This window comes from Thermogemmatispora aurantia (assembly GCF_008974285.1).
Classification (GTDB): Bacteria; Chloroflexota; Ktedonobacteria; order Ktedonobacterales; family Ktedonobacteraceae; genus Thermogemmatispora; species Thermogemmatispora aurantia.
Genome location: NZ_BKZV01000005.1, coordinates 1 through 57,671, shown reverse-complemented (window position 1 = coordinate 57,671; position 57,671 = coordinate 1). Strand labels below are relative to the sequence as shown.

Below are 57,671 nucleotides of genomic sequence, written 5' to 3'. Positions count from 1 at the left end.
CGTATTAATATGTAGAACATGCACACCCTGGAGCGGACGCGCCAGATCGTAAATCTCGGAGAGCAGGGCGTCGCTCACCAGACCTCGAAAGCGTTCCAATCCAGGAGTTGTCACAGTCGTCATGACCCTCTCCTTCGCCTGCAAGCAGGCGAAAAACGTGGCTCTTGTGAATAATTGAGCCAGTAGAAGCTGGCAGCCAGCATATCACAGCTACTTGCTAGCTCGCTGGCTTCCATAGGTGATTACAACTGGGCGGACGATTCCATTCCCGTGGCAGCACCTCTTTTGGCGTGTGTTCTGAGGCAAGGCAGCCGTCTGACAAAGGGTCGTTCTCAAGAGAGCATTTTGGCGATCCCGCGGCCCTCTTCGTGATGAATCTTGTGGCGGACTTCTCTCAAAATGGTGTAGGAAATACTTGACAAACAGCCAGAAGTATGTTATATAGTGCCTGTCAGGAACTTTTTGGATGCAGTGGTTCCTACACGGGACCTGTTGCCTACAAGCACGAGTCTGGATAAGACATCCTGCATTCAAATGACCCCTCCTGCGCCAGCCAAGTCATCTGCGGAAAAAGGTGATTACGCGCTCTATCGCGATGGATTCTGGGACAGCCCAGTCTGGCGGCGCTGTTTCCCCTGAGTAGTCTATTGATTTGATTGCCTGTCCGGCTCCGTCCCTCCTGATGGGACAAGGCAGTTTGCTGTTTTTTGTTGTTCACCATCTTCTACAGGGCGGGAAGCGTATATGTCGATCATACTCAAAGGTATACCGGGTCCAGGAGCTTACCTACAAACAGCATCGGCGGCGGAATATCCGTTTAAGAGGGATGCCTGGAATCGCCTGGTGGGCTACGCTTCCGCCACCTTCCTCTGCAGAAGTCTCCTCTGTATGCATCAGCACTTTCTGCGAGGGCGGCAGGCGTAGCTCCCAAAGCTGTCAGCGCCGGTCGACCCGTGTTCTCTGGTTCCTGTATCCGTCTTTGCCTGCGCGCGCGCGCGTGACCCACCGCGACATGCTGTCGTCGTGATTTGTCCCATTTTGCGCGCTTATTACATTTTCTACTCTTATCGTCATGTATTATTGTGACGGAGAAGCTGCCTATGGACAAGAAGTTGCTCATCGAGTACCTGAATTGCCGCCAGATTCCGCTGACCGGACAGGAGCAGATGGTGACATTGCATCGAAAACTGTGCGAGGCGGCTCCCGAGTTCTACCTGTACCTGCTGGCTGATCCATTTGCAGATCTTTCGCACAAGCGAGAGATGCTTGCCAACCTGATTCGCCTGCCAGCAGCTCACACTGTCACCAGGCAGCGTATAGTTGAGCAGCTGCGCGTGCTGCCAGCTGAGGAGGCTCTGCTGGTTGCCGATGCGATCCGGCAGCGACGCATCAATAATCGGCGTGCACGTGAGATCGGCCTGCAGCTGCTGATCGGTCATGAGCAGTTCCCGCAGCTTGCGGCAGCCCGACGACAGCGGGTCACGCTCTTGTTAAAGCATCTGCTGGGGGAGCGTACGTGGTCTTCGGTCCGGCGCTTCCTGGCGCAGCCGAGCGAGGTCGGAGAGAAGTTCCTGCAACGCGAGCTGTTGCACTACGCGCCCGATCCGGCTATCGCGCGGGAGACACTTTGCTTCCTTGCGGGGGTGCCTTTTGATCCAACCGACCCCACGCTGGCAAAGCGCATAGCCGCGCGGGAGCAGCTAGAGCACGGGGAGGGTCTCCCGCGCGAGACCCTCTTCGGCCTGCGCGGCATCTATCACCGCGATGTACCTGCCAGCCGTGTGCGCTCGCTCTCTGCCTCGACGGTGCGGGGAGAGCGCCAGGATGGACCGCTGACCATGCTCTACCGAGAAGCACTTCATCGGGGGGCGAAGAGTGAGGAGTACTCTGAGGAGTTGTGGCGGCGTACCGAGCAGGCGGTGGCCTCGCTACCGCTGATCGAAGGACGGCTGGCTGTGGTCCTGGATCTGTCGGCCTCGATGGTCTCCTCGGGCGAGCGAGCCTATCATCCGGTGGCCCTGGCGCTGGCCCTGGTACAGCTGCTGCAGCAGCGCGTGACTTCGGTGATGCTCTATCAGGTAGGAGGCAGCGCCCTTGCCAGCGAGGAGCTGCTGCCAGAGCCACGGGGTGTGACCGATCTGGCTAGTGCTTTGTTGGAGGCCGCTCGCACGCAGCCGCAGGCGATTCTGCTAATTACTGACGGCTACGAGAATGTGCGCCCGGGCGACGCGGCCCTGGTCCTGCAGGGCATGCGTCTGCTGGGCCTGGCCATGCCTGTCTATCAGGTGGTGCCGGTTTACTCTCGCTCCGAGCAGCTGCAACAGCGCCACCTGGGCGGCGATTTCCAGCTGTTGCTTGTACATCATGAGCAAGGAGTGCGTGAGGTGCTGACTCGACTCTTCCTCGATTACGCGGCTGAGTCTATCTCTCCGGTTGAGGCGGAACAGGTGCAACAACTCTTGCTTACGAGGTGATAACTATGATGGAGATTCAGGCCAAGCAGGAGGCGGCGGAAACCTCTCCTCTTACGGGGCTGCTGGCCCACCTGGCCCCTGGTCCGCTCGTCTCCTGGGGTATGCTGGAGGTCATCGGCCTTTTCCCGGTCAGCACTGAGCAGGAGCAGAGCCGCACACGCTTTGTTCCTCCTATGCGCTCCCTGGAGGTGGTCGGGTCGCCGCGCTATGGAACGCTCGTGCTGCGCAATCGTGCCAGCGATGGAGTGCTGGTACTGCCCATGCACGTGGCTTTCTTCCAGCCAGGAGTGCAGAATCACGCAACCAGCCGCGTGCTGCTCCTCGATGCCGGCGAGACGCTGACGGCAGACGATTGCTTCTGCATCCAGCAGACCCAGGGCGGCACTCTGCGCCAGGCCCAGCAGCGCTTTTGCATGTTGCCTCTGGAACTGCGCCGCGCGGCTTTCGAGCTGCAGGGCGTCCAGGATTTTGGCCGCCTCTGGACGGCGATTGCGGCCTACTCGCGTCGCTATGGCATCAATTACGGGGGCCATCTGGAGCGCTGGCTGCGCCCCAACTTCGCTCAGTTGCTGCCCTACCGCCACGCGCTGGAGTGGCTACCCACTCAGGTTGGCGCGGCTTTCTTCCTGGCTGGCATGCTGGTCGGGGTCGAGGTGGCTCCTAATAGCGCTTACTGGGCGGAGTTACTGCCCGTGCTGCTGATCTACTGCTATGGCTCCTCTGCCTTGCTGGCCGAGCGTCAGCGCCGTGCTCCAGCGCGTCCAACCTTCAATCTGGAGGACCTGCGCGATCTGGACGATCTCCAGCAGCGTCTTGCTGAGGCGCGTCGCCGCGAGCAGGGGGCACATCTTGCACAGCTTTGCACAGTGGCTTCGCTCCATAAGCAGGCCCGCCCCGCTGAAGAGCATGCCGGCCTGCGTCTGCTCTCGGTCAGCCACGGCGGATGGCTCGGCCAGATGGTCTACGCTGGCTCTGAGATGGTCTATCTGTCGCTGTTCCGCAGCGAGCTGTAAACTGTTTGCTCGCTGCCTTGTACAAGCGTCGGTCTCTCTTCCTTCTCGAAGCCCGGGCACGTTCTCTCCTCGGCTTTCGCCCGGGCTTCCCTTTGCCTGCTCTGCTCTTCTTCCCCTTGTTCCTGGTCGATCATTCATAAAATAGATAATATCAAAGATTTTCTATAATTTAGAAATAATCATGCGACATTAACAAGCTCTATGAGGAGAGCCTGGGGCTGCCGCTGGCTGGCTTATCTCTGAAGCTATGTGCTAGAATGAAGGCTGAGCTGGTTACTGCTGAACTCCTCCTATAGCTTCTCTACACTACCGTATGCTTATGAACAATTTCCACTCAGATCAACAGAAACCATCGACTCAGCCTTTACCTGTCACTGTGGGCACGACGCCTGCTCTCCAGGAGACGAGGGAGCCGCCGCCATCGATCTGGGAGCTGCTGCGTATCTGGGCCTTGATTGGCCTGCAATCCTTCGGCGGTGGCTCCTCGACGCTCTTGCTGATCCAGCGTGAGTTTACTGAACGGCATCGCTGGCTGACTATTGAAGAATTTGCCCGTGACTGGAATCTCTGTATTATGACTCCAGGTATCAATCTGGTGGCGATCACTGTGCTCATTGGGCGCAAGCTCGCTGGAAGCTGGGGCGTTCTCGTCTCGCTGCTGGGTTTGCTGCTGCCGAGCGCGGCGATCACCACCCTCATCGCCGCTGGCTTTCAGGAGATCCAGCACCTGGCCTTTGTCGATGCCATGTTTCGCGGGGTAGTGCCTGCGACAGCTGGGATCATGCTGGTTGTGGCTATCAACTTTGCCCGCCCGCTACTGAAACAGGGCTATCAAGAAGGCTTTGGCATGCTGTTGCTCAGCCTGGCCTTCATTGTTCTGGTAACCCTGGCGCTCATCGTCGGCAAAATCGCTGTGGTGTTCGTCGTGGTGGCCTCCGCTCTCGCTGGTAGACTGCTCTTCGTCCGAGCGCCTTCCCTGGCCATAGCAGAGCAGCAGTCTGATGGGGAGGAGCAGCCATGAAGAATCCTTTCCTCTATTTCTGGCTGTTTCTCAAAGCCTCGCTCTTCTCAACTGGCGGTTTCAGCAATTTTCTCAGCCTGCATCAGGATCTGCTGGCTAACCACTGGGCCGAAGAGAGCGACTTTAGCCAGGCCCTGGTCATTGGCCAGTTGAGTCCTGGACCAAACGGCCTCTGGGTCATTGCTCTGGGCTATCTGACCTATGGCTATCTGGGAGCTGCTCTGGCGCTGCTGGCGATCATGATCCCGCCGTTCGTGGCCCTGATCTGGGAGGCGCTGTATCAACGCCTTGGGGGGCTGCGCTGGGTCGAGGCGCTGATGCGCGGGGTCTCGCTGGCGGTAGTGGGAATCACTGTGGGTAATACCTGGACAATCATCGGCCATAGCGCCAGCGATTGGCGGGCCTGGATCATTGGTGCTGCTGCCTGCCTGCTGGCATTGAGTCGACGTGTGCATGTCTTTCTCATTCTGCTATTGGCTGCTGGAGCCGGCCTGCTACTATACGGAGGTCTGACGCTACCCTGGTGGCACTGAACGCGCTCGCTGGCTGCTGGTGGCGTGACGCTGGCTATGGAGGCGGGCTGAGGTAAGACTGGCCGGCTGACTGTCAAGGCACTGTCCTTTCGTTCAGAGGCGGCCAGCGCTCTTTACGCTATACTAGTACATGAGGCAAGCTTGACCTGGCTTGCCCGTTGGCGTCGCATCTGGCTGGTGGGGAGATGCCAGGACGGGCACAGTCGGCGGACGGTCGACGCTCCTGTGTGGCCTGACGGAAAGGTATGCATCTGCTTGACAATCGCATATCTTATCGAATACAACTAAACAGGAGAGTGCTCTAGTGCTGGCTGACGCGACGCGACGCTCTGGCCGGTCCCTCGACTGCCCCATGTGCTCGGGCACGCGTACCCGTGTACATGCGCATCTGTGTCTGCCCGCTTGCCGGACCTGCTGCCCTGCCGCCGGGTCCGGTTCGCTTTTCTCTCCTTTGCCAGCTAGCGCTAGCGCAGGCGAGTGGAACGAGTCGGGTCAGGGCCAAGCTCGCTCTCTGAAGCGCCATTCTGGCAATCTCTTGGGTGTAAAAAGGAGAAGGTCTATGGCATTTGAACTTCCACCTCTGCCCTATAGCTTCGACGCTCTGGAGCCACATATTGATGCGCAAACGATGCAGATCCATCATGATAAGCATCACGGTACCTATGTTGCTAACCTCAACAGCGCGCTGGAGGGTCATCCTTTCGCCAACCTGCCGGTTGAGGAGGTGCTGAGGCGCATCAATGAGGTGCCAGAGAATGTGCGCACGGCGGTGCGCAATAACGGTGGCGGGCATGCCAATCACAGCATGTTCTGGCGCATCATGAAGCCTAATGGCGGCGGCCAGCCCAGTGGCGATCTGGCGAAGGCGATCGAGCAGACTTTTGGCTCGTTCGAGAACTTCAAGGCTCAGTTCAACGATACCGGACTGAAGCGCTTCGGCTCGGGCTGGGTCTGGCTGGTTCTGGACAAGCAGGGAAAGCTGCAGGTGATCTCGACCGCTAACCAGGATAGCCCCTACATGGATGGCCTCTATCCCGTGATGGGCAACGATGTCTGGGAGCATGCTTACTACCTGAAGTATCAGAACCGTCGCGCCGATTACTTGAATGCCTGGTGGAACGTAGTCAACTGGGAGGAAATCGAGCGCCGCTACGCCGAGGGACTGAGCCAGCAGAAGCAGTAGCCTGGCACGGCGCTTGCTCCCTGTTCCCGCAGCGGAACAAGAGGGAAGGCTGTCAGTTGAGATCTCTCGACTGGCAGCTTCTTTTTTTATTCGCCGCTATCCGCTGCGCTCCGGCCTGCACCTTATAGCCTGACGACGGAGAGTCTGTCGAGCCGAGGAAGCGGACGCTGGCAGCGTTGAGCAAATCTTTGGCTGACCTTGAGCTATTCTTGAGGTTTTTCTGCTACACTACCCTGCGGAGTGAAAAGCTCAGGTGCCTTCATCCGGTGATGGGTCGTCTCACCAGGACGGCACCACAGGCCCTGGCCTGACCTGACGGGCCAGGTTTTCCTGATCCATGCGCAAAGCCATAACTGATCAGATATCAGGCTATTACTGCTATAGAGAATAGGCTAGGCTATGGAGAACGTGAGCAAAAAGTCAACAGCGCCCGGCGTGGGCGCTATCCGCCCACTGCTCAGCCTCGCCTTGCTGCTGACTCTGCTGATGGCAATGCTAGCCCTGACGGCCTGCGCAGGGCATGCTCTGCGCTCGCAAGACCAGACTGCTCCGGCCAGCTCCCAGAGTCAATCGCTACCAGCGAGCACAAGCAATCAGAGCAGCACGCCATCGGCGGGAAGTGGCAGTCCGGCGCAACAGGTGCAGTCGATTGACCAGCAGGTCCAGAGTACGTTGCCGTCTCTGGACCAGGCCCAAAATGACGCTAACTCTAGCGATCAGGGCCAGGATAATGCTCCCCTCCCCTAGGAAGGGGCCTGGCTGATTGGCTGCTAGTACTGTCTTCTGATCATTCCTCTGTCACATATCACTCAAGAAAAGTGTAAGAGGCCAAAGAGATGATAAAACTATTCAAGGGGCTAAAGCGACCCGGTCAGCTGACCCTCTTGACTCTGGTCAGCCTCGTGATGGCGGGCTTTGTAGGCTATCTGGCTCTGCCGGCCATTGCTCAGGCGGCGCCGGCTTCTGGTGGACAGTGCGCTCGCAACGATGTCCAATGCGTCATCAATGTTGGAAATCAGCTCATCACGGCACGCCTGAATGCCTTGAATACACTCAGCAGTCGGGTGACGCAGCAGCAACAGGCTGGACACATCACTGCTGATGCCGCCAGCGCTCTCCAGGCTGACATCGCCACCAACCAGAACGGTCTGAAATCGCTGCAGAGCAAGCTCGACGCCGAGACCTCGGCCCAGGCTGCCCGCCAGGATGTCAGAAACATTTTCTGGCAGTTCCGCATCTATGCGGTTGTACTGCCGCGCGACTATCAGCAACTCCACTTTGATATTGAGCAGAAGCTGGCCAACAGGATGGAGACGGCCAAAGCCGCCATTGAGAAGGCCATCGCCGCTGCTCCCGCCAGCAAGCAGGCCCAGTTGCAGAGCCTCTATAACGATTTCAAAGCTCAGCTCGCAACAGCGGAAGCCCAGTTTGACACTGTGCAGAGCACGCTTCCCACGCTGACCCCGGAGAACTATAACCAGGACCATGCCGCCTACGCCAGTAACCTCGCGAAGGTGCGCAGCGCCGAGAAAACGGCCCATACGGCCCTGCATCAGGCCGCCAGCGATCTGCATCAGATTGCCCAATTGCTGAAGAACTAGTTTCCTTGCAACAAAGTGTGGGAACAGGGTCCATAGCAGCGGAAAGGCGAAGAGGTTCATCCTCTTCGCCTTTCTTGCTCTCTGGGAGCATCTGGCCTGGCTGGTAGGGGCCAGGCGCAGTCTGCCTCTTGGCGGTCAGTTGAAGAAGAGGACAGGCTTATGCTACCTGCCGCTAGCGCTCCCGCTGGCGATAGCCGTTACGCAGACGCTCGTAGGCGATGCGCAGACCCTCCAGGGGGAGGAACTGGTTCACGTATTGAATCTCAGGGATGAGCGGAGCCATAAAATTGGCCAGGCCGCCGTGGGCGATGATCTTTACCCCATTCTGATCGGGCACCTCGGGGATCTCGGCGCGCAGGCGATGGATCAGCCCCTGGACGAGGCCCACATGGCCGTAGATGATGCCAGACTGCATGTTCTCAGTCGTGTTCTTGCCCAGGGCCGAGCGCGGAGGGGTCAGCTCGACGCGGAAGAGGCGCGCGGCGGCATTGCTGAGGGCTTCGGCAGAGATCATCAGCCCTGGAGCAATGGCGCCACCGAGAAAGTCGCCCTGGGCAGAAATCACATCGAAGGTGGCGGCTGTGCTGAAAGAGATCACTATGGCGGGACCACCGTATAGCTCATGAGCGGCGATGGCCGTTACAATGCGGTCTGAACCGACTTCCCACGGGTTATCGACCAGCAGGTGCAGTCCCAAATCCAGCGTGTGATCGACGATGATGGCTTCCTGATGAAAATAGCGCTGGACCAGTTCCTGGAAAACTGGCGTTAACGGCGGCACGACACACGAGAAGATAACGGCGTGCACATCGCCGAAAGCGTGCCCGCTATGGTTCATGAGCGTGCCCAGTAACATCGCGTACTCGTCGGCGGTGCGCTGGCGCACAGTGGAGACGGTCCAGTGATGTTTGAGAGCCTCACTGTTATAGAGGCCAAACTTGATGTTTGTGTTGCTGATATCAATAGCCAGCAGCATAGGGCACTCCTATCGGTGGCCACAAGATGGCGTGGAAAGAACAAAAAGAGGTATATGCATATATGCGCACGGTCGGTCCACGGGCAAGAGGGAAGGCGGCTCGCTCCCTAACCCTGCCGCTCAGGCGATCTGCTGCGCTCTGGCAGCGTATTGTTTCAGTAAGGCGGCGATCAGGAAGGGGTCGCCGTAGGCTGTATCCGTCGTGACAACGACCTCGGTATTGGTGCGTGTGTCAATGAAAGCAAGCGAGGTAGGGGCGCGCGAATTCATCACCTTGCGCCGTTCCTCTGGCGACTGGGTCATACCACGCCCAAAAAGAAAGCCTACCATGTTTTCGCTGGCGCTGCCAAGTTGCTCAAGCTGGTTAGTGGGTGGCGTGCGGTCCGGCTTGGCCCGACCTCTGGCTGTCACATAGCGGACGTTGATCAGGGGAACATGAATGACTTTGCTCCCGCTTTGCTGCACAAAGTCCTCGGGCGTGATGACAATCAGATAATCCTGCGCCCTGATGAGACGACGTACGTCACTGATCAGGCACCAGATGCTGCCAAGACCGATGAAAAGGAGAATACCGAGAAAGATCGTGCTGGCAATTGCCCCGAAGGTACTGTGGTAGTTTTCGGGTACCATGATAGGAAAGATAGCTGCAAATAGGATGAGGCCCAGAGCTGCCCCGAAGAACCAGCCGATGATCGAGAGGATCACTCTGCCACGCTGCAGCGGCAGCACGATCCAGCCATCTGGCTTCTCTTCTCCCGCTCTGGCGCGAGTCAATATTTCGGATGCTTCCATGACCAGGAACCTCCCATAGGTGTCAGGGCGTGTCCGCTCCCTTGCCGCCGCGCTACCCCTGGCCGTCTCGCCCGCCGCGCGCACCAGGTAGGACTAGCCGCCTGCCTGTCTCCCTCAATTATAGCAAAATCAAGGCCACTGCACAGAAGGTTTCTGCCCGGTCTCAGCTGCTGGCCAGCCCTGATTTGGCCGGGCCGGGCCCCTCGACCGCTGACCCTCGCTCGGGCACCTGTCATCTTTCGGCTCTATCGACTCTGCCTCGTCGCTAGTTGGCCACCGCGGACGGGCATGATATAATGCTGCAGAACCTGTGGATCTCCTCTTTCTTCCTCCCTCTGACTCGACCTGTGGTCTCCAAGAGATGGCAGGACGAGAGGAGGGGCGGGAAGCAAAGAACGAGTTGCGGGGAGAGAGGCGCCATCTATGGAACAAGAGACCCGCGCGCTGGCCACGCTGACAGCTCGCTATTTGCGCCAGCGCTATCGCTACGTCAGGCCATCCTGGGAGGCCGAGGCTCTTCCGCTGGATGAGTTGGTCGCCTGGCTTGGGCTGGAGGTCGCTACCTTTCACCCTGCTGATCACCCCCCAGGTACCTATGGCTATCTGGAGCCTGGCGACGATCTGATCTGGATCTGCCGCAATTTGCCAGAGCCACAGCGGCGCTTTACGCTCGCGCATGAACTTGGTCATGTTATCCTCCATCGTCCTTTAACTGAGAAGATGCTCCTCCTACTGCCAGAGCTTGAAAAGATTTTAGAGCTTCTCAAACGAGGACTGGCGGTGCTTGCTGAGGAGGAGCAAGACCAGCTCTCTCTCTGCGGAGAGGAGGAGATCCGTGAGGAGATCGGGGCACTCTCTGACGAGGGGAGTGTCGAGGAGCTGCTCGGCCCTGGTCAGTCCTATAGCCCTCGCAGCCAACGCGAGCTAGCTGCTAATCTCTTTGCTGCCGAGCTGCTGATGCCTCTGGAGGCGGTGCGCACTCTCTATGTGGAGCATGGCCTCCCGCCGGCCTACCTGGCTCACCGCTTCGGGGTCTCACAGGCCGCTATGCTTAACCGTCTGGCTGGGCTACTCAAAGAATATCCTCCTGTCATGGAGCCACAAGTCCAGCCCGACAAGCAACCAGCAGAAGAGCCTCAGCAGCGTCTTGGGCCTGTTCTTTCGTCTGTATCAACATCGACGAGTGCGGGCCGGTCTTACGATGAATTTCAGCAGGCGGCCATTGCTGCGTCCACGCCGGCCCTGGTGATCGCCGGGCCGGGCAGCGGTAAAACCAGCACGCTTATTGGGCGCGCCGAGTATCTGATCCGCTCCTGCGGCGTCGCGCCGCGCTCGATTCTGGCTCTCACCTTTTCGCGCAAAGCCGCTGAAGAAATGCAGGAGCGTCTCAAACAGGCTCTGCGAGTCTCTACTGGACCGAAGAGCGCTGGTTGGGAGCTGCCGACAGTGAGCACCTTTCACGCCTTCTGCGCCGAGTTCCTGCGCCAGTATAGCGAGCTGGCGGGCCTCCGTCCGGACTTTACTCTGGTTGACGATGCCGAGGGCTATTTCCTGCTTCGCAGCCTGACGCCTCGCCTGCCCCTCTATTATTATCACCATCTGACGCAGCCTACGCTCTACTTCCCCGACATTCTCAAGGCCATCTCGCGAGCCAAGGATGAGCTGGTGACCCCTGAGCGCTATCGTCAGCTGGCGGAGCGGATGCTGGAAGAGGCCCAGACCGCCGAGGAGCGCGAGCGGGCGGAGCGCGCCCGCGAAATTGCGGCGGTCTATGCTCTCTATCAAGAGGAGCTGGAGCGGCGTGGCGACATCGACTTTGGCGGCCTGATCATGCTGACAGTACAGCTCCTCGAACGCCACCGTGATCTCCTGCAACAGCTTCAGCATCGCTACCAGCATATCCTTGTCGATGAGTTTCAGGATATCAACCGGGCCAGTGGCGTTCTGCTGCGCCTGTTAGCAGGAGAGGCCCGTCGTGTCTGGGTGGTGGGCGATGCAAATCAGGCCATTTACGGCTTCCGTGGGGCCTCTCCGGCCAACATTGCCCGCTTCCGTGAAGATTATCCGGGGGCGGCAATCCTCTCGCTGAGCCGCAATTATCGCTCGCGCCCCGATATTGTAGCGCTGGCTGAAGCCTTTCGTCTTCAGCGTCTGGAGGCTGGACAATTCAGTGAAGAGGCAGCACTGCGGCGCCACGAAGCTGTACGCCCCTCGCTGCCAGAGCCGTATGTGACGCTGGCGGTGGCCGAGGATGAGGCCGCCGAGCTGGCGGGCCTGGTCGCCGATCTCCAGATGCGCGCTCGCCAGGGATATCGCTACCGCGATCTGGTTGTGCTCTGCCGCACACGCGCTCAGGCCCGGCGCATCTCGCAGGCGCTGGCGACGGCGGGCCTGCCGGTCATAGAGAGCGGGGGCACTCTGGAACAGGAGCACGTTAAGGATGCTCTAGCCCCGCTCCTGCTGCTGGCAGGACCGAACGGTATGGGTCTGCTCCGCGCGTCTCGCTGGCCGGAGCACTCCCTGAGTCAGGCTGATATTGAGGCCCTGCTGTTGGCGGCGCGCGAGCAGCAGGTTGCCCCGGGCCTGCTCGTGCTGCGGGGCGACATTCCCGAGACCCTCAGCGATGCCGGGCGGCGCTCACTGTGCCTGCTCAGCGAGCTGCTGCAGCGCCTGGCCACGGCTCCCGATATCTGGTCTCTGCTCGCTCAATATCTGTTGATCGAAACCGATCAGGTGCGCCGTCTCCTGGCCCGCGACGATGCTCAGGCGCGGGCCATCCTGGCCGACTATGCCCTCTTGCTCCAGTTGGCACGGCGCTATGACCTGCAACAACAGCGCCAGCTGCGCGAGGAACCCGCTCCGGCTGAGAACCGGCCTATCAGCTCACTAGCGGAGGCCGCGCAGACTGGTCCTCTCTATGAACAGGTCCGTGGCTTCCTGGAATATTTACGCGTTCTTCTGCTGCTGCGCCAGGACAACAGCACGCGTCAGCAGAGTCTTGAGGAGAGCCAGGGGGACGAGGCGGATGTGGTGCGAGTTATGACTGTCCACGCCAGCAAAGGCCTGGAATTTCCCGTGATCTATTTGCCTGGGCTGAATCAGCAGCGCTTTCCTGCCATGCGGCGCTATAATCCCGTGCCGCCCCCCGACGGCATGCTCTCCCTCGAAAGCGACGAGGCCGCCCTGCACGAGATCGGCGAGGCCTGCCTCTTCTACGTCGGCATCACACGCGCCCGCGATCATCTCGTTCTCAGCTATAGCCGTCGCCCAGGCAAGCGTGCGGCAAAACCCTCCGTCTTTTTGGAGCCGCTGCTGGCCGGTCTACCACCTGAGCGCCTGATCAGGATAGAGTGGCACGGGCCAGGCCAGGACGGGCCTGCCACGGCTGGCGGAGAAGAGAGGCACAGGGAGTCTGAGGCAGCTCCTCTGAGCCGGCCCGCAGAAGAATTTATCAATGCCATGCGGCCAGAAGTCCTCAATGCCTCTGCTATCGAATGCTATCAGCAATGCCCGCGTAAGTATCTCTACAACTATATCTATCGTTTTCAGCCTCTTCAAGAAGGCTACTCCCTCTTTGTTCAGGCTACGCGCAGGACGCTAGAGACGCTCTATGAGTGGGTTGGGCGAGCGCAGCGGGCCACCGCCGAGGGGCAGCAGGCGGCAACGACCTTGCCAACGCGTGAAGATGTGCATGAACTTTATAACCGCCACTGGCGCGAGCTTGGTGGCCACGAGTCCCCTTTTGCCTCGCTATACGAGCGGCATGGGCGCGAGGTGGCTGAGCAGCTCCATCGCAAGCTGCTGGACAACGCCGAGACTCAGCACTGGCAGCTCTGGCGAGGCTTCACCATTGAGATCGCCGGGCAGACGATTCGCGTCGATGTCGATCGCGTCGAGATGCCGCGGCAGCCAGAGCAACGGGTGCGCTTTGTGCGTACGCGCTTTGGTCGACGCAAGCAGGAGCCGGAACCTGATACGCGAGAATTACTCTATATGCATGCTTATCGCGAACACTATCCCGGGCAGGAGGTCGAGCTGCAGAGCGATAACCTGACCACGGGCGAGATCAAGGCTGTCAAGCTCGGGCAGCGACGCGAGCAGAGTCTGTACGCCAGGCTGGTTGAGAGTCTGGAGCGCCTCAAAGAACACGATTACGCTGCAGCTCCCTCTGACCCGGGTCGTTGTCCAACCTGCCCCTTCTTTCTTATCTGCCCGGCCTGAAGTCTGCTATCCGGCCTCTCCTTGCCGGCTATACCCTCATCCAGCCAAGAAGCCTGTAGTCTGGCCTGAGCCGGTGGAGCCAGAAGGCCGACTTGCCTCCCCCCGCGACACTCAGTATGGTATAATGGCCGCCAGGTGAAAGGGGCCACTGCCGCCCGTCGCTTCCGAGAAGCTGACTCTTTCTTCTGGCTGGAGCGACTACTAAGGGCAAGAGACGCTCTTCAGGAGAAGGTAAATCCAGGCCATTTCTCAAGAGAGAGAAGTAGCAGGTACAATAGATACAGGGCGTGCTCCTCCATGCCCGCACACGAGGCATCGGCATGTTCATAGGAAAGATCGTCAAATCCGACTCGCATATCAATTACGTCTGTCAGATTTATGGCCCACGCGAGGTTGAGGTCGAGCCGGCGCCTGAAGACTACGCCTTCGGACGCTTTGTGCGTATTGCTGTGCGTGCACGCCAGGGCGATGATCCCGAGGCGGAGCTGCATCGCGTGCTGGGTATGAGTACAGAGCCGAGAACCTACGCCGTCGGCGTGATCTACGATACCATCCTGCTCAATCCGAGCTTTGGCTCGCTGGGGCCGCGCCTCTCTAACGAGACTCAGGTTGAGCTATTCTCGCCGGACTACATTGCCGAGCGCGCTGTGCTGATCTATGTCATGGTGCTCGGCATGATGCAGGAGCGAACCACTCCCGAGGGCCAGACTGAGGTCTTCTCCATTATGCATGGCGTTCCTCTGCTCTCGCTGGAGCTGGGCAGCGAGATTGAAACAATGGACGACGAGCAGGTGCGAGCTTTCCACTTTTTCAGCGACCCTGACAGGCCAGATGAGCCGCCCTATCTCCATATGGGCTACCTGCCCCACATCATCGCCCAGCGCAATAGCTTGCTACCGATGGTAGCGCTTTGCATTATCGATCAGCTCGAACGCCTATTTCCTCAGAATCTCTCTCTGCTCTCAATTGTCAAGCGTAATTTCGCCTGGCGTCTCAAAGTTGAAACTACTGGCTAGGCCAGGGCCAGCGCGGGTGGAGGAAGGAAGGAAGAACTGGGCGGGCCAGGCTAGGCCAGGTCTGGCTGCCCCTTGCTCTGTGCTGGCTGGGACTGGTTAGCTCACTGAGGGTGGGGACTGCGGGATCGGGACGGATCTGGGGCGGGGCAGATCTGCCGTCTGTGTGCAGTTCAGGACAGGAAATCTCTCACCTGAGATGGAGTTAAGCGGCTATGGTAAGTGATTCTGCCAATGTGCCACCTGTTTCGCGAGGGCGCACAGGTCGCAAGCCTGTGGGCATCACCAAGGGACCGGGTGAGTCGGCCCATGAATATACCTTTGTCTCGCGCGACGATGAGCAGGTGCTCAAGAACGGCGAGTATGTCTATTATGAGCTGAACGAGCCTGATGAATGGGGCCAGAACGGCGCTCAGCCGGTGGCGCGGCGCGTTCTGGGCCGGATCATCAAGCGTGTCCCTCTGCAGCTCTATCCTGACACCTTCCTGGCGGAGCCGGAGGTCTCGCCGGCCCAGGTCGCGGCGATGGTGGGCTACGATGCGCGGGCCAACGAACTCTTCGAACTGCACGTAGCTATCATGGGCTACTATGACCCCGAAAGCGGCTCTTTCATCAATCCCTGGATACCACCTCAGTCGGGCAAGCAGATTTTCCTGGCAGACGATGAAATGCTCTCGCAGATTCTCTGCCGCAAGCGTGTCGGTCAGCCTGGCTCGGCAACCATCGGCTCGCTACTAACGCGAACGCCTGGGGCGGTGCCGATCGTGCTCTCGGTCAAGGATTTTGTCAGCACCCATCTGGCTATTATCGCCAGTACCGGCGCCGGCAAGAGCTATCTGGCCAGTGTGATTATCGAGGAGCTGATGCGGCCTTACAATAAGGCCTGCGTGCTCATCGTTGATCCACATGGCGAATACGGTACGCTCGATCAGCTGCCTAACCTGCCCGACTTCTCTGAGGAAAGCGGTGAGGAGGGCGTCGAGGGTTACCGGGCTCAGGTGCGCATCTACCGTCCAGAGCAGGTCAAGGTGCGCCTTTCCTCCCTCAATATGGGAGATATGCGACATCTCTTGCCGGAGATGACTGAAAAGCAGCAACATCTGCTCAGCCGCGCTCTGCGCAAAGTGAACGAAATGAAGCGAGGTACGCCCTGGAGCGCGCAGGACCTGATGGAGGCCATTCGCAAGGTGGCGCGCAGCAAAAACGATGAAGACGGCGAGGGGGCTGACGATTCCAGTACAGTGCATGCCCTAATGTGGCGTATCGAGCAGCGCTTTGTCGATAGCTTCACCTTCGATGATGTCCAGCATCTGGATCTGCGTGAGATCTTCAAGCCCGGTCAGTGCACGGTATTGCAGCTGAACGAAGTTGATGAACGCGATCAACAGGTCATTGTCGCTACGCTCCTGCGCCGCCTCTATCAGGCGCGCATGAACACCGAACGCGGCAAAGTGCACTCTGGCGAATCCTATCTGCCCTATCCAGTCTTTGTGCTGCTAGAGGAGGGCCACCACTTTGCGCCGAGCGGCACCGAGGTGGTCTCGACTCAGATCCTCAAGCAGGTATTGGCTGAGGGGCGTAAGTTCGGCATTGGCGTAGGCATTATCAGTCAGCGGCCCGGCAAGCTCGACGCCGATGTATTGAGCCAGTGCCAGACGCAGTGCATTATGCGCATTGTCAACGAGATCGATCAGAAGAGTGTTGCCGCTGCTATTGAGGGCGTCGGTCGTGATCTGCTGGACAATCTGCCAGCTCTCTCGAAGGGCCAGGTGATTGTGGCGGGAGCTGCTGTCAATACGCCGGTGATCTGCCGTGTTCGCCAGCGCCTGACCCGGCACGGAGGCGAAAGCAAAGATGCTCCAGATATCTGGCGGAAGTACTTCAGCTCGGAGGCCCGCGAGAGCCGCCGCCTCCAGGAGGCCCCCCTGGGGAACAACCAGGGGTTCAGCCTGTTGAAATAAGCTATGGCTAAGCAACACCTACGCTATCGCATCTCCAATCGTAGCGCGCTCTCTCTCCTTGGTGGGCTGGCCCTGCCGGTGTGGGCGGCTTTTCTCCTCTTTACCTATTTTGTTCCACCACAAGGGTTGCTGGCCTTCGTAGCTTTTTTTGTGCTCCTTTTGGGGGCACTCATCTGTACTTTTGCCCCTCTCGCCTACCTCTTCGGCTTGCTCTTCATTTCTTCGCGTCTCTATCGGGCGACGATCCGACATGCGCTGCGTCAGGGTAGTCTCTTAGCGCTCTGCATTGTGCTCAATCTGATCCTGCGCGCTTTACATAGCTGGAGCCTCGTGGCGGCTCTCGCCATTGTGGCTGCCGCGGTTCTTATTGAGATCCTCTCGCTGGCGAAGAAGTGGTAAGCCATGGTAAGCCATGAGTATGAGCAAGGCGGATGAGAGGCATGGGGAGCTGCTGGTGATTCGTCCCGGGGCAATTGGCGATACGCTGCTGACGTTCCCGGTTCTGTCTGCCTTACGGGCGGCCTCGCCGTCTGCCGGTCTGACGCTGGTGGGAAATGCCCGGGTGCTGCCACTGGCGCGCTGGCTCAGCGTGGCCGATGCTGTTGAGGACTATGCTGACCTGCGCTGGAGTGCGCTCTTTGCCGAAGGGGGTCTGGACCCGACTGGCCTGGGTGCACGTCTGCGCCGGGCGGAGCGGGTGGTATGCTGGCTGGCCGATCCCGAGGGAGTCGTAGAGCGCAATTTGCGCGAGGCTGGGGTGACCGCGGCAACGATCCGCCCTGGCCGTCCCCCGGCGGGGACCCATCTACATGCGACCTCCTATCTGGCGCAGACGCTGGGCCTGGCCTTTGATCTGGACAGGGCAGAGAGCTGTCGCTATCGGCTGCCTTCTGCTGTGCTAGAGCAGGAGCCGCCACTCTTCAGCGCGGCGCCCCTGGTCATTCATCCGGGCAGTGGCTCTGCGGCCAAATGTTGGCCGGCTTCCCACTTTGCAGCTGTGGTGCGCTGGGCCTGGGCGCGTGATTGGCCGGTGCTGGTGTTGGCCGGGCCTGCCGATCATGAGCGGCTGGCGGAGCTGCTGCGTGCGCTGCCAACCCCATCGCCAGATAGGATAAAAGTACTGATCGATCTACCACTGCTGCGGGTCGCGGCCCAGATCCAGCGTGCGCGCTGCTATCTGGGTAATGATAGCGGTCTCAGCCATCTGGCCGGCCTGCTCGGTGTGCCGACCGTTGCGCTCTTTGGTCCCACGGACCCGGCAGTCTGGCGTCCTCTGGGGCCTGCAGTGGTGGCCGTGCGGTCACAGCCACTGGATCAACTGGCTGTTGAGGTAGTTGTGCGACACATCGAGCAGCTGGCGAGGTCCCCTACGGAAGATTTTTGGGGGTGGGGGGAAGCAAAACGAGGTACTTCGGTACCAGAAACAGGGCTTTGATCGTTATCAAATAAGGAGAAGTATCCCGTAATCTCCCCTGCCGGCGGCGGTCGCAGGGATGTCGATCTACACGAGTATACTGAAATGTTGAAATTGAGGATAACGCGCGATGCTAGATCAAGAGCAACGAGATGAACAAGGAGTGAGAGGCCAACCGCTCTCCGGCAAGCTGATCCTGCCGGCAGCGCCCGGGGCAAAGCCTGGGGAGTGGTCTGCTGATCCGCAGCAGCAAACGACCTATATCGCTCCAGAGATGCTGATCCGGCGTCCGCGGCAGAGCGCGCCGCCGACGCTACTGGGGAAGATCAGTTATTTCTGGCAGAAGGACCCGGCCTACAAGGTTCTGATACTCGCCAGCGTGTTGGTGCTGATCGCGGGGATAATTTTCTCGGTCATTGTCGGCGGTACCCTGATTCAGAGCAGCTCTAGCATGGAGGCTCGTGTGCCTTTGACGCCGCCACCAGGTGTGGCACCGACGGGCACAGTGGACCTGCGTCCGACCTTTCCTACGCCAGGCGGTCAGGGAAGCAATGAGAGCAGCCAGCCTCCCATGCAGAGCACGCCCACGCTGAAACCGACCCGTACTACTGATAACGGCGCCAATAACGGAGCGGTGCAGATTACTGGCCTCCCCGGCAGCGTACCTAACAATAGCGATCTGACGGTCACTGTCATTACGAATCAGCCGAACAGCTTCGTCCAGCTCCAGGTGACCTATAATGTGGCTCCCTTCGTGGCCGTGGTTAATGGTAATACCGATGCTTCCGGCATGGCTACGCTGACCTGGCACGTGCAGGTTTTCTCTGTGAGCAAACGCGCTCAGGCTCGTGTCCATGCAACTGTTTTCGGCTCCGATGGCGCGGCTAGCTCGAATACTGTGACGGTACGCATTACAACTGGCGCTTTTGCTCCTGCCGATTAGCCAGGCCCTGCTCTGGCACCTGCTTACTCGTGGCTGATCGCTTTTTTCTCCAGGAGCCTGCCCTGCTTTGACCGTACCGTGCCGTTGCCTGAAGAGCACAACAGTCAATTTTGCCTGCCATGCGAGATAGAACACGTTTCCGAAGGCGCTCTCCGTCATCTCTCGGCAGCCCCCGGCGGCTCTCTCGCTCGCCTGGCTTCTGAGGGCGAGTGCGCTCTGTCAGGCGTTTTTCTTCTTTAATGTAAGAGAGCAGAAGCCTGGTCTGCTCATGCGGCTCCCGATCTTGCTGTTGCCCGCCTCGCTAGTGAACATCTAATACTATTCACCTGCTTCACGATTGCCGATGAATATGGTATCTTGTAGAAGCAGGCTTATAACCGTTCTGCTCTTTGCCTGGTGGAATAGGAGAGAGATTCGCCTGCAATCACTCCAGCGGATTCTTCTCGTGGCAGACGGATAGCCAGCGCCAGCGCTGCCAGCTGACGGCGAAACACAAGCGCTTCTCCTCAAGTATTTCCAGGCCGAAACCCAGAAGCCTGCAGCTGCTGGCATCTTTGTGAGATGGGGCAGGAGGCTTCTGCCAGCAGCGCTGTTACAATCGAATCGTATCGTTGGCCCGCCTTCCGGGCCACTTTGCCTCTAGCTAGCAAGCAAACCCAAGACGGAGCCTGGCCCAAGGCACCTGATTTGTGAAGACTGCCGTCGATCAGGCGTATCTCCAGAAGGAAAGGCTCGCATAGGGAGCACGGGGCAGCGTCGAGGGAGGCAGGACCAAGATCAGGCTGACGCTCCTCGCTGTAGCTGTTGGGGAAGCTACCTTCTCTTCGGCTGGCGGTCCTGTCGAGTCTGCGATAATGAAGGCAGACGCTGCAGCCAGCCCGAGGACTAAGAGGATGATTCGACCAGAAGAGCTTATTCAAGTAAGTGAGGCGGCCAGGACGCTGCGCCACAATATTGGGCAGGTCATGGTCGGTAAGGAAGAAGTTATCGATCTCTTGTTAGTGGCGCTCCTGTGCGAAGGGCACGTCCTCTTTGAAGATGTCCCGGGGACCGGCAAGACTACCTTAGCCAGGTCTCTGGCTCGCTCGCTGGCTTGCTCTTTCCAGCGCATCCAGTTTACACCTGACCTGTTACCTTCCGACATCACCGGGATCACCTTTTTCAACCAGAAGCAGGGTACGTTCGAATTCCGTCCCGGCCCACTGCTGGCTCAGATCGTCCTGGCCGATGAAATCAACCGAGCCACGCCACGCACTCAATCCGCCTTGCTAGAAGCGATGGAGGAGCGCCAGATCAGCGTCGAACGCGAGACCATTGCTCTGCCCCGGCCCTTTATGGTGATTGCTACCCAGAATCCCATTGAACTGGAAGGCACCTTCCCCTTGCCGGAGGCCCAGCTCGATCGCTTCTTTATGCGTCTGCGTCTGGACTATCCCACCGCGGAGGAGGAGCGCCTGATTGTGCGCCGTTTTCGCCAGCGGCAACCGCTGGCCGAGCTGCAGCCAGTGCTTAGTGTTGAGCAGCTCACGCACTTCCAGCAGATCATTCGCACGGTGGAGATTGAAGAGAGCGTTGAGGGCTATCTGATTGAGCTGGTACGGACCACCAGACAGCACGAGGCCATCGAGCTGGGGGTCAGTCCGCGTGGTACCCTGGCCCTTTATCGCGCGGCTCAGGCTCTGGCGGCTATCGAAGGACGTGGCTACGTGTTGCCCGATGATATCAAGCGCCTGGCGATACCTGTTCTGGCTCATCGCCTGATCCCCACGAGTCAAACCAGCCTCCGTGGACAGTCCCTGGTGAGGCTCATGGCCTCGATCGTTGAAAGTGTGCCAGTGCCTGTTGAGCCATGAAACGTAGCTGGTATTTTCTCCCGCTCGGCATCTTGCTGGTCAGTGTTCTTGTTCATCAGCTGTTGCTGCTGATTAGCGCATTGCTGCTCTTCCTTATTTTTCTCTTGATTGATATCTGGAGTACCTTTTGTCTGGTGAACTTGCGCTATCGACGCTCTTTCAGCCAGCAGCGGGCCAGCTTTGGAGAGGAGATCGTCCTGACCCAGCTACTGGAAAATGCCAAGCTGCTGCCGCTCTCCTGGGTTAGGGTAAGTGATCGCGTGCCTCTGGCACTGGTCTTCCGCGGCTTGAGTCCCCACCTCATCCCTGACGGTAGGAGGGCCATCATTGAGAGCCTTTTTAGTCCGCGCTGGTACGAGCGTATCACGCGCAGCTATCGGCTACGGTGTCTGGCGCGCGGAGTGCACACCTTTGGCCCCACTGTCCTGTGGAGTGGCGATCTCTTCGGCTTCGTCAGCCGGCATCAGGAGCTGGACAATCGGGAGCAGATTCTTGTCTACCCTCCACTTGTCCCGCTCACCCGGCTGGGATTGCCGGCGCGCTATCCTTTTGGTGAGCGGCGCATGCCCCAGCGCCTGCTGGAAGATCCGGCGCGCGTCAGCGGCATTCGCGACTATCGCCAGGGTGACGAGCTAAGGCGGGTGCACTGGAAAGCCTCGGCGCGGGCCATGTGCCTGCAGAGCAAGATCTACGAAGCCAGTGCCACTTACACGCTGGCGCTGTTTCTGAATATGCCACCGCCTCTCTCGCTGCTGGAGCTGGGGGTGAGCCAGGAGCTGAAGGAACTGGCCATCTGCGCGGCGGCCTCGGTGGCCGACTGGGGACTACAGGCAGGCTACGCCGTTGGTCTCTACTGCAATGGCATGCTCTCTGGCCTGGAGGGTGGTGGGGCTGGCCCCGAGACTCTGCCTTCGGGGCCAGCGCAGGACGACCTGGAGCCGCGGTCAAGCATTATTCGCCTTCCTCCGGCGAGTGGCGCCAGGCAGCGTCAGCGTATTTTAGAGGCCCTGGCGCGGGTTGAGCCGTACTATGGCGAGCCTATTGAGACCATTATGGGCGTCGAGCGCTCGCACCTGCCCTTTGGGGCCACGGTGGTCCTGGTGACCAGCGCGATCAATGAGGCTCTGCTCTCGGCTCTGCAGCGCTTTCAGCGTAGTGGTCATCCTGTCTCTATGCTCTGTATCGGCCAGGTCCAGGTACCAGCGGCCAACGTGCCCGGTGTCCGGGTGCAGCACATCGGCGGAGAAGGGACCTGGCGGGCCATTCTCGCCTCGTTTGAACGGGGGCAGGATACTCCCGGCTCCGCTTAGCCTGGTCTGACCGGCTCTACTGGCCTTGCCTTGCCGGCAGGCTACCCCAGGCAGTGTTACATTCGAGCGGTCTCCGCTCACTGTGGTCCGAATGGACTACCCGGCAGCGGCAGCCACCAGCTCCAGCCGGCTAGGTGGCTCAGGTGGGCCGCCAGGGCTTGCTCTACGACGTTAGCCACTGGCCAGTAGGGCTGGAGGCGGTGGGCCGGAGGATTGACAGCCAGCAGGAGGCCGCAGCGCTCCAGAAATGCTGCCGTCTGGCCTCCTACTTTGAAGGTCATCAAACAGCCTTCAGCTGGGTTGCTGGACGAGAAAAAGTGAACCTGCTTGACCTCACCAACAGCCTGCTGGTCAAACTCAGCAAAGCCATGCTGGGCATCGACACAGGCCGGGTCAAGCGTAACTTGCTGGCCATCAATGAAGAGCGCTGAACTAAGCGCTGGGCCGGTGAGGAGCTGCGCCTGCCACCGGGAGCCGGTCCAGGTGATATTGAAGGCGAGCGGGATTGCCTCGGGCGCGAAGCTGTAGAGGCCCAGGGGCTGATGCAAGGCGATCGGCGGGCCGTCGCGGCGGACGATATCCCAAGAGAGGGTAGTCAAGGCCACAAGATGCCAGCCATTCAGCGAGGAGGGTGCACCCGCAGAGGAAGAGGGCTGCCACTGCCAGGGAGGGAGTGCACAGAGCTGCAGGCAGTTCTCTTCACGGATGGGGCAATCGCCACTCTCACCATCAGGAGTGCCTGTCTGGCAGGCCAGGTAGCTGGCCCGCCGTCCGCTCAGATCCAGCATCAGCTGCAGCTGGAGCGTGGCCTGCAACGATTGACCAGGGCGGGCAACCCCTATATAGCCAGACTGGCTGAGATCAATATAGCGCTCGCCCGGTTCGATGGTGGTACTCCAGGCGGCGGGTTGCCAGGCTGCTCGCAAGGCTGCCAGCAGGGCCTGTTGCTGAGCGGGGGAGAGATCGCTCAGGCGGTCGCGTAGCCAGAGCACCTGGATCTGCCGCCCACCCGGGTACTGAGTGGTCGAGGTCGGGCAACTGTCCCCTAGGGAGGGAGGCACGGAGATGGTACACGACTGCTCCCGAAAAGGGTCGGCCTGCCAGCTGATCAGATGGGTGCCGCGCAGAAGCTGCAGAGGGCTAGTAAAGGCGAGGATCGGCTTCTGCTGCAAAGGCTGCCCGTCGACAGTGATCTGCGTCCACGGCACATCGACACTGAGATAGTAGGAGGCGCTATTGATGCTCGCTGGCTGTTCTGTGGTGAAGAACCTCGCAAGCTGCTGGGCAATCTCTCCTACAGGAAAGAGATAGCAGAGCAGCAGAGCCGTTAAGAACAGAGCGAGTAAGGCCGCCAGCCCTGACAGGCGGCGCCCGCTTCTCAGAGCCGCAGCGCGTGGCCACGTCTGGCCAGAGCCTGGCAGCGGGACAAAGGCGATCTCTTCTTTCTCGGTCTCCTGAGCTGTAGCAGGCTCTAATGGAGACGGCCCACTCTGGTTTGACGGCTTATCCATGTCCGTAGCCGATAAGAAGGAAAGCCTGCCAACTGTCAGCCCGCGAGAAGGCCGAGCTGAACGAGACATGGACAGGGATGGACAGGCAAGGCCGCACGCACGGATGGCCTCCATCGCTAGACGACCGAGATCGCGCGCTCTACGTAGCTTATTATAGTACTGGCAGAGCACTGGAGAAGAGGGGTGTCAGTGATTGTCATGCCTACCAAAATCACCTTGCCCTTGCGTTTTTGCTGGTGAAAAGGCCGGGTCTGTAGGGTGCCAGAATCGCGTTCACAAGAGGTAGAGAAGGAGTGACAGCTTTGAGGCCAGAGCCAGATGTCACTCAGATCCGCGCAGGAGATAGAGAGCGAGGCCGAAGGGAAAGGGATAGGAAGGTTATGCTTGCATTTCCACCAAGTGAGAGCTTAATCGGTACCACCCTGGGGAACTACTATCTAGAGCAACTTGTCGGGCGCAACGAGCTGGGGCCGGTTTTTCTGGGCAGCACCGACGAAGGCAGTACCTATCTGGTGCGCTTCATTCTAGCCCCGTGTGCTCTGGACCCCCAGGAACGGGCGGCATATCAGGAGCGCTTTCTCCAGGTAGCGGGCGAGGTAGCGGCACTCCAGCACCGTCATATTCTGCCCCTGGTCGACTATGGGAGTTATCTGGGCGGGTCGTATCTGGTAACGCCCAATCTACCCATGCAGACCCTGATCTCGGCGCTCACTAAAAGCGGCCCGCCCAGCCTGAGCACTATCGGCGACTACCTGGAACAGATTGCCCAAGGCCTGGAATACGCGCACGAGCAAGGGATCATTCATCGGAACCTCAGTACAGATTGCATCTTTCTGCTGCGCGACGGACGTCTCGCCATCGGCGATTTCGGGGTCATGCACCTGCTGGAGCTGGCCACACCCGCCGGTCAAAGCTACCCTGACTATGGCAGTGGCGAGGGACGAGCGCCGGAGCAGCTTCGAGAAGGCTCCTGTGGACCCTGCACCGATGTCTACGCCCTCGGGGCCGTCCTCTACCGACTCTTGACCACACATGCGGTCTTTCGGGACAGTTCCCGTGAGGGAGTCTACGCCCAGCATCTCCACGCGCCCGTCACCTCGCTCCAGCGCTGGCGCAGCGATTTACCCGAGGCCTTGGACGAGATCATCAGGCAGGCGATGGAGAAGGAGCCGGCCCGGCGTTTTCAGCGTCCCAGCGAGCTTGTCGCCGCCTATCGCCAGGCCGTCGGCTGGCACGCTGGTGCCGCCGAACGGCTCGAAGAGAGTGCCAGCTCATCCCTTGAAACAGCTGTCAGAGAACAAGCAGCTGAAGAGGCTGCGCCAGCGTCGTCAGCTGCTGAGGCCGGGCGCGAGCGAGCCTCCTTGTGGCATCACCTGCTCAGGCGCCTTCGTGTCGCCTGGCGCCGACGCAGCTCCTCGTCAACCGGCTAGGTGACAGAGGCTTCCATCGGGCGCGAATCGTCCTGGCCTGACTCGGGCGGCGACTGTCTTCCGTCGCGAGCCGCGGCTGCCTCCTCGCGCAACTCCGCCTTTCCATACCTCTCCTGCACGTAGCGGATCTCGCGCTCGAAGATACGGCGCACGATCGCCACAGCGCAGGCATAGGTCGAATCCATGCCAAAGTACGAGAGGCTGCCGGCGCCGAGATTCTTGCCGCGGGTATAGGGCGTATCCGAGGCATAGTGCAGGATGCCGAGGTCATAGGGCAAGCGTGCAAAGTTAATATTCTCGCCGATGGGGTAACGAGTCAGATACTGGTCCTCGTAGACGGCGTTGAGGTATGGGCCGCTCTCCATCTCCACTACCGTGTAGTTGGCGCTATAATAGAAGTCGAAGTACTGACGGTTTTGGAGGAATGTGCCTTTGCCCGAGACAGCTTTCTGATTATCAAGCACCGATCCATAGATCAGGTACGGTTGAACATCCTGGGCAGAGAAGCAGTTATCAAGCCAATACGTATTCTGACTATGTTCATCCAGTACCACATTCGAGATCATTACATCGCCGATGCTGCCGTTGAGCGTGGCCGCCTTGCCCAGGATATAGATGCCCAGGATCGTCGACATATTCTCCATGATCTCGCGCAGCATACGGTAGGCGGCCATACCCAGCGGGTAGTCGATATTCAGAATAATGGCCTTACTCTTGGCCAGCAGATCCATGCCGGGCATGCGGCAGCGCGGATCAACATCGGTCGGATGGAGACGGGCCAGCTCGAAGATCTGAGCATCGATCTCCAGGCCGTGGCGGGCGCCAACGTGCCAGATGCCGCGTTCCTGTTCCTCGGCAACGCGCTGGCGCATAGCCTCCTGGCCCTCGGGCGTGCGGGCCCACTCGCGGGCGGCAAAGTACAGGAAATTTTGCCAATTGCCGGGTACTTCGCCGGACTGCAGCTTGTGGCACTCCTTCGCCAGATACTGGTCCTGGCCGCTGAGGGCGAAATCGATCAGCTCAGCCTCGCGTCGCAAGACGGAGCCAGAGGTCAGATTGACCAGGCTATGAGTATTGCTAGAGACGAAGTAGACCGGGCGCTCGCGCAGCCCCAGCGAGTCGAGCAGGCGCTCGACTGGTGCCCACCATTTCCGTGTCGCGCGAACGAAGCCGACGTGGGAGCCGCCGAGCATGCGCAGGGTGAAGCTCTTGCGCTGGCGTCCGATGATCAGCAGATTTTCCCACAAGCGATCACCCCAGACCACTTCCAGACGGCGCCAGTCATCGGCTGCGATATGCAGGCGCTGGCGTAGCACGCGCGTGATCTCCGCAAAAACCGGCGACGAGCGATCCATGCGCGTCGAGAGCAGTTGGATCGTTGTCGGATCAGCGTTGATCAGATAGTAGAGCTTGTTCCATTCGATCTGGAAGGCCACCAGAATCGGGACAATATCGTCGGTATCGCTCACGCTCGCCACGTAGACCGCCAGCGTTTCTTTGCCATCGTAGAACCACTTGCGGCGGCGGGCAGGCGCTGTCACGGCCTGCCAGCGATCAACCTGGAAACCTTGTTTCAGAAAGACCTCTTCGGACTGTCCAAGCAGGACATGCGTGCAGTAGAGGATGGCTGAGGGCAGGCGCAGAGCGCAGTAGATGAGGGCTGACATATCGGGGTAGGGCGAGCGGGCATCGGGGTGCAGGCTAGAGTCAATATTATAGTGGGCCTGGACCAGGGCCTTCAAACTCACCTCGCCCGAGCTACGCAACAGCGTATTGTAGGTCCGAATGTACAGCTCAACGTCACGTTTACCCGCCTCATGTCGTCCCTCGCCACGCTCTACCATATATTCATCGCTGCTCTCCCGCGCTACCTCCTCCTGCAAGCGTTCGCTATCCTCCTCCTCATTCACAAATTCCTCGATGCGCTCGCGTGGCTCGAAAGCATCGGGATCGGGGATACGACGTGGAGGTGTTGGCTTCTTCCTTGGCATAGGCTCTGTCCCCTTCTTCTCTCCTCTGCTGCGCTGCTCTCGCAGAGATCTGAGCGCTACCTGTTCGCTGCTTTCTGGTAATTATAACCTACGCTGTCCACTCGCTGAGGAACTGGTCCATTCAGACTCGCGCTGTTAAGCTTAGCTGCGTCGATTGGCTGCCGGCTTGCGCAGGACGACGATATACTGATGGGCAATGTTCGGAACATAGGCGCTTGGATAGCCGTAGGGGCGCAACCGTGTGCCGGCCTGGTACCAGATGATCTCTCCCTTTGGGACAAAGCCCTGCTGGCGGGCGCGCCGGGCCAGGTCCACATGCGTGAAAATATATTCGCCGTGTTGGTAGGCGTTGCGCACGATCACGACCATATATTTGCGCGGTTTCAGAACGCGGAAGCACTGCGCAAAAACCTGCTCCATGGCCTCTAGATAGGCTTCATAGCTGGCCAGATTGGCGAGGTCGCGCGGGTCATCTGAGCGCATATAATAATCGGTGCGACGATTAGGGAAGGTGGCGGCGTAGCGCCCGTTGCTCATGGTCTGGGCCAGGTGGATATTGTACGGGGGATCAGTGGCGATAAAATCGAAAGAATGCTCGGCGAAGTCCTGCATCACCTGCAGGCAGTCGCCCTGGATCAATGTCTGGGGCTGCAGCGAGTCGCGGTGCTCGCTCAGAATACGCTGGTAAATCTCTACCCAGCGGGGATTGATCTCGATGCCGATGGCCCGGCGTGGCTTCTTGCAGATGGAGGCCCCAATGAGGGTGCCGCCAACGCCGGCAAAAGGATCAAGCACGCACTCGCCGGGCTTGGTAAAGAACTCGATGAGCTGACTCATCAACTGTGGCGGCTTGTTGGCGCCGTGTGCTTTACGCAGGTCGTGTCCATAGACGGAGGGGTAGTTCGTGATAAGTACACTTTTGGTGAAATAGAGCCACTCGGCTCCAGTCAACTCATTTAATGTATTTTTCTGCGAGACGCTCTCGGTATCCACATCACCCTCCCGTTGATATCGTCGTTGCCGGGCGAGGGGCTATTTAGGCGAGCAGGTTACTGCTCTGATTTTAGCCGGCTCCTGCGTTTCTCCCTGTGGGAGACGTTACCAACAACGTCGGTTGCCCCATTGACCGACGTTTCCCCCTGGTAACGTCTCCTTCCTTTTCCTGTCAGTCTCTCTTCCCTGCGTCAGGCGTGCTGGCCGTGTAGGGTAGGCGGCGGCCTTCGCTAGCGTGTTCCGGGCCAGATCAGCAGATCGTCTGGGCCAGGCACCGGCTCTGATGCATCGGCCTCTTCTGACGGCGGGGTAGGACGAGGGCGTCGCCATTCACAGCGGACCAGTCCCTCGCGCAGCAGACGTTGAATGACGGCATTGTGCTCGGCCTGCGTGAACTGGCCAAAGGTACTGCTGATGAGCTGCTGGCGCAGGTCGGGCCAGCGCCGGCTGCGCAGAGCGCGCCCCGTTTGCAGTGTACGCTGATAGAGCTGCTCACGGGCAGTGGCCAGACGCTCCTCGCGCCGGGTCTGGAACCAGTCGCTGCCTAGCAGGTCCGCCTGGCTCTGCTCCTCAAGCCGACGCCAATAGATGCACACGGCGTCATTCATAGCCAGCAGGCTATCCTGGCGACGTGTGGCAAAGAGCAGGGTATAGGGAGCTGTCTCAATGAGGGCTGGGCCGCTGGCCCGCGGCAGGGCGATACGCTGTGTCAGAGGGAAGTGACGCTGAATCTGGGATAACAAAAGATCGAGTAATTCGGCGAGCGCCTCCGGCGAGAGCGGCGCCGTCTCATCGCGAGGCATCAAGGCCCGCCAGCGATCGCTGCGCAGCAGATTGTGCAAAGCGATGGCCTGCTGCTCCAGGCGTCGAGCGGCGCGCAGTCGGCTCTCCAGCTGGCGATGCATGATCAGCAGGCAGAGTTCTGTCGGGGCGGCGCGCTGCAAGAGCGGCTCCAGGTCCTCATAGCGGAAGAGTGCTGGGGCCAGAGGGTTCAGAGCAAAAACTGCCGGGGCCTGATCAAGAAGCTGGAGGATGGCAGTCGCCGCTTCCGGCCAGCTGGCGGAGACCAGGCCGCCTTCCCGGGGAATCACCAGCCCGGCCTTGTGACTGCTGGAACTGGAGCCTGGGCGGCTGGTGCTGCGTCTGCCGGCTGGGCCTGTCAGCAGCAGCCCGTAGAGGGCAAGCGACCGGCCATCAGCGAGCAAACGAGCATGGAGGGTGCTCAAAGGTTGCAGCCACGGATGCTGTGGCTGAGACTGAGCGCGCCGCCTGCCGCCAGAGCGCTCACGCGGTCCTGGGCCGGCTTCGCCTCCGCTGCCAGCTTCACTACTGCTGACGGCCTGCTCTTCCCTCGCTGGCTCGCCGCCGAGAGCATCGATCCAATAGCAGCGTCGGTAGAGCGGATTCTGACGCAGTGCCCGGCAATAGCCAGCAAGGTACTCCTCCTGGAGCCAGAGGCGCAGGGAGGTCAGCAGGTCTCCCTGGCGAACGGAGCGGGCGCGCGTCCCCGCGCGTGCTGCCAGCTGAGAGTATTCTTGATCGACATCTGCCCACAGATCATGCATGGTGAACCTATTCTACCACAGGCAACGGCAGATAAGTAAGCAGCAGCATCGCTGCCAGGCAGAGAGGTTGTGAGCTGAGTGCGAAGAGCAAAGCGCTGTTCAGCGTCGGCGGATGCTGGCGTGGCGGTGGCGCTGCAGGGGCAGGCCCGGTACCTGGATGCTCGGCGGCTGACGGGGGGCCAGGCGTCCCTTCCACTCGGCCCCGCGTCCGCTCAGTGCCAGACGCACCGCATCGAGCATCAACAGGCCGAAGGCTATCCAGCCCACAGGGGCCAGCAGCGACCAGGCGAATGGCTGCTGCTGCTCACGCTCGAAGCTGCGACGCGCGCTCACCTGTAGGGCCAGCGTCAACAGGGAGAGGAGCAGCAGCGGCAAGGATCGCTCCCGCTGGCGCCCCCTGAGTAGCTGGCGCAGAGCGGTTAGCACGCTGAGCAAAGGCAGCAGGCCATAGCTGATCAATCCCAGACCTGCGCCTAGATAGAGCAAAGGGGCTGAGGCCGTCACCGAGTAGACGCTCTTGCGCCAGCCATGCCAGGCGCTGCGCCAGGTAGTCCACTGCTCATTAGAGACCAGATTGCGCCCATCGACGAAGTCTTCGCGGCAGCCTCGCTGTTTGAGAAACTGCGCCAGGCCCACGTCATCGCCAAAGCTGGCGCGCAGCTCGGGCGCGCTGTAGCCACCGCTCGCCTCGTAGGCTGAGCGACGGACCAGCAGATAGTGACCGACGGCCAGCGCCCGGCCAGGCTTCCGTGGGTTCCGCATCTCTCCAGGAGTCGCAAAGTGGGTCATTAAGACGATCCCCGCCGGCGTCAGCAAGCGGGAGCCGCTGCCCACAAGCCGGGCGTCTGTCAGCATTGAAAGGAAGTCCAGCTGTTGGGCCAGGGCATGAGCCATCATACGGCGCAGCGCCTCAGGCTTATGGCGTGTATCGGCGTCAGTGAAGAGCAGCCACTCGCCCTGCGTAAGCGTGACGCCGCTGTGCAGGGCATGGGGCTTGCCGGCCCAGCCAGCGGGCAGCTCCTCGACGCGATAGACGCGCAGGCGCGAGGCGCGTTGCTGCCAGATCGCCAGCAGGGCCGGCGTTGCATCCGTCGAGCCGTCATCAACGACGAGCACCTCAAAGTCAGGGTAATCCTGGGCCAGCAAAGAGGCCAGGCAGGAGCTGATGTGTTGCTCTTCGTTACGCACCGGCACAATGATCGAAACATGAGGCGCCGGGTCCGGCAGATCTGCCTCAACGGGCGGCAGCGTCTCCCTGAGCGTGCGTCGAACGCGCCAGAGCTGCCAGCCGGCTCCCAGAGCGGTCAGGCACAGATAGGCGCTGTGCAGCAAGGAAAGAAGACGAAAGCGTTTCTCCATTACAAAGTCCTGTCAAGTAGTGGGCGCGGCAGCTGAAGGGCCTGGTACCGTCCCTGCCCGCGTGAAGGCGCTCAAGAACCTGACCCATAAAGGCCAGCGGATGGACGGCGTGATGTTGCGGCGGAGCGGTACGGCCTTTCCAGGTTGCGCCACGTCCCTTGAGCACGAGCCGCGTGGTATCGAGCATCAGCAGACCAAAGGTGACCCAACCTGCAGGCGCTGTCAGCGACCAGGCGCAGGGCAGACGATACTCGCGTTCGAAACGCCGCTTCGTGTCGATCTGGAAGAAGAGAGCGAGCGCCGCCAGCGCCCTCGTCAGCAGCGAGAGATGGTCTCGCTGGCTCTGCGACTGTTGCCGGGCCTGGCGCCGCCTGGGCCACAACTGACGCACAAGGGTGACAGGCGGCAGCAGGCCGTAAAGGATCAGGGCCAAACCCAGAACCACGCCCAGGAGCGGGCTGCTGGCTACCAGGCCGTAGTTGCTCTTACGCATGCCTTCCCAGGCGCTCTTCCAGGTCGTCCATTGATCGTTGAAGACCAGCCCCCGCTCGGCCACAATATCTTCACGGCAGCCGTGACGCTTGAGATACCAGGCTAGCGTTAAGTCATCTGAGAAGGTCGAGCGCAGCTCAGGAGCGCTATAGCCACCGCAGGCCAGGTACGCAGAGCGCCGCACCAGCAGGTACTGCCCAACGGCTAGCACACGCGTCGGCTGATGCGGATTACGCATCTCGCCCGGCGTTGCCAGCATGGCTAACAGTGTAGCGCCAATTGCTGTAAGCAAGCGGGCGGCGGCGCCGGGCAGGCGAGTATCGGTAAAGAGAGTTAGCAGATCCAGGCGATGGGCGATAGCATGGGCTACGGCCCGGCGCAGCGTCTGGGGAGCGTGGCGTGTATCGGCATCGGTGAAGAGCAGCCACTCACCCTGCGTGAGCAAGACGCCGGTATGCAGGGCATGAGCCTTGCCGGCCCAGCCGGCGGGTAGCTCCTCGATGCGGTAGACCCGCAGGCGGCTATCGCGCTGCTGCCACTCCGCCAGGCGAGCGGGCGTGGCGTCGGTTGAACCATCATCGATGACCACGACCTCGAAGTCGGGATAGTCCTGGGCCAACAGCGAGGCCAGGCAGTCGTCGATGTGTGCCTCCTCATTGCGCACGGGCAGAATAATGGAGACGTGAGGAGGTGGCTCCGGCAGAGGAGCCTCATCGAGTGTGGTCAGCTCTTTAATGCCCTTCTTGATGCGATGGCGCTGCCAGAAAGCAACCAGAGCGATGAAGAGCAGGAAAATCAGCTGCAGCTGTAAGAAGAACTGCGAGAGCTTCATGCTAGACACCTCGCCTGTGTAAGGCAGGCCCGCCAAGGGGCAGTCACGATATACCGGAGCTCCGCTGTCGCCGTTGAAGGAGCAGCGCCTGCTGTCCACGGGCCTGTGCCACGGGCCTGCGCCACGGGCCTGCGCAGCGGAGCTGTGCTTATCCTAGAGCCGTCCTACAATAAAGGTAGCATATTGGTTCTCGTCAAGCGGGGAGCGCGGCGACCTTTCCAGTCGGCTCCCTGGCCGTTGATGGCCAGACGCATGGTATCCAGTAACAGAAAACCGAAAGCCGTGCTGGCGAAAGGCGCCAACAGCGCCCAGCGTGCTGGCAAGCCAAAAGCCTGACCGAAGCGACGCTTACTATCGACCTGCAAGCAGAGAGCCAGCAGAGCCAGCAGGGCCGAGAGGCGCTCCTGACGCAAGTGCCCAGGCCGCAGAGCTGCGCGCAAGGTCAGGAGGGGGGCCAGGCCGTAGTAGACCAGGAAGCTCCCACCGACGAGACTCAGCAGCGGATAGGGAGCCAGTTTTCCGTAGGCGCCCTTGCGCAGGCCGCGCCAGGCGCTGCGCCAGGTCGTCCACTGGACGTTTTTCACCAGGCCGCAGCCACCGACGATGTCCTCGCGCCACCCCTGACGCTTGAAGACCTGGGCGATGCCCATATCCTCGGTGAAGGAGGCGCGTACCTCGGGAGCTGAGAAGCCACCGGTGGCCTCGTAGGCCTCGCGCCGCACCAGGATATACTGACCGAAGGCAAAAGCCTGGCGCGGGCGGGCAGCGCTGCGAATCTCGCCGGGCGTGATCAGCACTGTCAGGAGCAGGCCCGTCATCGGCGTCAGCAGGCGGGCTGCCAGACCGATGATCTGCATTTCGGTGAACATCGAGAGCAGATCGAGGCGGTGGGCAATGGCATGGGCTACCATGCGGCGCAGGGTCTGAGGAGCGTGGCGCGTATCGGCATCGGTAAAGAGCAGCCACTCCCCGCTCGCCAGGGTGGCCCCGCTGTGCAGGGCGTGGGCCTTGCCGGCCCAACCAGCAGGCAGCTCTTCGATGCGCTGGACGCGCAGGCGTGGGTCGCGCTGCTGCCATGCCGCCAGGCGAGCGGGCGTGGCATCGGTTGAGCCGTCGTCGACCACAATGACCTCGAAGTCGGGATAGTCCTGGGCCAGCAGCGAAGCAAGACAGCCGTCGATATTCTCCTGCTCGTTGCGCACAGGCAGAATAATCGAGACCCGCGGGGCCGGCCTGGGCAGCCGTCGCGGAAGCGGTGTGGCCGTTTCACGGATGGCCTTCTGAATGCGGTAGTCCTGCCAGAGTCCCAGCAGCACACTGGCCCCGAGCAGGATGGTGCGTAGAGCGCTCAGGAAGCGCGTGACTTTCTGCATACCCTCTATGATTCCGCCTTTTACATACTGTAAGTAGCAAAGCAAGCGTGCTGTTTTCAAGCACAAGCAGGGCCCCAGAGAGCCGGGGCCCTGAGCAACGACAGGCGCTCAAGCCAACGTGGAAGGGCCGGCCAGTGCCGGCCAGACTAGACTGGCAGCGGGCTTTTCGTCTGTGGAGCAGAGGGAGGTGGCGAAGCGGCGGAGAGCCGCTGCACCTGCTCCTCGACGACGCGCCGCATCTGCTCAGCGGAAGCGAAATCTTTGCGGTAAAGCGGGGGGCCGAAGCGCACGGTCACCCGCCAACGTCGGCGTCGCCCGCCTTCAGAAGTGTAGGCCAGGCCGGCAGGCACAACCGCCACCTGGGTGCGGCCATCGCGCTCCGCCAGCTCGACCAGTTTGACGAAGCCGGGGCGGAAGGGCAGGAACTGCTGCAGGTCCGCTTTCGGCGAGGGATGCGGGTCAATATTGGGGTAAGCCTCTGGAAAGATCACCAGCACCTCGCCAGCGCGCAGCAGGCTGACAGCACGCGTGGCCATTTGCCGCAGGTAGCGCCGAACCTCGCGCGGGCTGTAGGCGCGGGATGTGTCGCCGGCCTGCTGCTCGCGGAACTGCTCGCTGCGCAACACGACAAGCCAGTCGACTAGCGAGCAGCCCAGCTCGATCGCGAAACGCAGGCGCTTCGAACGCAGCCAGTCGAGGGCTACCACCGTGTGCAGACGGCGCGGAATGGCTCGCAGCAGGGCGTAGCCATCGTAAAAGTAGTGGAAGTGGCGGGCAGCGATTAACACCGGCCCCTTGCGCGGTACCTGGTCCAGTCCCTCGACGCGGATGCGGACTGCCCAGTGCGAGATTGCGTGTGCGCCGGAGCGCATCAGCAACCAGGTCGACTGGCTTAAGGCCCGACGCCCAGGATGCTGGGGACGCGGGTGCGCTTCCTCGCGTGGAAAGACTACCAGCGACTCCGGTACCAGTACGAAGACCGCCGTCAAGAGCAAGGGCGACCAGAGGCCGCTGCCCAGGTTGAGGGCCATGATGAAGCCGGTGTTGGCGGTGTAGACGGCAAAGGGCAGCCAGATCGCCAGATGGTGCGCATCGAGGTTGGAGCGCCACAGCCAGCGACTGATAACCATCAGAAGCAGACAATTGCAGATCCACAGGAAGAGGTTGCCCACCGGCAGACCGTAGGCGCTGCTGTAGCTGTTCAGCAGGCCGGTGGAGGTGGAGAAATGGCCGCTCACCAGAACCGCGTTCAGCGCCAGATCCCAGACTGTCAGAAAGTAGGTGCCGAGCACCAGCGACCAGAGCGTCTGCCGCTCCAGACCGAGTCGGTCCGTCAGCTTGCTGGCCAACAGGTAGGATGTAAAGCCCATATAGAACCATGAGAGCGGGAGCGAGTAGGGGACGATGCCGGCCAGCTTCGGACCCGGGAAGGCGGAGAAGGTGGCGGTGCTCAGGGGAATACCAGTCAGACTGAGCAGGCTCACGATGATGGAAATCAGGACCGAGGCGGCGAAAAAGACCAGGGTGCGCCGCGCATCAATGCAGAGTAGACCGAAGAGCAGCATCGTGGCTGCTCCAAAGAGGATGTGCAGCGAGCCGGCCCAGTGCAGGGCGAACTGGAAGATGCGCACTCCGATGGGTGTGCTGTTCCACAGCTCAGGATGAGGCAGAATGATGAGAAGGCCACCCAGGGCGAAGACAAGCGCCGCCAGGTGGCAGATGAAGAGCAGTTTGACAACTCTCATTTGGCAAGGCTACCTCCACGAACAGGGACAGTCGGGCGGCATCCGGCGCGAACTCTTGTTTACATTCTATAACCTCTGAATGCTCCTCGACCAGTCCCAGTGCTCGCTTGCCTTTGCCCTTGCCATCACGCGCTCGCTAGCTCATGAGCGAGGCTGCGACCTACCGCTTCCTGCAACAGGAAGCCCCTGGACTGGACTGCTTACTCTTCTCGCTCTTGCAAGGCGCGGGCTACCTCGCCGGCAAGGCTTTCCGAGGGAGATTCGTGCCCTTTGACTCGTGAATGGAAAACGCAGGTCTGGCCACACTTGAACTGGACACGAATCAGGCGGGCCACATAGCCATCGCGGCGTAGAGGCTGTTCCTCTTGCGATTGGATGGCTCCCAGGCCGAGGGCTGGGTGGATCAAAGTATTACCGTCCTGGTATTCTTGGTGGAACATTTCGTGAAAGGCCATTTCCCAGGAGAGAATGCTGAAGTAGAAAGCTCGGCGGTCGCTGGCCTCCTCTGTCGGAGGTGGGGGGGTGAAAGAAGCAGCGGCGACCGCATGGAGCCGGCGAGCAATCGTCAGCAGAAAGTGGCGGTCCTGAACCTGATCCAGGAGGGCTGGCGGAATAGCCTGGAGGCCATGAAAAGCGCCCAGAAGGCTGCCGAGGAAGAGAGCGATCGTGTCGGTGTCGCTGCCAAAAGTATTGACAGCGACGATGAGGCCTTGCTGAGGGTGTTGGAGGTACCTCAGAAAGAGGTAGATGGCGACGCAGACGGTGGCAATCCCCGAGCTTTTCGTAGCGGGTTCGAGAGCGCCTACCAAGGTGTAATAGTCCTTCGGCTCTCGCGAGAGGAAGGCGGGAATTTGCTTCAGGTATTGCACAGCTTCCTGGAGCGTGCTACGGTAGAGCTGAGCAAAATTCAGCTCTTTATTCAAGAGACCGCGGTTCCAGGTGTTGATCCAGCGCTGCAGACGTTCGTCGCTTTGTATGACTTTGGGGACCTGGCGTAGACCATCGAGAATACACTCGATAAAGTGCGGAGGAGGTGGAGGCGCTGTCAGCGTGAGAGCGCAGTGAACAGCCAGACCGAAGAGGATCGTTCCCAAGATAGCGCGCGGATGACCGTGGGTAATAATGGCGTTGTAGAAGGAATCGCGAATAAGTGCTTGCTTGTCATGTACATTGACGAGAGCAATCGGGAGGTTGCGCATGGCAGCGCCATTGGCCCCTGCCTGACGATAGTCAAGATCGCCCTGCCGGTAAAAATTGTTGAGCCAGTCTGCTCTCTTCGCGAGTAGCTTACGGGCGGCGGTTTTGACTGTTCGACCGCCGCCGCGCTCGTACTGCAGCCACAGCGGCAGCTCCTTATAGGCGAAGCGCTCCGGCTCAAAGCGCCCCTCCTCATTGATGCAGCGGGCTACCGCCAGTGTCAACTGAGTATCGTCGGAGTACTCGCCAGGCAGAATCTCGTCTTCGTAGCCCCACCACCTTCCGCCAACGCGCTTTTTCCAATTGACAAAGATCTGATGAGGAAGCTGAAAGGGGAACTGACGGCTTCTTTCTGGAAGCAGGAACTCTGTCGGCCAACCGAGAGCATCGCCGGTTGCACCGCAAAGTAGTGCTCCCTGGAAGCGCTCGATCAGGGGTGGTATGCTGACCATCCTGCTCTCCTGCTCTTAAATGCCTGCCGGCGAGGTCCCGGCTACCTCCATTTTTCTCTTGCCACGCCATGAAAAAGGAAGCGGCGGTAAACTACGCCGCTTCCTGATCGTACAGTAGTCATCTCGCGAGGGGAAAAAGTGCACCCGACAGGCCACCCCTGCTCTCAAGAGGCGGGAGTGGTCGCTAACGCTGCGGGAGCAGCTCGCGTGCCCGCCAGCGCTCGATGGCCTCGATGACCAGCGAGTGCTCGACTGCCTTGACGCGCTCGTGCAGCGTCTCCTCGCTGTCGCCTTCCTGAATGGGGACCTCGGCCCGGCAGAGCACCGGCCCGGCATCGACCGCCGGCGTCACATAGTGCACAGTACTCCCCGTCAGTTTGACCCCGGCCTCTAACGCCTGACGGACAGCGTGCAGGCCGCGGAAGGCGGGGATATGGCTGCCGTCGCTGGCGATATACACGTTAGCGCTGGGATCATCGGGCAAAAGCGCCGGATGGAGATTGATCACCCGCCGCGGGAAGCGGGCCAGAAAGTCTGCGCTCAGGATGCGCATCCAGCCCGCCAGCACGACCAGATCGACGCGGAACAGCTCCAGCAAGGCCGCAAGGCGCTGCTCGCTCTCCTCACGCCCACGCCACGGCAGATAGATCGCCGGCAGGTGATGCTTGAGGGCGCGCTGTAGACCCAGCGCTCCAGCTACATTGCTCACGACCAGGGCAATCTCAGCCGCTCGCAGCCGCCCATTCTCGCAGGCATCGATGATGGCCTGGAGATTGGTCCCGCTGCCGGAGATGAGCACCCCCAGGCGCAGGTGAGGCAACGTCTGGGCTTCCCCGCTTGCTGCGGCCTCGCGGCTGTCACGCACGTTCACCTCAGCGCTAGGCACTGGCTCCACCATGACCGCGCACCTCTGCATCGGCGCGCTCCAGCTCGGCAGCAAAGCGCTCGCGATAGGTTGCCAGACGCTGGGCCAGCTCCTGATCAAAGAGCGCCAGCATCTTGGCAGCTAGCAAGGCCGCGCCATCCGGCTCCAGAATCGTCGGCGAGGCGATGCCCGACGGCAAGCGCAACGACGACAGGACATCCATCCCCGCGAAGCGATCGCTATAGGGCGGGCAGGCAATCACTGGAAAACGGGTGTTGGCATCGACCACGGCAGACAGGGCGTTGGAGCGCCCGGCAATGGTAATATAGACGATGGGGTCGCTGCTTCCCTCGTAGCTCTCCAAGATCTCCAGCAGGCGGCGAGTAGCCTTGTGAGCTGAACAGACGCGCAGCTCATAAGGAAGGTTCAGCTCCTGCAACGTCTTGACAATGCTCTCCGCATGGCCACGATCGCCTTTGCTCCCCATGATGATCACAACTTTCGCTGCCATAATGACCGGATAATCTCCTTTTCTACTGAGAGAGTCAAATCAGGCAAGAAGACCTTCAGAAGCCGTATCTGTGAGCCAGGCGCGCGCTGGTCTCAGCCAGTCTGGGACTGCAGCGCGCGCAGGCCGCGTTTGGCGATATCGCGGCGGTAGTGCATGCCTTCGAAGTGGATCAGGCGGGCCGCTTCGTACGCACGCTCCACCGCCTCCGCAAGCGTAGTGCCGTAGGCGGCCACGCTCAGAACGCGCCCACCCGCCGTCACCAGCTTGCCATCGTGCAGAGCGGTGCCGGCATGGAAGACCTGCACCTGCTCCAGTCGTCTCGCTTCAGCCAGGCCCTCAATGGGCAGACCCGTGCGGTAGCTCCCGGGATAGCCACCCGAAGCCAGGGTCAAGCTGACCGCGTAGCCTGGATGCCACAGCGAGGCGCTCGCCAGGCGCTCAGGCGCTTGCAGCAGATCGAGCAGATCGGCTGCCAGCAAGAGCATCATGGCCTGCGTCTCGGGGTCGCCGAAGCGTGTATTATGCTCCAGCACCATCGGTCCGCGCTCGGTCAGCATAATATTCGAATAGAGGACACCCGAGAAGGCGATGCCACGCTCCTGCAGCGCACGCAGCGTCGCCGCGATAATGCGCTCGTGCACGACTCGCTCGGTCTCAGCGCTCACAAAGGGCAACGGGGCATAGGCTCCCATGCCGCCCGTATTGAGGCCCTCATCGTTATCCAGGGCACGCTTATGATCCTGTGTCAGCACCAGCGGCACGAAGCTGGTCCCATTGCAGAGCGCCGTCGAACCGATCTCATCTCCCTGCAAATAGTCCTCGATGACCACCACCTCGCCAGCGCCGCCGAAGATCCGCTCGACCATCATCTGCCGCACCGCTGTCCGAGCGGTCTCCAGATCCAGAGCTACAATGGCCCCCTTGCCGGCAGCATTGCCGTCGGCCTTGACAACTACGGGAGCGCCGTGCTCCTCCAGGTAAGCGAAAGCGGCGGTGGGATCGCGAAAGGTCCGGTGCTGGGCCGTCGGAATGCCCGCCGTCTCCATCAGCTCTTTGGCGAAGGCCTTGCTACCCTCCAGCATGGCGCCGGCCTGCGTCGGCCCAAAGATCGGCAGGCCCCGGGCCCGGAAGACGTCGACGAGACCTGCAATTAAGGGCGCCTCGGGACCAACCACCGTCAGCTCGATCGCCTGCCGCTCGGTAAAATCGGCCAGGCGCTCCAGCTCGTTCAAGCCAATAGGCACGCACTCCGCCAGCGCGGCCATGCCGGGATTCCCTGGAGCGGCCCAGAGCTGCGAGACACGTCGGCTCTGGGCCAGCTTCCAAAGCAGCGCATGCTCGCGTGCGCCCGAACCAATTACCAGTACACGCATAATCGCTAGCTCCTCCTTATACCCCTCTTCACTCCTCACACCTGGCTCTGCGGGGTCTCGCCTCAAGCACTGAATGATCAGCTCGCACTCTTACTCATCCTTTGATCGATCGGACGCTTGCCTGTCGACTGGTCTCACGAGGGCGAGGGCTGGCGCATGAGCGGCAGAGGAGACGACTCGTCGGCGGCCACGACGGGATCAAAGGGCCAGCCCTGACGACGCATGCAGCCGTAGCAAAACTCGCGATGTAGCAGCTCCTCATAGAAGGCGGTCGTTTCGCTCTCCTCAACTGGCTCCGCGCCGCGCTCTCCCGGCTGTGCCGCTGTCGGGGCCGTTCGCCCGCTCACGCGGCGGACCGAAGCAATGGCGCGCCCCAGACCGGCGATACTGAGGTAACCCAGGCTGTCAACGCCGATATAATCAGCCACCTCCTGAATGCTGCGACCAGCCGCAACCAGTTCGCCCTCGTGAGGGATATCAATGCCGAAGTAGCAGGGATGGCGCAGCGGCGGCGCACTTGACCGCAGATGGATCTCGCGCACTCCCTGATGGCGCAGGGCCGCCACCAGGCGCTTCATCGTGTTGCCGCGCACAATCGAATCGTCGACAATCACCAGGCGCTGGCCCTCCACCTTGGGACGGACAAAGTTGAATTTGAGATCGACCTCCATCTGGCGCAGGCGCTGGTCGGGCTTAATAAAGGTGCGGTCGCTATAGCGGTTCTTAATAATCGCCTGGCCGTAGGGAATACCCGAAGCGGCAGCATAGCCCAAAGCTGCCGGAATTGACGAATCGGGAACTGGCACCACCAGATCAGCCTCCACTGGGTGCTCGCGGGCCAGCTCGCGGCCCAAAGCCTCGCGGACCAGGTAGACGTAGCGATTGTTCACGTAGCTGGTGGCATCCGAAAAATAGATATACTCGAAGACGCAGAGCGTCTGGCGCGGGGCCTGAACCAGAATCTCGGAGTGCAAGCCTTGCTCATCGATCGTGATCAGCTCGCCTGGCTCGACGTTGCGCACAAAGGTGGCCCCAATGCGATCGAAAGCGCAGGACTCCGAGGCAGCGATCCAGATGGCGCCGATGCGTCCCAGACAGAGCGGACGCATGCCCCAGGGATCGCGCACTGCATAGAGCTTGCCCTCGGCCAGGATCACCAGGCTGTAAGCACCCTTCAACAGAGGAAAAGCTGTCAGCATGCGCTCGCGCAGCGTGGCGCCCTCCGCCAGCAAGAGCAAGAGAGCGATGGCCTCACTGTCCGTTGTCGAAGAGAGCAGATGCTGTGGCAGGCGCGCGCGCAGGGCCGGGCCATTGACCAGGTTGCCATTGTGGGCCACCGCAATCGCCCCAGGGTGGGCACCATCCGGGTCCTCGCCATTCTCGCCAACCACGAACGGGCCTGCGTTCTCTACGCAGCTAGAGCCGGTTGTAGAATAGCGTACGTGGCCAATGCCGCAGTGCGTAGCTGGCAGGCCCTGACCCATATCCGTAAAGACCTCGCGCACCTTGCCCATGCCCACGCGATGGGCGATGCGGCCCCGCCGATCGTAGACCGCCATGCCCGCGCTCTCCTGGCCGCGGTGCTGCAAAGCCGTCAGAGCCAGCGTCAGATACTGACGCACATCGATACTCTCATCTCCCGGCCTGGCATAGATCCCAACAATACCGCAGGCATCGCGCAGTCGCTCCATGGCTTTCTTCCTGCATCTCCTTCAAGACGCTGCGGGCGGTGCAGAACGTCTACTGCACCGCCCTACAGCTAAGATCAAATGCGCAGTTTCCCAGTCAAATCGGCCACCAGAGCATAGCGATCGGCGATTCCCTGCAGATCCTGCTCGGTGACCTCCTTGAGATTGCGGTAGACCTGCTTGTCGAGCATGCGATTCTTATCGCCGCCGGGCCAGAGTCGCCAGCTATCGTTGTCGATCACATCGGCCACCAGCAGCTTCCCCTCGCTGTCGCGCCCGAACTCGATTTTCAGATCGACCAGGGTCACATCCACGCTCGCCCAGGCTCGTTCGAGAGTCTCGAAAACGCGGCGCCCCTGCTCGGCCATCCAGGCGATTTCCTCGGCAGTGGCCAGGCCCATCTTGATGATATCCTCATCCCAGATCTGAGGATCGTGGCGGGCATCGTCCTTCAGGAAGGTCTCGATGACCAGCGGGTCAAAGCGTGTTCCCTCGCTGATCTCGGGATGACGCTTCAGATAGGAGCCGGTGGCGATGCGGCGCTGCACATGCTCGATAGGAACCATCTGGCAGCGCTTCACCAGGAGGGTGGTATCGTTGATCTGGCGCACGAAGTGGGTAGGGATGCCCTCCGCGTTCAGCAGACGGAAGACATTGGCTGTTGTGATGGTGCTCCAGCGCCCCTTGCCAGCTAGCTCGTCGCGACGTGCCCCATCGCCTGCGGTGATCTGGTCCTTGCTGACCATATAGACCAGATTGGGGTCCTCGGGGTGGGCATAGATCCGCTTGGTCTTGCCCTCAGCCAGCAGAGGCCCAAAGGTCACCTGCTCCTCATTCCCTGCACTCATGCTAGTACCTGCTCCTCTCTTTCTCTATCTTGTGCTCTTGATGCTAGCAGTAGTTGAATCTTCCTGATCAGGCGAACGTCCTGCTCTCAGGAAGACGCCTCTCCGGTTAGAACAACCCCCTCGCCCTCACGAATTGCGCCGATTGGCGCCAGCTCTGGCACCAGGCGCAGGGCCTGGTCCGCCTGGTCCTCGGCGACCACCAGCACCATGCCGATGCCCATATTGAAGGTACGGTACATCTCGGCAGCGCTGATCTGGCCCAGGCGAGCGATCAGCGTAAAGAGGGGGGGGACTGTCCAGGCCGCGGTCTCGATGACCGCCTGCGTACCTGGTGGCAGAATGCGTACGACGTTGCCCTGGAAACCGCCGCCAGTAATATGCGCCAGGCCCTTCAGGGCTGGGCCCAGCCCGACGCGCAGACGCATAATCTCCGGCAGATAGCAGCGGTGGGGACGCAGCAGAGCCTCGCCCAGCGGCTCCCCCAGCTCAGGAAAGACTGTTTCCAGGGGATAAGCGGCAAAGACGCGCCGCGCCAGCGAATAGCCATTCGTATGCAGGCCGCTGGAAGGCAGTCCGAGCAGGACGTCGCCGGCGCGAATCGTCGCCGGATCGATGCGCTCCGTCGCCTCGACCACTCCGACCAGTGTCCCAGCCAGATCAAAGCTACCGGGCACATACACATCGCGCATCTCAGCGGTCTCGCCTCCCAGCAGGGCGCAATCGACCTCTTGACAGGCCCGGGCCACGCTCGCCACAATTGTCGCCGCCTGCTCAGGATCAAGCCGGCCCGTAGCCAGATAGTCCATGAAGAAGAGCGGCTTTGCTCCCTGGGTCAGCAAATCATTGACGCAGTGGTTGACCAGATCGTAGCCAATCGTCGAAAAGCGGTCCATCTGGACCGCCAGCAAGGTTTTCGTGCCCACGCCATCGGTGGTAGCCACGAGCACTGGCTCGCGCATCTCCTTCAGGGCTTCGGCCCGCAAGGCAGCCGCAAAGGCTCCCACACCGGCCAGCACGGAGGGACTATGAGTAGCGCGCACCGCTGCCTTCATCAGCTCAACGGCATGTTCACCCGCCTCAATATTGACCCCACTTGTTGCATACGAGAGAGAGGTTGGCGCCGGCTCACGTCTGACGGCGGCCACCGCTGCGGTGCGTCCCCGCTCTCCGCTCGTTGAAGCTGACATCGTCGCAGACGGGCGCAGGCGTCCAGGCTGCCTGCGGTCCTCACCCTCACTATCCAGGCGCGCCGTCCAGATGCGCCGCCTGCTGTTCTCAGCGCTACCTTCACTGTCTTCGGCAGGAACCACTGGCGGCTCTATGCCCAGCAGCTGACAGACGTAGGCAAAGGCATTCTGGAAAAGCAAGAGACCATCAGCTGGGCTGCGCTGCTGTGGATGCTGCAGCGCGCGCACATAGCGCTCGGGATGGGGCATCAGGCCCAGCACATTCCCCGCCGGATTGCAGACGCCGGCCACGTTCGCCTGGGAACCGTTAGGGTTAGCCGGATAGCCAGCGCCATCGTAGAGGAGCGCAATCTGCTCGTGCTGGCGCAGCTCCTCTAGCTGCTCTGCGCTGGCTACCACGAAGCGCCCCTCGCCATGCGCGACAGGCAGCTCCAGCGGGCGATAAATGCCACGCGTAAAGATACAGCGGTTACTTTCCGTCACCAGCGAGATCCAGCGGCATTCAAAGCGTCCCGAACTATTGAAGGTCAAGCTGGCCGTCTGGCGGAGATTCCTCCAGTCAGTATGTGGCAGCAAGCCGGCGCGCACCAGCACCTGAAAACCATTGCAGATGCCAAGCAGCGGGCGGCCTTCCTCCACAAAGCGCTGCAACTGCCACCCCAAATGCACCGTCAGATTCCTGGCCAGTAACGTCCCGGCTCCCAGATCATCGCCATATGAGAAGCCACCGGGCAATACCAGGAAATGGTAGCTCAGCAAGCGCTCTGGCTCGCGCAGCAGCGCATTGATATGGACCAGCTCCGTCTCGAAGCCGGCCAGGCGACAGGCGTAAGCCGTCTCGCGTTCACAGTTAATGCCCGGCGCTCGCAGCACCAAAGCGCGCGGCACAACGCTCATGGCAACTCTCCCTTCCAGGCAGCCTGCAGCTCAGCGATCGAAAGATCGATCAGCGTCTCCGCCCCGTGTTTGATCACAAAACGCCCGCTGGCTGTCACATGGCCGAGAGCCGCCAGCGCTATCACTCCCCCAGCTCGCATATGGGCCTCAAAGGCCTCGCGCTGGCCGGGAGCCACCTCAACCAGGAAGCGCGACGGACTTTCACTAAAGAGCAGCGCGGCAGGACGGAATCCCTCGGCCAGCTCCTCCAAACCGGTCGCCGGCTGACGTGTCAGATCGAGACTCAGGCCGAGCAGGCCAGCTAGGGCCATCTCCGCTGCCGCTACTGCCAGTCCTCCTTCCGAAAGATCGTGACAGGACTGCACCAAGCCGCGGCGAATGGCCTCCCCGAGGACCTTCATCGTCGTTCGCGCCTGCTCAAGCTTCACCTGTGGCAGGGCCGTTATTGGCAACAGCTCCGTGCCCACCACCTCGGCATAATGGGAGGCCGCCAGCTCATTGCCTGTCAGACCTACCACATAAAGCAGATTGCCCGCCGCCTTCAGGGCCATGTCGACCGTACGAGAGGCATCCTCAATCACTCCCAGCGCTGAAATCAGCAGCGTGGGGATCACCGGCAGACGGCGCTCTCCAAAGCGATACTCATTATTCAGGCTATCCTTGCCAGAAATGAAGGGAGTGCCAAAGCCCACAGCAGCATCATAGCAGCCGCGCACTGCCCGCACCAGCATCCCCAGCTGCTCAGGATCAGCAGGATTGCCCCAGCAGAAGTTGTCCAGCAGCGCCGCCCGCTCGATATCGCCGCCCAGGGCCGTCAGATTGCGCAGAGCCTCATCCACCGCATTGAGGGCCATATGATAAGGATCGATCTTGCCGTACAGTGGATTAATCCCATTCGTCAGCACCACCCCGGCGCGCGGCATGCTCAGGTCCTCTAGCAGCGGCTGCAAGACCGCCCCATCGCCGGGACCATTGCCGGCGCGTCCCACCAGTGGCTTGCGCACTGTTGCCCCCTGCACTTCATGGTCGTAGCGTCGCACCACGCCCTCTTTCGAGCCAATCGTCGGGTGGCGCAGCAGCGTCAACAGAGCATCAGCCGCATCGGGCAAAGCCTCCGGAGAGGCTGTCGCCGATCCGACCGTCAGCGGGCGCTGTTGCCAAACAGCTTCCAGTGTGCGCTGAGGACGGCCCTCGTGCAAGAAAGCCATCTCCAGGTTGGCCACCACCTCCTCTCCCCAGGTCACCGTCAGCCGTCCATCGGCAGTAAACTCGCCCAGGACCGTTGCCTCCACCTCCTCCAGCGCGCACAACGCCAGCAGCTCATCGAGGCAGGCCGGCGGCACAGCCAGCACCATGCGCTCCTGCGCCTCCGAGAGCCAGACCTCCCAGGGAGCCAGCCCCTGATACTTCAACGGTGCCCGTGCCAGGTCCACCCGCACCCCTGTCTGGGCCCCCATCTCACCGATCGCTGACGAGAAGCCACCCGCCCCGCAATCGGTGATGGCATGATAGAGACGGCGCTCACGGGCCTGCAGAACCACATCGGTCACCTTCTTCTCCGTAATCGGCGCCCCGATCTGCACCGCACTACCAGCCACCGCCTGCGTCTCGCTACTCATCTCGCCCGAAGAGAAGGTTGCACCGTGAATCCCATCGCGTCCTGTACGACCACCGAGGACCACCACCAGATCGCCTGGCTCCACGTGCCGGGGATGACTCCCGTGAGGCAGCAAGCCCAGACAGCCACAGAAGACCAGCGGATTGCACAGATACTCGCGGTGGTAGAGCACCGCCCCGTTGACCGTCGGAATGCCCATCTTATTGCCGTAGTCGCGCACCCCGTTCACCACCCCCGAAGCCACGCGCCGCGGCGCCAACACACCCGGGGGGAGCTCCTCCACCGGCGTATCGGGCGGCCCGAAGCAGAGCACATCAGTACAGGCGATAGGGCGAGCCGAAACCCCCAACACATCGCGGATCACGCCGCCGACCCCCGTATTGGCCCCACCGAACGGCTCAATCGCCGACGGATGATTATGCGTCTCCACCTTGAAAGCCAGATCGTAGCCATCCGTAAACTGCACCAGCCCCGCATTATCGCTGAAAGCTGAGACCACCCAGGGGCGAGCCAGTTCACTGGTCGCCTGCATGATGAAAGAGCGCAGCAAGCCAGGAATTGTCTCCTCGACCGCGGTCTCCCCAGCGGAAGTCAGCTCACGATAAACAACCGTGGCCTTAAACGTCTTATGAGAACAATGCTCCGACCAGGTCTGCGCCAGCGTCTCCAGCTCCACATCGGTCGGAGCGCGCCCCTGCCGGCGGAAATAGTCCTGGATCGCCTGCATCTCCTCCACTGTTAGCGCCAGCATTCTCTCTCTGCTCAAACTGCTCAGTTCTTCAACGTTCATGTCAGCGAGGGCCAGGCGAGCAACGAGGGGAGAGGAGGAAGGGGAGGGAGCAGGACCAGCTAATGACCAACGAGGCGCTGAACATCCGGAACTGCCAGCAGCTCGCTCGCCCTCTGCCGGCGACAAGCGATAGAACTGGATCACCGGGTTATAGAGTAGAGCCTCAGCAATGGCTTGCACCTCCTGCCGGCTCAGGCGCTCATCCAGAAAATAACGCCGGCCCGTAGCAACTCGTTCCAGGCCGGCGATTCCAAGTAACGAAGCGGCAAGTAAGACGCTCTCCGCCAGGGTATCAGTGACACCTGGAAGAAAAAATACGTCTATGATATGACCAGTAGCCCCAGAGGAAGAGCGCCCGGTAGAGGGCAACAAAGAGAAGGTCTGAGTGACAGGATCAGTCAGCAGCTCGCGGGCGAGGCGTGTAATATCCTCCGGCGAGCAAGCTCCACTGAGAGAATAGAGCTGAGCAGTGCGGAGAAAAAGGGGAGGGAGACTCTCACCGAGGGCGGCCAGTGCGGGCAGCCTGGCACGCGAGAGAAAAGACAGCTCACGGGCAAGCTGTTGGGCCGGAATGTCATACTGCGGCGAGGTTGCCCGTACCTCAATATGGTAGTCGGTCACGGTGCTTCTACCCACACTTCGTCCCGTCCAGGGGACAGATTGCTGTTTCCATTGAATGGAACAGTCTCATTGTAGCACTTTCGGGTAATCCCTGGCAAGGCTATGGAGGGGGAGCCTGCTATGCTTTCTACAGACCAGAATCGGCAGAGTCTCGGTGACCGATAACTGCTATCTTGCAGTACAATATCTTGATGCAGAATAACCTTTCAGCTTATACTACTATGCAGTAAAACTCTGCTTTAAGAAAAAGACTATTTTCTCGTGAAGTCGGGGCAGATATCAATCCTACCCCGTAGGACTGGCGTTTGAGGTGAATGAAGGAGTACATTTCATGGTGGCTTCCCAGAATCACATCCTGAGAGGCTGCGGCTACGTACTGGATGCGGAGAACGCAGCAGAGACGGCGCGCCTCATGTTGCGTGACAGGCTGGTCAATGAGGTCATGGGGGGAGTTCTGCCGGAAGGAGTCGAGGGCCGGCGCTTAGAAAGCATGCTGGATCTGGCGTGTGGACCTGGGGGCTGGGTACTGGAAACGGCCCAGTGCTATCCGTGGGCGCGAGTCACGGGCATAGACATCAGCGAGACACTCATCCAGTATGCGCGGGCCCAGGCCCAGGTTCAGGGGCTGAGGAACGCATGCTTTGAGGTCATGGATCTCCTAGAGCCATTCCCGTTGCCCGGCGACAGCTTTGACCTCGTCAATGCCCGTGACCTGACAGGCCTCCTCACGCCTGCCACCTGGCCGCGAGTCGTGCATGAGGCTTTACGTGTCTGTCGACCTGGGGGCATCCTGCGGCTCACCGAATTTGAGCGACCGCTAAGCAACGGCGCGGCCTTTACGCAGCTCCAGGAGTTGACCAGGCGTGCCTTTCAACGCACGGGGCGCAGTTTCTCGCCGCCCAGCCATCATCTCGGCATCCTGCCGCGGCTTGCTTCCCTCCTGCGCGACGCCGGCTGTTACCAGATTCAGCAGCGGGCCTATGTCCTGGACTTCTCCGCTGGCAGCGAAGCCCATGAAGCCCTCTGTCGCGGCTATGAAGTCGAGCTGTTGCTGATCCGCCCCTTCCTCCTGGAAGCGGGAGTTACCACACCGGCTGAATTTGACGACCTCTATCGCCGTGCCCTCGTGGAGATGTTCAACGAAGAGTTCGCCGGTCTCTGTTACATTCTGAGCGCCTGGGGCAAGAAAGTCTGCCCTGATCCTGGCCTCAACGGGAGAGAGGCGCCGGTATCCTGGTCCGCTTGATCTGGCTGCTGCGCCAGTAGCGAGATCGCCAAGACATCGCTGTGGCTACAGGCGGGCATAGCAAGGAGGAGGAGCCGTTGTAGCCCGCACCACCAGCGTCGTCGCCAGGCGGAGGCGCACCGGTTCTGCGCTCTCAATCGTAGCGGTCATCGCTGTCTGCGATTGCAGCTGCGACGAGCCGGCGAAACGTGCCAACAGCGGCGAAGGGCACAGCCGCGCAGCACCAGGGCGATCAGGGGTCTCTAACAGGGATAACAGCAGCTCTAGTGCGCACCGGCCCATCTCTGTGAGCGGCTGGCGCACGGTTGTCAAAGGCGGGCGCATATGGCCAGATGAGGAGATGTCATCGAAGCCAACCAGCGAGACATCTTCGGGAATACGCAGGCCAAACTCCTCGGCTGCTCCCATGACGCCGTAGGCTGTCAGATCGCTGGCAGCAAAGATCGCCGTTGGGCGGCTACGCTCCGGCATCGCAAAGAACTGGCAGGCGCAGGCCCGGCCTCCTGGGGGCATAAAATCGCCTTGCAGGATCAGCGACGGGTCCAGAGGGATGCCGTAGTCCTGGAGAGCATCGCAATATCCCTGGAAACGCTCGCGTGAAACCTGATACTTGAGCGGCCCCTGGATATGAGCAATGCGCCGATGCCCTAGCTCAAGCAGGTGACGTGTTGCCGCATAGGCGCCGGCGCGATTATCCGCCGTGATCCACGGAAGCTGCTCGGGCGGCAGGCCCTGATCATCGAGCAAAACCACAGGCAGGCCCTGCCGCTGCAGTGCAGGCAGGTAACGTGCTGACTGACCCGGGAAAATCGCCAGCAGCCCGGCGATCAAGCGATTCGCCAGAATGCGGTTAATGACATCACTGCGGTCACGCTCATGGTTGCTGGTCTTGATGCTGTAGAGCACCAGCTCATAGCTGGTCTCCTCAACGACCTCGGCGATGCCCCGCATGATGTCAGGGATCAGCGGCCAGGTAAGGGCCGGCACCAGGACGCCGATCAGGTGGCCCTTGCCAGCGGCTAGGCCCGAGGCGGCCACGCTCGGCACAAAATTGTGTTCTTCCATGATGCGCAAGATGCGCTCGCGCGTCACCGGATCAACGTCCGGCTTGTGATTGAGCACCCGCGAGACCGTGGCCTTGGAGACACCAGCCAGGCGGGCGATATCGCTGATCGTCATGCGCGTGCTCATGCTCCTGCCTCACTGCGTCTTGCATGCAGCCTCTGCTATGCTGTCGCCTTCTATACGTTACCGGTTACGATACCGGTATCGTAACCGGTTACAAGGTAAAGTGTAATAGCGAATGCTTGCTATGTCAAGGGGACAAGACCGTAGTCGGCAGGCAGCAAGTAGAGGGCGGGGGAGGAATTACTCCCGCAACAGGTGCAGGCGGGACGCAGGTCATAGGCCGATGGTCACATTGACAGCGCAGATGGCGCCTTCTATCCTGAAGTACTGGAAATTCTTACGGCGGAGGCAGATATTCAGTCATGGCTCCTGACTTTGCCCATCTGCATGTTCATACGGAGTACTCCCTACTTGATGGCCTCAGCCGCATCAACGCCCTGGTCAAGCGTACAAAAGAGCTAGGCATGAAGCATCTGGCCATTACCGATCACGGCGTCATGTACGGGGCCATCGAGTTCTATAAAGCCTGCAAAAATGAAGGTATTCATCCTGTTATCGGTGTCGAAGCCTATCTGACTGAAGATCTTCATGATCGCACCAAACGCTATAAAGAGGACTATAACCATTTATTGCTTTTAGCGAAGAACTATACAGGCTATCGCAATTTAATGAAGCTGACGACCATTGCCAACACCGAGGGGGTGCACCTTAACAAGCCGCGCATCGACCGCCGCTGTCTGGAGCAGTATGGCGAGGGGCTGATTGCCACCTCCTCCTGTCTGGGGGGCGAGATTCCGCAGCTCTTGATCCATGACAAGATCGATGAGGCGCGCAAGATCATTCGCTGGTACCAAGATGTCTTTGGCCCGGAGAACTTTTATTTCGAGATCCAGGAGCATAGTGGCTATCCCGAGCAGGAGATCGTCAATAAGCGCCTCTACGAGCTGCATCGGGAGCTGGGTGTGCCCCTGATCGCCACCAACGACCTGCACTATGTCACTGCGGAAGATGCTCATACCCACGAGGTACTCCTTTGTGTCCAGACTCAGAGCCAGCTCAGCGATCCGCGGCGCTTCAAATTCGAAAGCCATGAATTCTACTTACGCAGTCCCGAGGAGATGCTGCGGCTCTTCCCTGACCTGCCGGAAGCATTGCTGAATACGGTGCGCCTCGCCGAATCCTGCGAAGTTGATCCGCTGGCCTATAAAGCCTCGCTGCCCGCCTATACCATTCCCCCTGAGTTTCCCTCGCAGGAAGCCTACCTCTATCATCTCTGCCTGGAGGGGGTCAAAGAGCGCTTCGGCGAGATGACTGAGCGCATCAAGCAGCAACTTGACTATGAGTTCAACCTGATTGTACAGAAAGGCTTTGTTCCTTATTTCCTCATCGAATGGGACTTCGTGAACTACGCGCGCCAGCACGGCATTCGTTGTTCGGCGCGTGGCTCGGCAGCGGGCAGCCTTCTGGCCTACGTGCTCGGCATCACGAATGTTGATCCGCTGCGCTACCAGTTGCTCTTCGAGCGCTTCCTGAACCCTGAGCGCTCGGATATGCCCGATATTGATATGGACTTTCCCGATGACCGGCGTGCAGAGGTCATCGACTATGTAGCGCGCAAGTATGGACACGAGTGCGTTGCCCAGATGGTCACCTTCATGACCATGGCCGCCAAAAACTCGGTGCGTGACGTAGCGCGCGTCATGGGGCAGCAGGAGCTGGGTGACCGCATTGCACGTCTGATCCCGACAGGACCCAAGGTCACATTGCGCAGTGCCGTTGACAGCGTTCGCGAACTGCGCGCCCTCTACGACCAGAGTCCGACGGCGCGCGAGCTGATCGATCAGGCGATGGCCCTCGAAGGCTCGGTCCGCGGCACCGGTGTCCATGCTGCTGGCGTTATCATCGCCAACGAGCCACTGGAACACTTTGTACCGTTGCAGGCCATTAACCCGAAAGATCTCTCGCAGGGCTGGAAGACCCAATACGAGCAGGCCCATCTAGAGGAGCTGGGCCTGATCAAATTCGACTTCCTGGGCCTCTCTAACCTGACCATACTCGACAACACCCTCAAGTTCATCAAGCAATCGCGCGGCGAGGAGATTATCCTGGAGCAGCTGCCGCTTGATCCGCTACCCGAGAGCGACGAGCGCAGCCGTGAGCTGAACGAGAAGCGTGCCCGCGCCTTCGCCTTGCTCGCCGAAGGCGAGACCACTGGCATCTTCCAGCTTGAGGGTGCCAAGATGCGCGAATACATCAAGCAGCTCAAGCCGACCTGCATCGAAGACATCACCGCCATGGTGGCCCTCTATCGTCCCGGGCCAATGGACAGCATCCCGGACTTTATCGCCGCCAAGCATGGCAAGAAACAGGTCAGCTACCTTGATCCGCGCCTCAAGGAGTGGCTGGAAGAGTCCTACGGAGTGATTGTCTATCAGGACCAGGTGTTGCAGATCGCCGTCCATCTGGCTGGCTTCTCATGGGGCAAAGTCAATAAATTCCGCAAAGCCCTCAGCAAGAAGAAGATGGACGAGGTCGAGAGCTACAAAGGTGACTTCATCGAGGGCTGTCTCAAGAATGGCATGAAGCGCGAGGTGGCCGAGCAGCTCTTTGAGCTGATCCTGCCCTTCGGTGGCTACGGTTTCAACAAAGCCCACGCCGCCAGCTACGCCGTCGTAGCCTACTATACCGCCTATCTCAAGGCCAACTATCCCGCTGAGTTTATGGCGGCCACCATGACAACGGAGGCAGCCGATGCCAAGAAGATCGCCAATGCCGTGGCCGAATGCAAGCGCCTCGGCGTCCCTGTCTGGGGACCGGATGTCAATGCCAGCCAGAAGGGTTTTACCGTCGAAAACGGCGGTGTCCGCTTTGGCCTGCTGGCGATCAAAGGTATCGGTGAAGGCCCCATCGAAGAAATCTTGAAGGCCCGTGCCGAGGGTGGCCCCTTCCGCGATCTGGCCGACTTCTGCATTCGCGTCGACCCGCGTACGGTGACCCGCGCCGTGATCGAAACACTGATCAAAGCCGGCGCGATGGATAGCCTGGGCGATGGTAAGCGTCATCAGCTTCTGGAAGCCGTCGAGCGGGCCATGCAGATCGGCAAGAGCGAGCGCACCGCTCGTGAAAAGGGATTGATCAGCCTCTTTGGCGAAAGCCTGAGCGTCGAGCAAAGCTTCGCCTTCCGCCTCAATCCTGACACACCCGAGATCCCGCGAAAGCAGTTGCTCAACTGGGAGAAGGAATTGCTGGGCGCCTACATCTCCCGCCATCCCCTCGCCTATATCAGCGATCTGCTGAGCAAGCGCACCACCCATACGACTGGCCAGCTCAGCGAAGAATTGGAGAACCAGGAAGTGACGCTCGGCGGCACCATTCTGGAGGCACGGCGTATTACCACTAAGAAGGGCGAGACCATGTGCGTGGCGAAGCTAGAGGACCTGACAGGGACGGTCGAGGTCACGGTCTTCCCGCGTGTCTACGAACGCACCGCTGATCGCTGGGTTGAGGAGGCAGTCGTCCTGGTGCGGGGAAAGGTGCAGATGCGTCGCGATGAGCCGACGCTGATCTGCGATGAGATCGAACCGTTGCAGGCTGCCGAGGAGGAGCTGAACCGCCGCCGTCATCAGGTCTGCCTGCGCTTCCGCACCGGCGGCGAGAGCGAGCGTGCTATCTCTGACGACCTCATCAAACTGCAGGATCTCTACCGCTACATCCAGGAGCGGCCCGGACGCGACCGCTACGAACTGATCATCGAGAATGGCCATTGGCGTGTGCGCCTGCGTCCACGCGATAACACGATGCATTATTCGCCAGAGCTGCATGCAAAACTTGAGGAACTGCTCGGGCGCGAGGCCATTACAGTCCAGGCGCTCGATGCCTGACCGGACAGCGCCATCGGCCCTGAGCGAGGAGGCACTACCGGGCGAGCGGACCAGGGCTTGACAAAGGAAAAGCCATTCTGCTATACTGCAGTTGTCAAAGGCGGGGCGTAGCGCAGCCCGGTAGCGCACCACAATGGGGTTGTGGTGGTCGGAGGTTCAAATCCTCTCGCCCCGACCTGTCGAGGCACTGGTGGAAAAACCAGTGCCTCTTTTCTTCTTGCGCTGTGTAAGAGAAAGGGCTGGCTAACAGAGCCGGGCCAGGCAGCGCGATCGAGACGGCATATTGCGACCGGCGCGCTGCGTAGGAAGATCAGGAAGAGCCACCCGCAGCAACGCAATCAGGACGGGCGCTGCAACGATCCAAGCCAGGTGGCAAGTGAGCGTCCAAGCTCAGAAGCGGGAGGCACACACCTCGCTAAAGCCGCGCTGACCTCGGGTGATCCATTACCTTCGCTGGTGGAAAAGAGGGAGAGAGAAGCCAGTGGCCTCTGGATCTGCCGGGCAACTGGATGCGCTGCAGTGTAGCTTAGTGCAGGACAGGCAAGCGCTCCCAGACGGCCCGCAGCCAGCGTGAACGCATTTCCTCCCCGGCTACCAGCAGCGTGATGCAGATGCCGATCAACGTGCCCATTATCCAGCAGATCAGCATCAGGGTCGTCGCATCCATCGTTTGCAACAGGTGGGTAGCGGAGGCCAGAAGGCCGAACAGTGGACCACCCTCCAGGGGAAGGAGGCGAAGGACAGCTGGCTGAGTCAACAGGCTGCCCAGGGAGGCAACCGTTGCCAGCAGAGCGGCGGCCAGCAACTCGCCCGGGGAAGGACGCAACTGGGCCAAGATCGAGGCGGGCTGCTGCTGGGGAGTTCGAGCGACACGCTCCATAATACGCAGGGAGAGATCCTCTGGCTCGGTGATCAGCTGAAGGCTCTCTAGGTGGTGCACTACCTCCTCAAGCAACTCTAGCTCAGCACGGCAGCGGGCGCAGCGCGCCAGATGGCGCTCCAGCGCCTGCAAGCGCTCACCAGGCAAGCGCCCATCGAGATAGAGCTGGAGCTGGGAGACAGCCTCACTGCAGCGCATTCGTCACCTCCGCTTTCTGGGAATCTGCCTGGCGCTGGGCCTGTAGACGCTCCTTGAGCAGATTGCGGGCCCGGAAGAGGTGAGTTTTAATGGTACCAATCGGCATCATCAGAATCTCCGCCATCTCCTCATAGGTCATTTCCTGCAGGTGTCGCAGTACCAGAACAATGCGGTACTTTGTGGGTAACGCCTCCAGTTGTTCACGGACCAGAGCCTGGCGATCACGAGCTTCGAGGGTAGACTCGGCCTGGCATCGTTGGCCGCCGGCTTCATCCAGGAGCTGCTGTTCCTGCATGGCGTTCTGGAGAGCCTTATCGCGTCTGCGCTGTTCAAGCTGGCGCAGGCAACAATTATAGGCGATGCGATAGAGCCAGGTAGGGAAACGGGCCTCGCCGCGAAAGGTTGGTAGACCCTGCCAGGCGGCCAGGAAAGCCTCCTGTGTAATCTCGCAAGCCTCCTCGTAGTCCTGCAGCATGCGCAGAATCATATTAAAGACGCGTCGCTGGTAGCGCTGGACGAGCAAAGCGAAAGCCTCGCGGTCCCCATGCTGACTGGCTCTGACGAGCTGAGCGTCATCCTGCTCCAGGCGAGCGCGAGCAGCGCCGGAGAGGGGGAGATTCAGGCTGCGAGCGGAATGCAGCAGATCCTCGTTCATAGGTTGTGCATCAAGCCTGGTACGACTGGAGAGCGAAGCTCGGCCAGGAACGAAACAAATTCGTAGTGCAGGAACCTTTCTCAACCGACTTATCTTATATATTATACACGCGAGGCAACAGTAACGAGGTCGGATGCATGTCATCGAATGTCCTGGCGGCCCTTTTGGGCTGGCTCCTGGCCCTGGTCATCTTTTGTGGCTTTATCGTCCTGCTACGCTACCTTGACCATCGAGAGCGCATGGCGCTGATTGCCCGCGGTCTAGACCTGGAGAGCCTGCAGAGGCGTAGCCACAACCGGCGAACTTTGCGAGCGGGACTGATTACTATGATGGTCGGGCTAGCCTTAACCTTTGGTCTCTATCCCCTGGGTTTCATGCTTCCACCAACTCTGAGAGCAGCCCCTTTTCATCTCGGCCCCTGGCTGCTGCCGGGCCTGATCCCCTTGGGAGTGGGAGCTGCCCTGGTAGTCAGCTACTATCTTGAGCAGGATGGACAGCCCCCGCGCGATCGCCAGCGATCGTCTCCGCCCTTCACACCACCGCTCGAAAGCAGCCAGTCAGAGCCTGACTGAAAAAGAGGTCAATGGCCAGCTACGCCAAGCGTGCGCCATTGACCTCCTTTATCCTCCTTTTGGATCTGTCTCTTGACAGTCGCCTCTCGCCGGTCTATACTCAGACCAAGTTATTTTAGTAGATCAACTAAGTCAACAATAGTCACTAGAGGAGGTGGCCATGTCGCTTATCGAGGAGCTGCTAGCGGTCAACGAGCGTTATGCTGCCACCTTTCAGAAAGGGGAGCTGCCGCTGCCGCCGGCTAAAAAGTTAGCGATTGTCACCTGTATGGATGCGCGAATTGATCCGGCGCGTATCCTGGGATTAGAGGAAGGCGATGCCCATGTCATTCGCAACGCTGGGGGACGCACGGCGGAGGCCCTGCGCTCACTCATCATCTCTCAGCAGCTACTAGGGACCAGGACCATCATGGTCATTCACCACACCGACTGTGGCATGCTCACCTTCGAGAACGCTGATCTGCAACGGCGCCTGCGAGAGCAGTTCGGCGTGGACGCCTCGGCGATCGACTTTCTGCCATTTAAGGATCTGGAGCAGTCAGTGCGCGATGACATCGCCCTGCTCCGCTCTTCTCCTTTCCTGCTGAAAGAAAGTGAGATTGTTGGATTCATCTACGATGTCCATAGTGGGAGACTCTTGCCCGTCCACTAGCAAGCCCGCCTCGCCCGAGCGGCGGACCAATAGAGAGAACGACGAGGAGGAGGAACAAGCAGAGCGGTATGGAGCGCGATAGTCTGGTGCTGGGATCGCTCATCTTTCGAACCAGCCGCGAAGGATTGATCGTTGAAATCGCTGGACGGCGCTATGTGCTTGATCGCCAACATAGTCGGCAATTGCACCAGTTTCTCCATAGCTATCAGGGTGAGCAACGGCAGGATTCAGAAAGCGCGGGGCGAGAGCATCACCTTCCCCTCTGGGTCTATGCGATGCATGAGCTGGGATAAGTCTCAAGCAGCAGGAAACTTCCGCCGCGCTCGGCAGGAGCTACGGCCTCCCCCGCTCCCAGCAGGTATCCTGAGCAGGCTCTGGCTTTCGCAGGCAGCGTGCTTACCCAGCAGGGGATGACCTTCTGATTTTTTCCCAAATTCCTCGCCTCACCCCCTTGACAGCCGCGCCAAACAGTGCTATCATCTCCACTGCACTCGGGAACGCAGAAACAATACCAAACCTGCCCCGGGTGCTCACTGGATCACATGGCCGTAGTGCCAGGTGCACCTGAACAACTGAAGAGTGATAAGGCTTTGAGTTGAGTGACGACCGGAAACCTGGGTTTACAGGCGGCTAGCCTTTACCAGAATGCCAATGAGAGTCTCCAGGTGAGGAGACTTTCAGATAGATTTTCTGGATGGCGAGTTTGATCCTGGCTCAGGACGAACGCTGGCGGCGTGCCTAACACATGCAAGTCGAACGCCCTCTCCGCGAGGGGAGGGAGTGGCGGACGGGTGAGGAACACGTGGGTGACCT

The 57,671-nt window shown here is 60.4% G+C and carries 43 protein-coding genes, 1 tRNA gene and 1 rRNA gene (1 of these 45 running past the window's edge); 23 read left to right on the top strand and 22 right to left on the bottom strand.

Annotated features, from left to right (window positions below):
• Nucleotides 1-123, bottom strand: the start of a protein-coding gene (locus KTAU_RS15280; RefSeq protein ID WP_151729206.1) for a glycosyltransferase. The gene continues 1,125 nt to the left of window position 1, outside the view; 123 of the gene's 1,248 nt are visible here — the first part of the coding sequence; its start codon is at nucleotides 121-123; the stop codon falls past the left edge of the window.
• Nucleotides 124-1,100: 977 nt separating this feature from the next.
• Here KTAU_RS15280 and KTAU_RS15275 point away from each other — a divergent pair.
• The 7 genes from KTAU_RS15275 (at nucleotide 1,101) to KTAU_RS15245 (ending at nucleotide 7,825) form a co-directional block, all read left to right on the top strand.
• A complete protein-coding gene (locus KTAU_RS15275; protein ID WP_151729205.1) occupies nucleotides 1,101-2,474 on the top strand; it encodes a type 1 periplasmic-binding domain-containing protein in 1,374 nt (457 codons plus the stop codon).
• A 5-nt stretch (nucleotides 2,475-2,479) separates the two neighbouring features.
• Nucleotides 2,480-3,487: an ARPP-1 family domain-containing protein gene (locus KTAU_RS15270; protein ID WP_151729204.1), complete on the top strand. Its 1,008-nt coding sequence runs from the start codon at nucleotides 2,480-2,482 to the stop codon at nucleotides 3,485-3,487.
• A gap of 313 nt (nucleotides 3,488-3,800) precedes the next feature.
• Nucleotides 3,801-4,508, top strand: a complete 708-nt coding sequence (locus KTAU_RS15265) for a chromate transporter (RefSeq protein ID WP_151729203.1) — start codon at nucleotides 3,801-3,803, stop codon at nucleotides 4,506-4,508.
• Complete coding sequence (locus KTAU_RS15260) at nucleotides 4,505-5,041, top strand: chromate transporter (protein ID WP_151729202.1); 537 nt, start codon at nucleotides 4,505-4,507, stop codon at nucleotides 5,039-5,041. The genes KTAU_RS15265 and KTAU_RS15260 overlap by 4 nt, the downstream gene beginning before the upstream one ends.
• A gap of 559 nt (nucleotides 5,042-5,600) precedes the next feature.
• A complete protein-coding gene (locus KTAU_RS15255; protein WP_112430401.1) occupies nucleotides 5,601-6,224 on the top strand; it encodes a superoxide dismutase in 624 nt (207 codons plus the stop codon).
• A gap of 399 nt (nucleotides 6,225-6,623) precedes the next feature.
• Nucleotides 6,624-6,971, top strand: a complete 348-nt coding sequence (locus KTAU_RS15250) for a hypothetical protein (protein ID WP_151729201.1) — start codon at nucleotides 6,624-6,626, stop codon at nucleotides 6,969-6,971.
• An 89-nt stretch (nucleotides 6,972-7,060) separates the two neighbouring features.
• A complete protein-coding gene (locus KTAU_RS15245) occupies nucleotides 7,061-7,825 on the top strand; it encodes a hypothetical protein (RefSeq protein ID WP_151729200.1) in 765 nt (254 codons plus the stop codon).
• 172 nt (nucleotides 7,826-7,997) lie between these two features.
• Here the strand turns inward: KTAU_RS15245 and KTAU_RS15240 are convergent, their stop codons facing one another.
• Nucleotides 7,998-8,801 (bottom strand): type III pantothenate kinase, encoded by an 804-nt coding sequence (locus KTAU_RS15240; protein ID WP_151729199.1) that lies wholly within the window; start codon nucleotides 8,799-8,801, stop codon nucleotides 7,998-8,000.
• Nucleotides 8,802-8,921: 120 nt separating this feature from the next.
• On the bottom strand, nucleotides 8,922-9,593 hold the full coding sequence (locus tag KTAU_RS15235; protein WP_151729198.1) for a hypothetical protein: 672 nt from the start codon (nucleotides 9,591-9,593) through the stop codon (nucleotides 8,922-8,924).
• Between the two features lie 423 nt (nucleotides 9,594-10,016).
• Here KTAU_RS15235 and KTAU_RS15230 point away from each other — a divergent pair, with 423 nt between their 5' ends.
• The 8 genes from KTAU_RS15230 (at nucleotide 10,017) to KTAU_RS15195 (ending at nucleotide 22,308) form a co-directional block, all read left to right on the top strand.
• Entirely contained in the window at nucleotides 10,017-13,814 is a 3,798-nt protein-coding gene (locus KTAU_RS15230) for a UvrD-helicase domain-containing protein (RefSeq protein WP_151729197.1), read from the top strand.
• A 320-nt stretch (nucleotides 13,815-14,134) separates the two neighbouring features.
• Nucleotides 14,135-14,830, top strand: a complete 696-nt coding sequence (locus KTAU_RS15225; RefSeq protein ID WP_151729196.1) for a DUF8166 family protein — start codon at nucleotides 14,135-14,137, stop codon at nucleotides 14,828-14,830.
• A gap of 212 nt (nucleotides 14,831-15,042) precedes the next feature.
• The gene (locus KTAU_RS15220; protein ID WP_151729195.1) at nucleotides 15,043-16,788 is read left to right on the top strand and encodes an ATP-binding protein; all 1,746 of its coding nucleotides are present in this window, start codon (nucleotides 15,043-15,045) and stop codon (nucleotides 16,786-16,788) included.
• A 3-nt stretch (nucleotides 16,789-16,791) separates the two neighbouring features.
• Nucleotides 16,792-17,187: a hypothetical protein gene (locus tag KTAU_RS15215; protein WP_151729194.1), complete on the top strand. Its 396-nt coding sequence runs from the start codon at nucleotides 16,792-16,794 to the stop codon at nucleotides 17,185-17,187.
• A gap of 19 nt (nucleotides 17,188-17,206) precedes the next feature.
• Nucleotides 17,207-18,223 carry a glycosyltransferase family 9 protein gene (locus KTAU_RS15210; RefSeq protein WP_170293329.1) on the top strand — a complete coding sequence of 339 codons (1,017 nt, stop codon included), beginning with the start codon at nucleotides 17,207-17,209 and terminating at the stop codon, nucleotides 18,221-18,223.
• Between the two features lie 109 nt (nucleotides 18,224-18,332).
• Entirely contained in the window at nucleotides 18,333-19,145 is an 813-nt protein-coding gene (locus KTAU_RS15205; protein WP_151729192.1) for a hypothetical protein, read from the top strand.
• 893 nt (nucleotides 19,146-20,038) lie between these two features.
• The gene (locus KTAU_RS15200) at nucleotides 20,039-20,998 is read left to right on the top strand and encodes an AAA family ATPase (protein ID WP_151729191.1); all 960 of its coding nucleotides are present in this window, start codon (nucleotides 20,039-20,041) and stop codon (nucleotides 20,996-20,998) included.
• Nucleotides 20,995-22,308, top strand: a complete 1,314-nt coding sequence (locus KTAU_RS15195; protein ID WP_151729190.1) for a DUF58 domain-containing protein — start codon at nucleotides 20,995-20,997, stop codon at nucleotides 22,306-22,308. The genes KTAU_RS15200 and KTAU_RS15195 overlap by 4 nt, the downstream gene beginning before the upstream one ends.
• 77 nt (nucleotides 22,309-22,385) lie before the next feature.
• Here the strand turns inward: KTAU_RS15195 and KTAU_RS15190 are convergent, their stop codons facing one another.
• Nucleotides 22,386-23,819: a hypothetical protein gene (locus KTAU_RS15190; protein ID WP_151729189.1), complete on the bottom strand. Its 1,434-nt coding sequence runs from the start codon at nucleotides 23,817-23,819 to the stop codon at nucleotides 22,386-22,388.
• 380 nt (nucleotides 23,820-24,199) lie between these two features.
• On the opposite strand from KTAU_RS15190, the gene KTAU_RS15185 reads away from it, so the two are divergent.
• Nucleotides 24,200-25,249, top strand: coding sequence for a serine/threonine protein kinase (locus KTAU_RS15185; protein ID WP_151729188.1), 1,050 nt, complete (start codon nucleotides 24,200-24,202; stop codon nucleotides 25,247-25,249).
• Here KTAU_RS15185 and KTAU_RS15180 read toward each other — a convergent pair.
• The 15 genes from KTAU_RS15180 to purL all read right to left on the bottom strand — a co-directional run bounded on the left by KTAU_RS15180 (nucleotide 25,246) and on the right by purL (nucleotide 47,661).
• Complete coding sequence (locus tag KTAU_RS15180) at nucleotides 25,246-27,240, bottom strand: DUF6909 family protein (protein ID WP_174844071.1); 1,995 nt, start codon at nucleotides 27,238-27,240, stop codon at nucleotides 25,246-25,248. The genes KTAU_RS15185 and KTAU_RS15180 overlap by 4 nt on opposite strands.
• A gap of 141 nt (nucleotides 27,241-27,381) precedes the next feature.
• Nucleotides 27,382-28,233, bottom strand: a complete 852-nt coding sequence (locus KTAU_RS15175; RefSeq protein ID WP_151729187.1) for a TRM11 family SAM-dependent methyltransferase — start codon at nucleotides 28,231-28,233, stop codon at nucleotides 27,382-27,384.
• Between the two features lie 230 nt (nucleotides 28,234-28,463).
• Nucleotides 28,464-29,798: a hypothetical protein gene (locus KTAU_RS15170; RefSeq protein WP_151729186.1), complete on the bottom strand. Its 1,335-nt coding sequence runs from the start codon at nucleotides 29,796-29,798 to the stop codon at nucleotides 28,464-28,466.
• Nucleotides 29,799-29,897: 99 nt separating this feature from the next.
• Nucleotides 29,898-31,130 (bottom strand): glycosyltransferase family 2 protein, encoded by a 1,233-nt coding sequence (locus KTAU_RS22035; protein ID WP_228026513.1) that lies wholly within the window; start codon nucleotides 31,128-31,130, stop codon nucleotides 29,898-29,900.
• Entirely contained in the window at nucleotides 31,033-32,481 is a 1,449-nt protein-coding gene (locus tag KTAU_RS15160; RefSeq protein ID WP_151729184.1) for a glycosyltransferase family 2 protein, read from the bottom strand. The genes KTAU_RS22035 and KTAU_RS15160 overlap by 98 nt, the downstream gene beginning before the upstream one ends.
• Before the next feature lie 164 nt (nucleotides 32,482-32,645).
• A complete protein-coding gene (locus KTAU_RS15155) occupies nucleotides 32,646-33,854 on the bottom strand; it encodes a glycosyltransferase family 2 protein (RefSeq protein ID WP_151729183.1) in 1,209 nt (402 codons plus the stop codon).
• A gap of 146 nt (nucleotides 33,855-34,000) precedes the next feature.
• Complete coding sequence (locus KTAU_RS15150; protein WP_151729182.1) at nucleotides 34,001-35,599, bottom strand: carotenoid biosynthesis protein; 1,599 nt, start codon at nucleotides 35,597-35,599, stop codon at nucleotides 34,001-34,003.
• Between the two features lie 200 nt (nucleotides 35,600-35,799).
• Nucleotides 35,800-37,248, bottom strand: coding sequence for an ADP-ribosylglycohydrolase family protein (locus KTAU_RS15145; RefSeq protein WP_151729181.1), 1,449 nt, complete (start codon nucleotides 37,246-37,248; stop codon nucleotides 35,800-35,802).
• Nucleotides 37,249-37,432: 184 nt separating this feature from the next.
• Nucleotides 37,433-38,146 (bottom strand): phosphoribosylglycinamide formyltransferase, encoded by a 714-nt coding sequence (gene purN, locus KTAU_RS15140; protein ID WP_151729180.1) that lies wholly within the window; start codon nucleotides 38,144-38,146, stop codon nucleotides 37,433-37,435.
• On the bottom strand, nucleotides 38,127-38,624 hold the full coding sequence (locus tag KTAU_RS15135; protein ID WP_151729179.1) for an AIR carboxylase family protein: 498 nt from the start codon (nucleotides 38,622-38,624) through the stop codon (nucleotides 38,127-38,129). The genes purN and KTAU_RS15135 overlap by 20 nt, the downstream gene beginning before the upstream one ends.
• A gap of 92 nt (nucleotides 38,625-38,716) precedes the next feature.
• A complete protein-coding gene (purD, locus tag KTAU_RS15130) occupies nucleotides 38,717-39,997 on the bottom strand; it encodes a phosphoribosylamine--glycine ligase (RefSeq protein WP_151729178.1) in 1,281 nt (426 codons plus the stop codon).
• Nucleotides 39,998-40,131: 134 nt separating this feature from the next.
• Nucleotides 40,132-41,688 carry an amidophosphoribosyltransferase gene (gene purF, locus KTAU_RS15125; RefSeq protein WP_151729177.1) on the bottom strand — a complete coding sequence of 519 codons (1,557 nt, stop codon included), beginning with the start codon at nucleotides 41,686-41,688 and terminating at the stop codon, nucleotides 40,132-40,134.
• 74 nt (nucleotides 41,689-41,762) lie between these two features.
• The gene (locus KTAU_RS15120; protein ID WP_170293392.1) at nucleotides 41,763-42,509 is read right to left on the bottom strand and encodes a phosphoribosylaminoimidazolesuccinocarboxamide synthase; all 747 of its coding nucleotides are present in this window, start codon (nucleotides 42,507-42,509) and stop codon (nucleotides 41,763-41,765) included.
• A 110-nt stretch (nucleotides 42,510-42,619) separates the two neighbouring features.
• Entirely contained in the window at nucleotides 42,620-44,617 is a 1,998-nt protein-coding gene (purM, locus tag KTAU_RS21815) for a phosphoribosylformylglycinamidine cyclo-ligase (protein ID WP_151729175.1), read from the bottom strand.
• Complete coding sequence (purL, locus tag KTAU_RS15110) at nucleotides 44,614-47,661, bottom strand: phosphoribosylformylglycinamidine synthase subunit PurL (protein ID WP_228026489.1); 3,048 nt, start codon at nucleotides 47,659-47,661, stop codon at nucleotides 44,614-44,616. The genes purM and purL overlap by 4 nt, the downstream gene beginning before the upstream one ends.
• A 316-nt stretch (nucleotides 47,662-47,977) precedes the next feature.
• Here purL and KTAU_RS15105 point away from each other — a divergent pair, with 316 nt between their 5' ends.
• Nucleotides 47,978-48,892: a class I SAM-dependent methyltransferase gene (locus KTAU_RS15105; RefSeq protein WP_151729174.1), complete on the top strand. Its 915-nt coding sequence runs from the start codon at nucleotides 47,978-47,980 to the stop codon at nucleotides 48,890-48,892.
• Between the two features lie 45 nt (nucleotides 48,893-48,937).
• Here the strand turns inward: KTAU_RS15105 and KTAU_RS15100 are convergent, their stop codons facing one another.
• Entirely contained in the window at nucleotides 48,938-50,083 is a 1,146-nt protein-coding gene (locus tag KTAU_RS15100; RefSeq protein WP_151729173.1) for a LacI family DNA-binding transcriptional regulator, read from the bottom strand.
• Nucleotides 50,084-50,382: 299 nt separating this feature from the next.
• Between KTAU_RS15100 and KTAU_RS15095 the strand changes: the two genes are divergently transcribed.
• Together KTAU_RS15095 and KTAU_RS15090 are read left to right on the top strand one after the other, a co-directional pair.
• Nucleotides 50,383-53,901, top strand: a complete 3,519-nt coding sequence (locus KTAU_RS15095) for a DNA polymerase III subunit alpha (RefSeq protein WP_151729172.1) — start codon at nucleotides 50,383-50,385, stop codon at nucleotides 53,899-53,901.
• Between the two features lie 101 nt (nucleotides 53,902-54,002).
• A tRNA-Pro gene (locus KTAU_RS15090) sits at nucleotides 54,003-54,076 on the top strand.
• Between the two features lie 351 nt (nucleotides 54,077-54,427).
• Here KTAU_RS15090 and KTAU_RS15085 read toward each other — a convergent pair.
• Together KTAU_RS15085 and KTAU_RS15080 are read right to left on the bottom strand one after the other, a co-directional pair.
• Complete coding sequence (locus KTAU_RS15085) at nucleotides 54,428-54,979, bottom strand: anti-sigma factor family protein (protein WP_151729171.1); 552 nt, start codon at nucleotides 54,977-54,979, stop codon at nucleotides 54,428-54,430.
• Nucleotides 54,966-55,634 carry an RNA polymerase sigma factor gene (locus tag KTAU_RS15080; protein ID WP_170293327.1) on the bottom strand — a complete coding sequence of 223 codons (669 nt, stop codon included), beginning with the start codon at nucleotides 55,632-55,634 and terminating at the stop codon, nucleotides 54,966-54,968. Before KTAU_RS15080 ends, KTAU_RS15085 begins: the two co-directional genes overlap by 14 nt.
• 137 nt (nucleotides 55,635-55,771) lie before the next feature.
• Between KTAU_RS15080 and KTAU_RS15075 the strand changes: the two genes are divergently transcribed.
• The 4 genes from KTAU_RS15075 to KTAU_RS15060 all read left to right on the top strand — a co-directional run.
• Nucleotides 55,772-56,206 (top strand): DUF6249 domain-containing protein, encoded by a 435-nt coding sequence (locus KTAU_RS15075; RefSeq protein ID WP_151729169.1) that lies wholly within the window; start codon nucleotides 55,772-55,774, stop codon nucleotides 56,204-56,206.
• A gap of 160 nt (nucleotides 56,207-56,366) precedes the next feature.
• Entirely contained in the window at nucleotides 56,367-56,858 is a 492-nt protein-coding gene (locus KTAU_RS15070) for a beta-class carbonic anhydrase (RefSeq protein ID WP_151729168.1), read from the top strand.
• 68 nt (nucleotides 56,859-56,926) lie between these two features.
• Complete coding sequence (locus KTAU_RS15065) at nucleotides 56,927-57,151, top strand: hypothetical protein (protein WP_151729167.1); 225 nt, start codon at nucleotides 56,927-56,929, stop codon at nucleotides 57,149-57,151.
• Between the two features lie 398 nt (nucleotides 57,152-57,549).
• Nucleotides 57,550-57,671, top strand: a 16S ribosomal RNA gene (locus tag KTAU_RS15060); the annotation flags it as partial.

Excerpts from the sequence above, each read along its gene's own strand:
- KTAU_RS15230 (WP_151729197.1), top strand. The coding sequence starts at position 10,017 with ATGGAACAAGAGACCCGCGCGCTGGCCACGCTGACAGCTCGCTATTTG.
- KTAU_RS15255 (WP_112430401.1), top strand. The coding sequence starts at position 5,601 with ATGGCATTTGAACTTCCACCTCTGCCCTATAGCTTCGACGCTCTGGAG.
- KTAU_RS15205 (WP_151729192.1), top strand. The coding sequence starts at position 18,333 with ATGCTAGATCAAGAGCAACGAGATGAACAAGGAGTGAGAGGCCAACCG.
- KTAU_RS15190 (WP_151729189.1), bottom strand. The coding sequence starts at position 23,819 with ATGGATAAGCCGTCAAACCAGAGTGGGCCGTCTCCATTAGAGCCTGCT.
- KTAU_RS15145 (WP_151729181.1), bottom strand. The coding sequence starts at position 37,248 with ATGGTCAGCATACCACCCCTGATCGAGCGCTTCCAGGGAGCACTACTT.
- KTAU_RS15215 (WP_151729194.1), top strand. The coding sequence starts at position 16,792 with ATGGCTAAGCAACACCTACGCTATCGCATCTCCAATCGTAGCGCGCTC.
- purD (WP_151729178.1), bottom strand. The coding sequence starts at position 39,997 with ATGCGTGTACTGGTAATTGGTTCGGGCGCACGCGAGCATGCGCTGCTT.
- KTAU_RS15260 (WP_151729202.1), top strand. The coding sequence starts at position 4,505 with ATGAAGAATCCTTTCCTCTATTTCTGGCTGTTTCTCAAAGCCTCGCTC.
- KTAU_RS15235 (WP_151729198.1), bottom strand. The coding sequence starts at position 9,593 with ATGGAAGCATCCGAAATATTGACTCGCGCCAGAGCGGGAGAAGAGAAG.
- KTAU_RS15065 (WP_151729167.1), top strand. The coding sequence starts at position 56,927 with ATGGAGCGCGATAGTCTGGTGCTGGGATCGCTCATCTTTCGAACCAGC.
- KTAU_RS15070 (WP_151729168.1), top strand. The coding sequence starts at position 56,367 with ATGTCGCTTATCGAGGAGCTGCTAGCGGTCAACGAGCGTTATGCTGCC.
- KTAU_RS15160 (WP_151729184.1), bottom strand. The coding sequence starts at position 32,481 with ATGAAGCTCTCGCAGTTCTTCTTACAGCTGCAGCTGATTTTCCTGCTC.
- purF (WP_151729177.1), bottom strand. The coding sequence starts at position 41,688 with ATGGAGCGACTGCGCGATGCCTGCGGTATTGTTGGGATCTATGCCAGG.
- KTAU_RS15095 (WP_151729172.1), top strand. The coding sequence starts at position 50,383 with ATGGCTCCTGACTTTGCCCATCTGCATGTTCATACGGAGTACTCCCTA.
- KTAU_RS15225 (WP_151729196.1), top strand. The coding sequence starts at position 14,135 with ATGTTCATAGGAAAGATCGTCAAATCCGACTCGCATATCAATTACGTC.
- KTAU_RS15275 (WP_151729205.1), top strand. The coding sequence starts at position 1,101 with ATGGACAAGAAGTTGCTCATCGAGTACCTGAATTGCCGCCAGATTCCG.
- KTAU_RS15080 (WP_170293327.1), bottom strand. The coding sequence starts at position 55,634 with ATGAACGAGGATCTGCTGCATTCCGCTCGCAGCCTGAATCTCCCCCTC.
- KTAU_RS15180 (WP_174844071.1), bottom strand. The coding sequence starts at position 27,240 with ATGCCAAGGAAGAAGCCAACACCTCCACGTCGTATCCCCGATCCCGAT.
- KTAU_RS15170 (WP_151729186.1), bottom strand. The coding sequence starts at position 29,798 with ATGCATGATCTGTGGGCAGATGTCGATCAAGAATACTCTCAGCTGGCA.
- KTAU_RS15155 (WP_151729183.1), bottom strand. The coding sequence starts at position 33,854 with ATGCAGAAAGTCACGCGCTTCCTGAGCGCTCTACGCACCATCCTGCTC.
- KTAU_RS15105 (WP_151729174.1), top strand. The coding sequence starts at position 47,978 with ATGGTGGCTTCCCAGAATCACATCCTGAGAGGCTGCGGCTACGTACTG.
- purM (WP_151729175.1), bottom strand. The coding sequence starts at position 44,617 with ATGAGCGTTGTGCCGCGCGCTTTGGTGCTGCGAGCGCCGGGCATTAAC.
- KTAU_RS15250 (WP_151729201.1), top strand. The coding sequence starts at position 6,624 with ATGGAGAACGTGAGCAAAAAGTCAACAGCGCCCGGCGTGGGCGCTATC.
- KTAU_RS15240 (WP_151729199.1), bottom strand. The coding sequence starts at position 8,801 with ATGCTGCTGGCTATTGATATCAGCAACACAAACATCAAGTTTGGCCTC.
- KTAU_RS15100 (WP_151729173.1), bottom strand. The coding sequence starts at position 50,083 with ATGAGCACGCGCATGACGATCAGCGATATCGCCCGCCTGGCTGGTGTC.
- KTAU_RS15270 (WP_151729204.1), top strand. The coding sequence starts at position 2,480 with ATGATGGAGATTCAGGCCAAGCAGGAGGCGGCGGAAACCTCTCCTCTT.
- KTAU_RS15150 (WP_151729182.1), bottom strand. The coding sequence starts at position 35,599 with ATGAGAGTTGTCAAACTGCTCTTCATCTGCCACCTGGCGGCGCTTGTC.
- purN (WP_151729180.1), bottom strand. The coding sequence starts at position 38,146 with ATGGTGGAGCCAGTGCCTAGCGCTGAGGTGAACGTGCGTGACAGCCGC.
- KTAU_RS15210 (WP_170293329.1), top strand. The coding sequence starts at position 17,207 with ATGAGCAAGGCGGATGAGAGGCATGGGGAGCTGCTGGTGATTCGTCCC.
- KTAU_RS15265 (WP_151729203.1), top strand. The coding sequence starts at position 3,801 with ATGCTTATGAACAATTTCCACTCAGATCAACAGAAACCATCGACTCAG.
- KTAU_RS15200 (WP_151729191.1), top strand. The coding sequence starts at position 20,039 with ATGATTCGACCAGAAGAGCTTATTCAAGTAAGTGAGGCGGCCAGGACG.
- KTAU_RS15135 (WP_151729179.1), bottom strand. The coding sequence starts at position 38,624 with ATGGCAGCGAAAGTTGTGATCATCATGGGGAGCAAAGGCGATCGTGGC.
- KTAU_RS15075 (WP_151729169.1), top strand. The coding sequence starts at position 55,772 with ATGTCATCGAATGTCCTGGCGGCCCTTTTGGGCTGGCTCCTGGCCCTG.
- KTAU_RS15245 (WP_151729200.1), top strand. The coding sequence starts at position 7,061 with ATGATAAAACTATTCAAGGGGCTAAAGCGACCCGGTCAGCTGACCCTC.
- KTAU_RS15085 (WP_151729171.1), bottom strand. The coding sequence starts at position 54,979 with ATGCGCTGCAGTGAGGCTGTCTCCCAGCTCCAGCTCTATCTCGATGGG.
- KTAU_RS15185 (WP_151729188.1), top strand. The coding sequence starts at position 24,200 with ATGCTTGCATTTCCACCAAGTGAGAGCTTAATCGGTACCACCCTGGGG.
- KTAU_RS15195 (WP_151729190.1), top strand. The coding sequence starts at position 20,995 with ATGAAACGTAGCTGGTATTTTCTCCCGCTCGGCATCTTGCTGGTCAGT.
- KTAU_RS15220 (WP_151729195.1), top strand. The coding sequence starts at position 15,043 with ATGGTAAGTGATTCTGCCAATGTGCCACCTGTTTCGCGAGGGCGCACA.